Below are 55,241 nucleotides of genomic sequence, written 5' to 3' on the forward strand. Positions count from 1 at the left end.
CGAACAAGCACTCGGGCGAGACCTCAAGCCAGGAGAGGTTTCCTCCTATTGGGCTACTCAGGGGTGGCGCTGGATCGCTAATAACCCGTCTACCTTTTTAAAGCTCTACTTTGAGAAATTGTATCGGAACTTCGCTTCTCGGGAAATTTCCAACAACCGGGATATCGAGGTTTTCTCTAATCATCACCCACTACTGAGCTACAATCCACTCTGTTTCGCGCTGCTCCTTCCCCTGGCACTACTGGGTCTGATAGGCCGATGGCATATGACATCGGTTCGCGTGGTCTTGTGGCTCATACTGGTTTATGTAGCAACCGGGGCGTTATTTTTCTTTACAAGCCGATTTCGATTACCGCTCCTGCCAATCTATTTTGTGCTGACCGCTATTGGTCTGTCGGATGTATATCAAAATTCGCGTTCATCATTACGCACACTTCTGAGGCCGGGTATACTTGTGATCGTAATCAGTCTTCTGTCATACTTGCCACTGGTACCGTTACCCGTAGGATCCACACCGCACACTACTATAGCGGCCGGTCTGTATGAGTATACTCAAGGGAATTATCTGGCTGCTCTGAGGCTGCACCAGGCAGCGAGGCGCATTGATAGCACCTTCCCCGAAGTAAATCTCAATGTAGGCGTCGCTTTCCTGCGACTGGGTAAGGTTGACTCTGCCCGTCACTACTTCGAGCACGAATTGCAGTTCCATCCCAACCGACCAAAAGCCTATACCAATCTCGGGTCCCTGCTTCTACTCGAAGGAAATCTAAAAGAAGCAATCGCTGCAGTCTCCGAGTCGGTCAAGCGACAACCGTATGATGTCACCGGGCAGAGTGTGCTTCTGCGCTGTATCTTCGCTGACAGTGTGGTTGGTGATGCGGCTGTTATTGAAGCGGTTTACACCTCGGCAAAAGCCACCGATGATGACATCTATCTTCTGAATGAGGCAGCCATCTTGTTGACCGAACGCGGTTTGACTGATGCTGCCAGATCGGTCTTGAATAGAGCCTTGAATGCTACTCCTCCTCCTATTGAAACAGACGATGAGGCCTTTGCCATTGTCTTCAGAAATAGTCCTGAGAACATCGCCAGACAGCGTGCGAGGGTTCATTATCAACTTGGTTACCTGGACGGTAAAGCTGGAAAATTTGGTCAATCGATCTATCATAGTCAGAGCGCTATAACGCTGGACAGTAATCTATCCGATGCGTACATAAACCTGATCAGTGCCTACCTATCAACTGGACAGACAGCGGTGGCTGACTCGCTGCTGACTATAGCCCGACAGAGATTTCCGGACAATCCGCAACTCAGACGATTTCAGTAAGGCTCTTCAAACTAATTGTACTCATAGAAAAAGGGACCGAGAAAACTCGGTCCCTTGAAAAATCAACTGAAATTTGGTTGTCACATCCTCTATCGCCTATGATCCAAGAGACTGCCACCTGTCTTCTCGATGAAGGCTTCGTTATTACGTTCCCAATAGCGACGTCGCATCTCTGACACCGACAGACTTTGTCCAGCATCGTTGTAGCGAATCTCTGACACTGGAGCCGCAATTGAGGGATCATAAAGGTAGTCCAACACATTATTAACCAGGGCTTGAACGGGCGAGACTTCACGAATTCCGTCACCATCGGTGTCGGTGGTAGTAGTATCTATGCACAAGGGTGTGAAGTCAAAATGCACTGTTCTGAAGAGTCCCGTCTTGAATCGATGTCCAACCGGGGTACCCTCCATCACCCAGTCAAATCCATACTGCGGATCTATACCCAACGGATGATCTGCACCATAGATAGACTTATAAAGATACATCACCTCAGAACCCCATGCTGCTTCACTCCAATTAACCTCGGGGATACATGGTAACTCAGGCAAGAATGGGACAAGGTTAGCATCCCAGTACGTGCGGTTCTCAACAAGTTCGGGAAGAATCTTAACCTCCGGCCACTGATCGGGTTTAAGAGAGTAGGCCCCTATGAAATCCTCAGCTCTGTACTTAGGGACGCAGGGTCCGATATAGGCGGCCTTACAGAACCAGCCTGAAAACTGGGTACGAGCAACTCCGAAGTAGAAACGATAGTTCGAGGACATGTTCCCGTAGCTCTCAGATATATCGAGAAGGGGACCAGCGGTTCCTCCTTCTACCGGTGCCCTCATCGTAGACCATACATTGACACCAGCATCGATTGCTTTCCACAGCGGATCCTCAAACTTCGATAACCGCAAGTCGGAGGGATAGATATGCTCATTGTAAATGATCAATACCTTATAACTAAGTAAAGTCTTAAGGTCCAGCCCCAACTTCATGTTATTCTGACTCTTGACAAAGTAATAGTCCGAATATTCGAAGGGTAGGTCCACATTCCAAGTCCTGATCAGGTCAGCCCAAAACGGTAAAATATGGAAATCATTCGGATAATTAAACAATGTAGTATCCGGTCTTTGATTATTCGGCGTCAGTTTATATTTCGTAAGCGTAATTCCGCTTGAGTAGGTGAAGTCAAGTACCGCTACATCTCGTTCGAACTTGGGATTAATGACCTTGAATTGTTCAAAAGCAGGTACTATATCCGGCACAAAAGCATCATCACGTGCACGAGCCCAGAAGATGAAATTCAACTCAATGGTCTCGCCACTAGGATAATCCTTAAACACATTGTATATGGTGTCAGTTGTGTTTAGAATCCAGGTGTCAATTCCATTGAAAGAGCTATCGACAACCAGATTGTACTCTGAGTTAATAAAGCCAGGATTGTCCACATCAAACAAGACGTCCATTTCACCTAGAACAGTACTCGGCATGCCGGACACGACAACCACAGAGTCACAATGCTCCACCAATCCCGTGTCAGTATAAAGCGAATCACACCGTATAATTGTATCGCCCACGTCGTAAATAAATCCGTCGTTGGTAACAAACACGTCTTTTACGAAATTGTTGTGGATATTAAGGGTATCGGCATTAGTGAACGGTCCATACAGTCGCCACTCAAACTCAAACGGAGGTGGATCGGTAGGGTAGTCGATTTCATCTGATGCTCGCCAACCAAGACCTATTCCGGTGACTATTCCGCCCGCTTCCTCAGCATTAACAAAAGGCACTTTGGTCCTATCAAGTTCGATGACCGTCTGCGGAGGGTTATCGTTGCGCTTGAACACACGCCAAACTATTTCCGAACCAAGACCTTCAGTATCAAAGGCCTGCAGGAAAACATATTGTTGCACAAAATTCAGTACCGGATTAGAAGTATCCGCTCTGAGCGGCAAAGAGTTCGCCGTTTGTGGATTTGCTGCAGTCGGATCGACATAGATGTAAGTCCAGTCTGAAACGGAGTCACAGATAGATATTATTTCCGACTCCGATGTGTCACAAGGTGTGCCGGAGACTGTGATCGTATCGCACAAGATAGTATCACAAGTGACAAATACCTCATCACTGAGAGTCAGGACGTAATCCTCCGGCGCCATATCACCAATGGAGCTACGGGTAATTATATGGTAGCGATAATAGGCTACTAGTCCGTCATTGTCACTGCCAAACCAATACACGATTGGATTTGCACTAAAGTCCTGGCCATCGGGAGGAATATTCACAAAGTGAACGTCGGGCCTCTGGTTGTCATACACATCACCTTCAAGAGTATCCGAACACCCGGCAAGGAAAAGCACCGAAGCGAGCAAAAAGCTCACTGTTACCACTCCGAAGGTTGTTATTGCCATAATATTTTTCGTATTGCCAAACATATTCAATTCCAAGTTCTCCCGTTAGAATGCCATGGTCATAGTGAAACGGTGAACCTCAGTGAGGATACCGAAGTCCTGGAAAGCATAGTCAAAACGTAATTCATGCTCTTCGCCAAACGGCAATCGGACACCGCCCCCAGCCGTAAGACCATCGGCATCATAGTTGAACCGACTGCCTGCCCGGAGTGAGAAGAGGTCTTTGTATACGAACTCCAAACCGCTGTTATATTTCTCAAGGTTATCCGAGGGATGTGCTCCTTCAGCAGCAAATGTCAGCAGGTAATCATCCTGCTCAAGAACATTAATAGCCCCGCCGAATCTGAAGTTAATCGGTAGCGGGAAAGCATTCTTAATGAACTTCATATCGGGACCGAAATTGGTAATTACCATAGCAATCTTGAAGCCACGATAACCTGTATCGTAGATCGTACCGACATCTGCACTCCATCCACTGGCGGAATAGTCATGGACAAACTGACCAATAAACTTGACTGTCAGACCGATAGAAAAACGGTCGGTCAAGTATCGTCCGTAGCTGGCCGAAATAGCCATATCATTCCATGAGAAGATCCTACCGGTAGGGGCACGAAAATGATCGGTTTCATCCATATCCCCAGAGCCGAGGGCATACATACCAATCCCAAGAACGCCTCCTATAGATTCCAGAGGCAACCCGATCGCCCCATATCCATAGGCAATATCGGCCGGCATCTTGATGTATGTAAAAGCGGCCTCCCGGCCGTAGAGAGATGTCAGTCCAGCGGGATTATAATAGACCGCAGAAATGTCATCCGCCACTGCTGCAAACGCCTCGGCCATACCCATAGCCCGCGCTGACACACCCAATTCCAGGAACTGCGCGCCAGTCGTGCCAACTTTGGCTTGTGACCAGACACTTGTCGGAACCATTATTACAAGGAACACCAACAACACTGTCCCGACCGCAATGCCACTACGACAAACTGTTCTCATTAATTTGTTACACCTCAAATGCATATGGTCCTCATCTATTTCTCTAAGACTCAATACTTTCTTCAAAGTTAATCAAATGTACCTCTACAGGTGTAGTTCGATCCCCATCTGGATCTGACGACCGTAGTCCCAGTTGGACGGATTAAGGTCGGAATCGGTTCCACCCTTGACAATCCCGCTTGGGTTCTGCCGCGTATCGGGACGACCGGTACTACTATAGACATCCACAACGTTATGCACGTCAAAGATATTCTCGACCTGAATGATATAGCCCATGTCAAGTCCCACGAGGTTGAACTCCTTGGTAAACTTCATATCGAACAGCACTACCGATGGTTTGCGTAGTGAATTCCTCTGTATATTTTCACCGGCAACGCTGGTAACATTCGGGTAGATAGGATCAGGAGTGAAGGGACGTCCAGATTCAATGAATGTAGAAACCATGAGACTCCAACCATTAGGAATCGACAGACCGAAGAGACGTGGCTTAACATTATTTGGGATAAATATCTGGACGTTTGACTTCAGCGAGTGACGAACATCGTGATCCAGAGCACTCTCTGATAGTGGCTCACGCAACATTGCCACCTCATCACGCCATTCCCGTGAGGTTTCTGATGCCTTGCCAAATGCAAAGGCATAAGTATAGCTCAACTGACCTCCGACGTATCCACCACCACGTTTGTCAATCGTCAATTCGAATCCGCGACTACGACCATAATCGACATTGCGATACTGGTTTCGATTAAGATTGTCCTTAGTCACCATGGCACTGTTGACTTTGTCAAACTCATCCTTGAAATAACCAGAAACATCAATAGTATAAAACTCCGACATGGCGTACTTGACACCAAAGGAATACTGCACTGTCTTCTTGTAGTCGAGATTGTAGTTACCGATAACCTTGTCAGCATCAACCGCAGTAGTATTTCTCGCATACATTCTGATCAAGTCAGGCAGCTGATAAAAATGGCCATAGTTGAAGTGAACCTTGGCCTTGTCAGAGATCGGATAAGAGAATCCGATACGAGGTGAAAACTTCTGCCGATCACCCAGAATAACACCTGATCCCAAGTCATCATTTTGGGCAACCTCGACAAGATTGTGCTTATCTTGAATAAAGAAATCCCATCTTAAGCCCAACGATGCGATCATGGAACCGTATTCAAGTTTGTCTCTAAGATATGCCGTACCACCCCATGGTTGGTAATTGAACATGTCTCGGAACGCTCCACGATCCGGATAGGGACCGCCATCTGATCTGCCGGTGTAGAGAATATAAGGTTTTTCTATCTCCTGATACAGGAGATCACGATGTTCGATTGCAACCCCACCCTTGAGTTCATGAGGGCCAAACTGACGAAACACCTTCACCTCTCCGCGAATGGTCTTGGTGTTATGATAGTGCCACAGCGCGGACTCATTATAGCTGAGCGGACTGAGAAAACCACCAGCGTCTCGCTGACCATTGCCATTAATATCGGTGAACTCCTCACCTACTTCGAAAAAGGTGCTGGGTGGATCATAGAGGCCGTTGCCATTCCGATCAATGTACTGGGTTGAGGTATCCCAGGGGTCATTCGGGCCGTCGTAACGACCATTATGATTTTTATCATCATTGAGGGAGTCGATGGCGGACCGTCTAAATCCGTCAATACCAGGATCGTAGACCCGGTTACCGTTGAGGTCATGGAATGGTTCACCGACGATCGAGTCGCCATCAATATAGGGTTCAGGAATCTGTACGTTGATATGATTGATTCGACCATCGTCGAGGATACCGTTACCGTTCTTGTCGTTGAGGTAATCACCATAATCCCAGACACCGTTGCCATTCAAATCAATAAAAGGCTCTCCTTCAAGGAAATCAATATAGCCGTTGTCGTTGAATCTGAATGAGGATAGCTCGGGAAAGGTCCCACCCTGAATATTCTGCTCAAAGTTGAACTCACCAAAAGTATACCTGGGACCGGTAAATCCGTCACCATAAATCAAGGTGTCGGGATAGAGATTCACTAGCGGTTCAGGGGGATCATAAACGCCGTTACCATTTCGATCTGTATATGTCTCCCACTCATGATTAAGCTTGAAATCATCGGGATTCCTACCTGTACCCGGGTCAGTTGGATCGCCCGGCTTGAGAGACACGCCGTTCTCGGAATACGAGAAAACAGCCTCGTAGGTCATATCTTTAGTCAGAGCCTGGGATATTTCGAGAGACAAAGAACTCCAATCTCTCTCATAGACAGGAGCCGTCGAAGAAGTGTATCGATGGCCCCAAAGGAAGTAAGTATCTTTGATCTGTCTATTCGAATATGATAGAATAAGCTTGAGGTTTTGCCTGGGACGGAACTTGAGATTGGCCATCCAGTAATACCTGTTCTCCAATCGATCAGGAATTTTCACGCCAAAGAGGTTGAAAAAGCCAGTAGGGCGTTGGGTCAATGGAGTATCGTAGTCTGAGTACTGGAAGATTCCATCACTCTTGTCAATCTCGGCATAGACATAGTAGGTAAGTTCCTTGCCTTCGAGAAACTTCAACCCGAGCGCTGGCAAAATCTTGTTCTTCAAAAAAGGATCAGGACCGGATAGAGAAAATCTCATATAGTCATTGTTGCGGGAGTACTTGTTAAAGTCCGAGTTCCCGAAATCATCAGTTCGGAACTGAACATTGAACCTGGTGTTGTCCTTCGAACCGGTCTGAGAAGTGACCTTGACAATTCCAGACAACGCGTCGCCATACTCAGGGTCAAATCCGTCCTTGATAACCTGTAATTCCTGAATCGATCCCGAAACCAGCGACAACTGGGCTCCGGCCTGCCCCAATCCACCGAGTGGGTCTCTCAACGGAACACCGTCAACGATGTAGGCTACTTCGCCGGCTCTGCCACCACGAATAAAAACCTCTCCCTGGCTGTTGGTAATGATACCAGGGACCTGAGTAAGTAACTCGTCTACCGTAGTTACCGGAGCCCTATCGATTGACTCCTTGGAGATGGTCTGCGCGGTGTGAGTCTCGTAGATCTGCAATTGGTCCTGTTTACCCCTGACGGTAATCACCTTGTCCAACTCAGTGGTGCTCTCTTCCATCTCCGCATTGATCTCGGTCGTAATATCTGCCTTGACGACAACGTGAGTCACTTCGACTGTGTTATAGTTGACTGACGATATTCTCAGCACATATTCTTCTCCCGGCTCAAGCTGGGTAATAACGAACTTGCCGTCTAAATCAGTCATAGCTCCACGATCACTACCGACTATCATAACCGAAACACCTATCATGGGCTCACCGGTCTTCTGATCGCTAACTATCCCCATGATTTTTCCGGTAGCTGCACCAAAAACGTCACCGGCTCCCAACAGTGTAATTACTGCCAAGATGCTCAGAACTGAGAGAAGTCGCCTACGACTTCCAAGCATAGTTGTCCTCCTACGCGATATCAAGAAATCATTCTTTACTTATGTCATACGGAAGATCATAATCAAGTCCATCACCACCAGCATACCACTCGGTAAAATCTGCACCATTAGGTAGGTTAAGAGGTTACAATCATCGTTACTTGAACAATCTTCCTCATATTCTTCTTCATCATGACGTGGGCAAAACACCTTGTAGCACCAACGCCACAATTACTTAAGGCTGAAAATTAGCCATTCTCGCCGAGCAAAGTCAAGCTCTTTTTTCCTTACCACGACGAGCATCTGTCACTGGAGTATAGACTGTGCGTGTGACACTATTGTTTAACGATATTGCGGCGTGAAAGAGCATTTTTTCTCACGTATTCAGTCGCTCTTGAAATCGCATCCTTCTGCCCCGTCGTTAATTCGACCAGATCGATGCGCACTCCGAGAGCAGTACCAACAGTGCCAACAAACGAAGATACAAGACTTGAGAACCGTTTAGCGGATAGCCGGGGGAACTGGTCGATCTGTTTCACCTTTGCTTCCAGGGCCGGGTGCCGGGCGATACCTGCCAATTTAATTGCGCCGTGCTGCAACATCGCCGGTCCCAACCGTCGTTGCGCCGATGCGACAATTTTCCGGTCACCTGTCACCAACTCGTAGCGTGCCCGGGAGTCAAAGCAAGGCGCTGTATGGAAATAGTCGGGTCGAACGCTCCTTGCCGATGACTGCCGCACGTACTCAGACTCAATATCCTGATGTCCCAAAAACGATGACAAGGCCTCGGCAATTTGTCGAACAGCGCGGTCGACCGACCTTCCACTTTCTTCTCCCTCAAGAATCACAGCCCTTGCAGCGATGGCGTATGTCAGTTCCGACGGTTCATGGTAAAGTGCCCGACCACCGGTTATCCGTCGAATTAGAGGCGTTTCTCCCAGACGGGATCGATCCACTGCTTTCTCCAACCTTTGGTTGAGACCGAACGTTATCGTCCCCCGTTCCCACGTATATAAACGTATCGCTACCAGATCAGGTTCAGATAGGACTCGACTCAACAGCCACTCGTCAAACGCCATAGCTTCGTACGGATCCTGACCATAGTCTGTATAACACACAGCAGACAGCATAGCGCCAAGGTAGGTAGCAAACCGTCATTTGACAACCAACCAATGGGTTAATGGACTGATCAGAGCGAAACTGGTAATTAGTCTTGTAGGGCAGGAGCCCTGTGCTCCTGCCGGTTAAGTTTTGTAGGTTACGGTTGCTTGCCAACCTGACACAGGCATCGCCTGTTTTCCGGGTGCCATGCTCAAACTCGTTTGGGCATGCAGGCATCGCCTATTTCTGGTAGTCTTGTAGGTCGACACTGTCTTCAGTTTCGACAATCATCCCAATCCCTACGGACACGCCACCGGTGCGCCGGGTGCCATGCTCAAACTCGTTTGGGCATGATTTCCTGTAGAAACCCCTTAGCGGTTCCGCCATCTCGAAGTATCAGGACCGCAATGGGTCCTGACCTACAAATGCATGTCCTGCCGGACATGCCCCCCCAAAGGAATTGTCATGCCGGACTTGATCCGGCATCCAGTCCTCTCGAAATCCCTACGGACACGCCACCGGTGCGGGTCCTCCCGTGAACAGGTACGAAACGAGATAAGTCAGGTCAGCAATATTGATCTCGCCATTGCCGTCAATGTCACTTTCCTCTACGCACGGTGGCTCCGATCCTCCGGTGAACAGATAGGCCACAAGGTAAGTCAGATCAGCAATATTGATTTCATCGGGCAATTCGTAGTCGACATTGCCTCGCGTTGGGGGAACACAGCAGCCGACGACTGTCAGGATTGCCGAATCATTGTTATTGGAGTCATCTGATTCTATCTTGATGTTATCCTCATCAACAATGACTGTAAACGTGTACGTTCCGGTATCAAGCGGAGTGAACTGAACATTGATAATGGTCGAATCAAGAGCGTTTACGTTTATAGTGTCCTGTACAATGAGTTCCGCACCATTGTAGATATTCACAGGAATTGTGTTCAAGTCAAAATCAGCGGAGTTGTGAATAGTGGCGGTGAAATCAACGGGAGTCCCAACAATTGCAGTGCCACCTGCAAAGGCCGCATCAGCCGTCAAATCAGCATACCAATCTAAATCAGTCCAATTCCTCACGCCCAGCCGGGACCGGATGGGCCGTCATAGCGGAATATCGCCTGCACGCTGTCAAAACTGATGCCCAAAGCCCTGCCGAACAGGTCAATAATGTGTGTGTCTGTATAGTAGGGTCCAAGAGTTGCTGATTTGGTGAGAGTCTCGTGGTTCGTCGCCATTATGCCGTAGAATACTGACCAGTCCAGAGCAAACGTATCCCTTAGCATAGAAAACATCCAAGTAGTTATACTATATCCTCTACTGTGTTGGATTTCTGCTTCTAAAGGTTGCCCAAGATGATCAACACAATAGGGTATGTGAGTACAATTGTCATGATAATCATTGGCAACATAATCATCCCAATTGAAAAAATTATTCCCAGAATAAATTTTTATATCTGCAGTTTCTTGATTTAATTCTTCATCTACCAACAAATTATATTGATAATATTGAGAAAATCCCTCTGTAATCCAGCTTCTATCAAGAACCGAAGGTGGATTTATAGAATGTAATGTTTCATGTATTGCTCCTGAAGTGTAAAACCAATAATCTCTATCATCTTCCCAATAAATTTCTACTCCTTCAACATAATGTGGTTTTTTACAACTTTCATTAAAAAAAGGTTCATCGAGATAAATATAACTTACACTAGGGAAAGTGAATCCTGCCCAACAAAAAACTTCAGAAGATTTTATAATGTATATCTCTAATTTAGTACCTCCATTAAATTGTTCAGAACTCCACCCAGTTACTGCCTCAAGTTGTTCAAATTTACTATGAAAAGTATCACTAAAGAAATTAGTAATATTGGTTATAGCACTTGGAGAAAAAGAATCATCTATATGTAAATCGAATCTGTTAAATATCGTATCAACCCAAGACCTATCGTCACGGGTCATAGAGCGTTTGATCTCTTCTCTGAATTCAATCTTACTTTGTTCATTCAGGCACTCCGGGTAATCGATAATGAATGGATGTTCCTTGCCGTCAATTGTATATGTCAGCCTGTCATAATCAACGAGCATCTCGTGGTCATCGCTTGCTACTGTAACGCACAATGTCAGACTGAGGACTGCAATAACGAGTTTCATACAGGCTCCCTGCTATGCATAGTTGCTTGGGAACAATAATAGTCAATTATGTCCATTGGTCAAGGGGGGAACAGAGATCATGTAGGTCAAGCCGCCTGTCGGCTTGACACGGAGAAGCCTTTGTAGGTCAGGAGCACGGGGTCCTGTTACGAGACTGGATGCCGTATCAAGTACGGCATGACAGATGGTTAGGGCAGACGACAGGTATCACCTGTTTAGGGCGTCTGCGCCCACGGAACGAAGTTGTCGAAACTGAGGACAGTATCGACCTACTAGCAGGCGCACAGGGCTCCTGACCTACCAAAAACAGGCAATGCCTACCAACAACAGGCAATGCCTACCAACAACAGGCAATGCCTGCCAACAACAGGCAATGCCTGCCGTATCAAGTACGGCATGACAGATGGTTAGGGCAGACGACAGGTATCACCTGTTTAGGATGTCTACCGCCCACGGAATAATTGTCGAAACTGAGGACAGTATCGACCTACAAAAACTGGATGCCGGATCAAGTCCGGCAAGACATATAGTTGGGGCAGACGGGGGCGTCTGCCGCCCACGGAAGCGTGGCTAATGCAGACGACTGAGGTGCTTGGGATCGATGCCGTACTGTTTGATCTTCAGACGCAGGGTAGACTCAGGGATATTGAGCATGGCGGCAGCGTGTTTCTTGACACCGCGTTTCTCCCGTAGCGCTCTGATGATGAACCGGCGTTCGTATTCCGACAAATAATCGTACAAAGAATAGGAGGAGGAAAACTCGACTTCGTCCAAAGAAATTTCAGATGTTCCTGACTGGGTACCGACTGATCCGGTCGCCGACCGTAATTGGGGTGACACTACCTCAGGTGTAATGACATCATTGTCACCGACGAGCAGAATCAGTTTCTTTATCTCGTTATCGAGTTCGCGTATGTTGCCGGGCCAATCATGCGCCACCAGGAACTTCATCACAGAAGGATCTATTTGTTTGTTGCTCCCTTCGAGGAAATGAGCCACCAACAAAGGTATATCACCCTTACGCTCACGTAATGGAGACAGTCGAAAACTCAGAGCCGAAAGACGGTAGTACAAATCCTGTCGGAAAAGCCCGGCGTCCATCTGGGTCTTCAGATCCTTATTGGTTGCCGAGACGATTCGCACGTCAACGCTACGCGGCTTGGTATCTCCCAAACGGACAATCTCTTTCGATTCGAGAACGCGCAGGATTTTTGCTTGAACACTGAGCGGCATGTCGGCGATCTCATCAAGGAAGAAAGTACCGCCGTCAGCTTCCTCAAACAGTCCGGACTTATCACGATCAGCGCCCGTAAACGCCCCCCGTACAAAACCGAACAACTCTGATTCCAGCAGGGTCTCGGGCAGCGCGGCGCAGTTGACCGAAACAAACCGTTTCTCCCGCCGAATTGAGTTATAGTGGATAGCCCTGGCTAGCAAGTCCTTACCAGTCCCGGTTTCACCCTCAATGGTAATAGAAATATTGGAGTTGAGGACCTGTCGCACCTGGGATAGCATCTCCAGCATCTGTTCGTTCTGGGTAATGATATTGGGAAATGCGGCCTGCTCTCGAAGCTGGTCCTTGAGCCGCCGGTTATCCTCAAGCAGTTTGTTCTTGAGTATCTCGGCCCATTTGAAGGCGATCAAGTCAGAAAAACCAACGGCAAAATTCAGTGTCTTCTGATCAAATGGCCTGAGAGTCCCATCATTAGTCAGCCGATCCACATATAGATAACTCACTATGCCGTCGGTCATCCGAAACGGCACGACTATCATGCTCGCCACTACATCGGGTATGTCAGCCAGTAGATCATTAATAAAGGGATCACGTCGGCAATCAAGGTTCAAGGTTGGCTTGTTGCGACTGATTTCCTCGTCGAGCAAACTTTTGAAGTTCTGACAGAACTTGTTCACTTGATGCTTAGATAGTGACAATGTAGCAATGACCGGATCACTCTCGTAATCGGGAGTATAAATGACAGCTCGGTCGGCCCCGGTCTTCCTGAGCAAGACAGAAAGAATCTCGGCCAATTGGCTGGTCTTAAGATCGGACAATTCATCGGGGCTGATCAGGTTGCCGAAAATCTTGAACTCATTTTCCTGTGAGATTGACAGAGCCACAGCCTGATCGGATAACGATTGCAGGAATATGTTGACCGATCTCACCCGTGCCTTTTCGCCCAGTGCCGCGAATCTCTTTTCGGCCCGGCTCAATTTCTTGAAACCAGTGGATAAATCACCCCGTTGACAGGCAAACATACCAGCCTTGAAATTGGTCTCAGCTACCCAATATTCAGAACCAAGTTTTCGGAAAAGCCGATGGGCTTCGTCGAATGTACTCCTGATCTTGCGATCGTCATCAGAATTAGCTTCAATCATCAAAGAAGCCGACCACAACAATGTGCGAGCCAGTTCAAATGGGTCGTCAACGCTCCGAATGTCTTCGACAGCGTTCTTTATATTCTCCAGTGCCTCATCGTATTCTGATCGAGTAGCATACACTCTTGCGATTACCCGACGAGCCAGGCCTACTTCTGTCAACTCGCCCAGAGTTGTGGCCAGGTCAAGTGCCTTTTGGCCATATTTCATGGCATCGTCAAGATTATCCAGGGCCAGTTCAACATCGGCCAGACGCCGGGCAGCCTGGGAAACCAGGGCAGAATCCGGAGCCAGCAACAATCCGGACTGATAGGCGTTGATAGCGAGGGCTTTGGACTGAAAGACATCCCCTTTTTCCAGAGCCAGCTCGGCTGAGTACTTGAGGGCAATTACTTTCTCACGCTTACGATCTTGACGATCAATAAGCTCCATAGCCGTATCAAAATTCCGACGCGATTCTTTGAACTGACGTCGTTTGAGAGCCAGGAAGCCTAATGATAAGAGGTTGATCGCCTGCGCAGTTTCAAAACCGAGTTCCGTATTAGCTTTCAGGGCAGAGTTAAGCTCCGCTTCGGCCTGCGCCCACTGGCCCACATGCACGCGCATTGTTCCCATGTTGCCAGTCAGCTGCGCTATCTTCCGTGGGTTGTCGTCAAGCATCCCGGCCGCATCCTCAAGGAACTTGATGGCCGCATGGTAGTCGCAGCGGATGTAACTCACATATGCAAGTTGGTTAAAAGAATCCACTTGCCCCACAACATCACTCGCCCGACGGAAAGAAGCCAAAGCATCGCGAGCACGCATATCCGCATTCTTAATATCGCCAAGTCCAAGATATGATTTCGCCAGAATGAGCTGTACCCGTCCGAAGCGACGATTGGATGGAAAACCAGCCAGCACCCGGGCACTGCGAAGGCCGAATTCTATGCTGTTTTTATAATTACCTTCGTGAAAACCTGCGTCGGCGGCTAATGAAAGGTACAGCCCGACATCGTATGCCTGGGTTTCAAAATCCGATTCAGATAATTCGGACAACTCACGCAAAGCCACAGTGTACTTACGCTGCCGGAACTGTTCTTCAATCGCAAGTAGCCGATTGTCGAAGGCGATTCTTGGTGAGGAAAGCTTCATTAAGAAACCTGTTCTTTCCTAACTCGTTCGTTACGTAGCGTTGCTAGTCGGAGCTGTTGCCCCAATTACCTTCTAATCACATACCTATCCCAAACAAGTCTCACCCTTGTGCGTTAACCAGACCTGAATGACTGATAGTATTGATTATCACTCGAACAATGATTTTGATCAGCATCTGATTCCAATCAAGCTTGTCATCATTGTCCTCCTGGAGCAGCACATTGTCTCCGTCCGTATCAGAGGTGTCTGAGCTAACACCGTCGGTATCGCCGGCTTCATCAACGTCAAACGGTCCTTCAGCAAACACCGGAACGGAGATAAAGCAGGCGAAGATCATCAACAACGCCATTGTCGCCGCGATCAATCGTGAATCTTTCATGGTGCCCTCCTCCTTCTTATCAAGAGGTCTTGTCTTCAGGCAAAGATAATCGCCATCAGACAACTTACTTATCCAAATTATATATGTGTGCGAGGAGACGCTCCGACGCACATTTTGCCACATGTATACTATATAGAGACCATCCCTTTGTCAAGCAATAAATTAGACGGCGCAATTATTGCGCCGGGAACTGAAATAGCCAAATAGCGGATATTCTTAGGCTACTTGCCCAGAATATGGTCGACTTCCATCATCACTCGATCAAGACTAATTCCTGTCATACACTGCATTTGCATGCTATCCTTAAGCGGACACCTGTTTTTCACACAACTGATGCAATCGAGTTCTTCGCGAAAGACAAGCCGCTTGAGTGGAGAGAGGGGGGTTGTTGACCGCGGATCGTCGGCTCCGGAAAGAACCACTATTGGCGCTTCAACTGCTGCCGCCAGATGGGCGGGTCCGGAATCATTGCCAACAAACACAGCGCAACCTGCGAGAATTGCGGCTACCTCTCGCAGGTCAGTCTTGCCAGCCAGATTCACCACTTCCTTAGTGGAAGTAGCTTCGGCAATGGCATTACCTTCCTCGTGATCGACAGTCGATCCGATAAGGACAACCTTCAACTCATACTGAGTAATCAGTCGCTTGATCAGTTCGACGTAGTTATCACGACCCCATCGCCTCGATTCGGCCACAGCTCGAAAAGCGATAGCAGCGAAAGGAACATCCTCTGCAAGACCAAAGCGTTGTAATAGGATTGCCGCCTGCTCCATGTCCTTATCATTGAGCAAGAGTTTCGGTGGTGTATAGTCAATATTCGCCCCGGCTCCGCGACGCAGCAAATCAAAATACAGTTCACTGCGATGCGTGGCGTGAATAGGCTCCACCAATGGCAAGGGTTTGGTCAGCAGAAGGCGTCGGCCGTCAGCTATATAGCCAATCCGCTCTTTTACGCGGCCCAGCTTGAATCCGGCGGCAGCACCAAACGATGGAGGCAGGATAAGCCCCAGGTCAAACTCCAGGGGGCCGATCAGGTCTCGGATTTTATAGACCGATATCAACCCATGAACATGCTCGGGGGGAAGCTCTATAATACCGTCAATGGCAGGGTTTGGCCGAAACAGATCGGCCAGATGCTGCGGTGTCAGCAGGGTAACGGTTGCTCCCGGATAGACTTCAGCAGTCTCGTTGATCATTGGCAGAGCCATAATACAATCACCGAGATGATTGGGAGTACGAATGATAATATTCTGAGCCATTAAGAACTGAATTTACCTTCCAGACGGAAGGTGTCAATAAGATAGTTCTTCAATTCTTCATAATAGCTATTTTCTGCCTGAAGATACTCGGCACTGTCTTCGAGATACTTGATCCTTGATATCTGGCCGTCCTCGAACCGACTGAGGGCGATATTCAGGCGGTTTCTGGCCAAATTGATCTGCTGTTGCAAGACCTGGAGTTTACGCAATGAGACGCCAATGCCGTTGATTAAATTCTCGATTTCCGAATGTGAGGCTTTCTGTGCACTCTCATACTCGATTCGGGCCTTCTCAGCCGCCAACTCGGCCGCTTTGACGGAGGCTCCTGATACACCTCCATCCCAAATGGGATAATTGAACTGAAGATTTATACCCCAATCATTCAAGTTAAGGTCATCCGTCCCCTGCAGGCTTGTCTCAACGCGGCCTTTTTCCTTGCCAAAATTGGCTGATAGCGTCCCGGTAAGTCCTCTGGAAGAAGCCTCGTAGCGAGCTGCTCTGTCCGCTTTGCGGAACTCGTGATGTGCCTTTAAAACCGGGATGGCCGCCTGGGTGTTGGCCAGAAGACGACCTGCGGTTGCGCTATCAATCATCGCCGCCACATCAGGCGCGCTTACTTCGATATCTGTTATCGATTCAAGATCAAGCAAGATAGCGAGTTCTCGTCGCTGGGCGGCCAAATTACTTTCAACGTCAAACTGCTCTAACTCGGCGTCCAGCCGGGCCGAAACAGACTCCAGCCAGGCTTCCTCGGAGAGGACTTCTTCAGCAAACTTAATAGAGTCAATACCGGTTTGAAGACGGGCGGATTCCAATCGGTCGGCAGCCATCTGCTGATGAAGAGTCAATTGCAACACACCAAAGTATGCTTCAGCCACCTCCTGTTTCACAGTTGCGATATCCTCTTGGTGAGTCAAACGTGCGATTTCGAGATCATCCTTTTTGTTGCTCAGTTCGTACTTCGGTTCCGAGGGCTTCAGGATCGGTTGGTCCAGCGTCAGATCGAATGATCCGAGGTTGCGATCTTCATCAACGGTGACTAACAAGTCGTTTATCCGGTCCAGCTGCGGGTATACCCAGTCATTGCGGCGAAGATAGGCTCTAAAGGTCAGTTTGCCGCCCGTGATAAGGTTCTGATCAAAATTAATATATGATTCCCAGTCTATCGTCGTTCGCTGACCGGTCGTTTTGGTGTCAGTACCCGGTAGATATGAGTATGTCTCGTTAACTTCGTAGCCGGGGATAGAGCCCCGAATGGAAATCTCAGGCACCCAGAAACCAACTTTCTTAGCGAAATAGGTGCGCTCTGCTACTTCCCTATCGCCGCGGATTATCTGCCCACGACTGGAATGGTTCACCGCAATATCGATGGCTTCATCGAATGTAAGCTCACGCGCCAACGACAGGGTCGGCATCTGAGCCGCGAATCCAATAATCAAGACAGAGATCAAAATTCTCATTGGGATTATTCCTGGATAATAGCTTATGGTCGCATTCCGTTTCTTAGACAGTATTTTGTGGTTTCAGGTTCCCCTTATTCATAACGCAGCGCCTCAATAACATCCTGTTGTGCCGCTTTGTTAGCCGGATAGAGCCCAAAGATGACTCCAACACTGGTAGAGACTCCTACGGCAAGGATAATTGAGTAAGGAGCCACGATGGTCGGCCAGTCAGCATAGAAAGCAATGCCGCGTGCAATGGCCACACCGAGAATAATACCAACTCCGCAACCAGTCAGGCAAATCACCACCGCCTCGATGAGAAACTGGCGCATGATATCCTGACGCGTTGCCCCAACTGCTCTTCGGACTCCGATCTCACGGGTTCTTTCGAGCACTGTGGCCAACATTATGTTCATGATGCCAATCCCACCGACAAGCAGCGAAATACCGGCGATGGCACCCATCACCATATTGAATATTTGTTGAGTTTTTTCGGTTTGCCGCAGTAGTGATTCAGGCACGACAATTTCATAGTCATCGATACCATAGTGACGGCGATTGAGAACACTCTCCACAAGCTTCGTCACGGCTGAAACATACTTGAGGTCGGTCACCGTAATAGTGAATTGATCTATGGCTGGCGTATTGTATTTCTCTTCATTCTCCGAACCGCCGACAACGAAGAAATGTCCTGAAGAGCTTGCCGCCGCCTTACGATCAAGTTTCTTCAGAGCCGTCTCAAAAGGGATATACACATCTTCGTTGAGGTTCTTCAACTCGAACCCCTCAATCTTGCCCCGTCCGATGTACTTGTCGGCCATTATTCCAACCACGGTGAAATTTAGATCACCGATACGGACTTCCTTCCCCATAGGGTCTTCGAAGACAAATAGCGCTCGGCGCGCTTTGGCTCCAAGAACACAGACCTGTGAGAAATCCCGATTGTCACGATCCGTGATAAAGCGCCCCTTCTCTACCTCAATCGAAGTCGAGTATGTGAAGTCCTGAACGGTCGCCACAACCCTGACCGATGCTTCACTGGAGCCATAATAGATGGTGTTGATCGGTTCAAACCGCTGAGGTACAACATTGGCTACCATTGTTGTGAACTCAGCGATATTCTCTCCGTCAGCTAATGACAATCCCGGCGACCGGGCCAGGCCTTGATCACTACTGCGACCGAGGTCGGGAACTTTGGCCTGCACGATCACATTGTTGATACCGAGAATCTCGATTTGTTCCAAAGCTTCGCGCTTGGCTCCTTCGCCAATAGACAGCATAGCCACTACCGCCCCTACTCCAAAGATCACGCCCAGCATTGTAAGCAGTGTCCGCAGCTTGTGTGCGAACAGGGAATCATAAGAGACTTGAAGGATTCGTTCGTAATGCATGAAGGCTATTTGCCGCGTTTTCTTCCGCTGGGTCGTTTTCCGGGTTGCTTCTGCGGCGTCTGTGTCCGCCCTTTGTTGAGTTCGGGTTCGGTGGCCTTGTCACCTGGTAAGCCCTGTTCTTCCAGAGTGGGATCGACCAGGCAGATTTCTTCGTCGCCATCTAATCCTTTGATCACTTCGATATGCCTGTCGTTGCGTTGCCCTACGACGACAGCGGTTTGCTTGCCACCCTTGAAGAATACGACTGTCTGTCCATCCTTTTCAAACACCGCCTCCAGCGGTACCGACACAACATCTTGAAGTCGCTCAACGATAATTCGGCTAGCGGCAGACATACCGGGTTTGAGCCGGTCATCGTGATTATTGATTGTAACCTCGACATCAAAGACATTGATCTTGGAACCAGATTCTTTGCGACGCGCCAGCGTACTGATAGAGGACACACGACCGGGGAACTCAACATCCGGGTAGGCATCAAGCACCACGACCACTTCCTGACTGGTATCGACTTTGTTGGCGTCGACTTCTGAAACGGTTGTCTTGACCATCATCTCCCCCAGGTCGGGGAGATTTATCAATCCCATCCCGGGCCACGGAGAATCACCCTCCTGAACTTTCTCCATACTACCCCCCTTCCATATCTCCAGATAAACCACAAGGCCGGGGATAGTTGCGGTGATAGTCATTTGTGAAAGTTCACGCTGTGCCAGATTTACCTTATCCTGCGCACGGTCGACTTCCACTTCGGCTTTGTCCACATCGGCTGTGAGTTGCTCAAGCTTGGCTTCAAAATTTAACTCGGCCAATTCCAACTCCATCCGCGATTCCTCTGCCACACGCGGAGCTTCGTGCTTCTGCTCATCGTAGTTGCGACGCGCTTTCTCCAAATCGAGTTTGAGTTGTTTCTCCTGGATGGTGTACTCATTCTTGGCTCGCTCAAGGGCAGAAGTATTGATCTTGAGAGTTGATTGGTTATCGGCTAGATCCGCAATCTGTTCGGAGGCATCAAACTTGATCACGGGATCCCCTGTCTCCACCATCGTACCCTCAGGTGCCAGCCACGTAATCTGCAAGCCACGGATACGCGGTGCCGAAAGTGTCACTGCCCGTGTGGCATCGACCGTTCCATTTTCGTTGAGGGCAATTATAAACTCGCCCTGATGAGCAAAGGTCGTAGGAATATCATAGGATTTTGTGAAGATAGCATCGACGCCAATGTAACCGGCGAGAACAACAACCAACACGACAACAATGTAAACGATTTTTTTCACAGGAATTGTTCCTTACCAACGAATCATCGAAAAAACCTCTATACTACTGACAGCTTCCGATAGCGAATGGATTAATCCAACCCACAATATTCCGCACAACTCTTTCTACTGATCTATCACGATAAAGTTGCGCACCGTAATTACAACTTCCAACGCCGATGGGTCCACATCCATTGATCCGGATAGGCATAAATGCCCTTTTCGAAAAACCGATTGCATTCAATTGTAATTCGATCTACTTCCTGTGCCGGATCAGCATCTTTCGACGGATAGAGTGGTTTGCCGGCCATCACAACGTGTCGATCGAAAGACTCGCGTCGCATTAGCAAAGGTAATACCGGGCTACCAATCTTGACCGCAAACGTAGCAGGACCTTTCGCCGCCGCCGCTTTCCGTCCAAAGAAATCGATGGGCAGACCGTTACCGGTGTGCTGATCGGCCACCAGACCCACCAGATGATTGGCGCGAAGAGCCTTGTAGATGCCGCGAATACTCGACTTTAACGGAATGATTCCAACACCCATAGAACGCCGGAAATCGACAAAGAGATCATCGACCTTTGCGTTGTGTTGGGTACCCACAAGAAAATCCATCTCGTACCCTCGACAGCCAAACCAGGCACCAAGCATCTCCCAACAGCCAAAATGCGCAGTTGTGATGATACCACCACGTCCCTTCCCAAGGGCTTCGCGAATGTTATCCTCGCCATCGCCTACAACAATATCAAGCACACCCTGCCGACCGGTTTTTCGGAAACGCGAGAACTCAACCAGTGTTCGACCGATATTTCGGAAGACGTTGTACACGATTTCGTCAATCTCGGCCCGAGTGAACTCATTACCCAGCGCCTGACTTATATTGTCGTGCGCGATCCGACGACGTGAACCTGCCAACATATGAACCAATGAACCCAGCCCAGCACCGAGACGGTCCGCCATTGGTGGTGACAGAGCTTGAGCCAGTTTTACCCCCACCAACGTGGCGGCGTATTCCAGGTTATGACTCACCGACGCCATGGTTCGTCATCATCGGGCTGCTCCGGATTGTCCGGGTCACCATAATCGAAATCGGTGGAGTGCAGCTTTTCATCTTCTTCCCATTGCTTGTAGTACTGACGGCGTTTCCGATACTTCAGGAATCCGCCAACGACCACAAGAATGGCTAAGCCTAACCATAAGTACATAGTGTCCGTAAATAGTGATAAGAGGTTATAGTGTTCGCGTAAATCACGATTGACTTCCTCCTCAAACTGGTTGTAGTTCGAGCCAGTGGCAGCGACCAGTGCCTGGTCGACCGTTCGCCCGGTGGAAATCTCGTCAAGGAACAGATTTACGGCGTTAATTCCATATTCGTCGTAGAAATACCTGACTGTCAGGTAAGACTGCGCATAAGCTACGTGGGCTTTAGCTTCATTGAAACGATTCACTTTCTCAATATCAACCAGAGGCAAGAACCCGTCGAAGACAGCCGCTTTACTCATTGCCAGATTGTCCGACCAACTCCACTCGGTAGAAGTCATCATGGCCATGCCCTCATCGAACCAGCGCGGTGGTCGATTGAAACCACAGCGTGCGGCGATAGCAAGGTGAGTGTATTCGTGGGCAAGCAACTCTGATAAAGACTTACCAAGGTTAAACTTGTCGGGCGACTTGATGGCGATCAGTTGGCGTGGCGGATAGGCAGCAGCCGCTCCCCAGTCGGGGAACCGCCCCCTGATGATCTTTCTGAAATAGTCGATGTCGTCGACGATGTAGACCTTGGCTTTGTAGTCAAGCGTATCGCGAAGGAGCTTTGCCAACTCCACGCGGGTTTGGGCAAGAACGCTGTCGGCCGGTTCCATATAGACCGGGTTGTCCAGATAGAAAATGAAGCGCTCACGCTCAACCGGCTCGGGAGGACGGTATTTGTCCGCAGTTACAGTTGTCACAACCAGGACAACAAAGAGGACAATTGTCAAAACAGTCTTCGTGTTCATCGGAGGGAAGGTACGATGTTCAGATCAAAACGGCAAGTGCGGCGTGCACTGATCTACTGGGGTGATTTCTGACTCCCACTGAAGCCAATTCTTCGAACCATCCTCCCCCTACTCACACACCGGCACTGAGCCGCCAAGGAAAAGATACGCTACCAGATAGGTCAGATCAGAAATATCTATCGAACCGGCTGGACCTGTAATACCGTCAACATTCGCCACTGCCCATACAGGAGGAGGTGGGCCGCCAAGGAAGAGATATGTTACCAGATAGGTCAGGTCGGCTATATTCACTGACCCATCGGCATTGAGATCTCCCGACCGATGACCTCTCAGGGAAACCTCGCCAACAATTGCAAAATCGCCTCCTCCGCTAAACTGACCAGACACATCAAATGGATGGACAGTCGAATCCCACATTAACCCATATCCCAGGATAAAATCTCGAACCGGGATAATGATCTCCATCACTTCACCTTGGAAATCAGGGTGGTGTGGTACAAGAGTCCAGCTGTCAGGGCTGATCGATCCGTTCACCAGGATTGTAGCCGGATCAATGTCACTCGCAGAGTGTCCATCATTGAAGTCACCAAAGGTTATGGTGGCCATCATCGGCTCAATCATGTAGGCAAAACGGACAAACATCATGTCGGGGTCAATCAGTGCCGTTGGTACCGGACAACCAACGTCGAGGGCACCAATCAATTCTCCACAACTACTATAGGCTGGAGTGCAGGGTGATGACATAAACAAAGAGAAATCATTACTGGCCGTGTCGCAGAAAATCGGGTCGAGGGAAAAGTTGCCATTGATGCTGGCCTGGCTGGCGATGCAACCCACCCAATCACCCCCAACGTTGCCAAATACGTTTGTGCAAGACAAGTTTGGACTGCTGGGGGGACAGCCCATCGCACAAGTAATAGCACCAGCCATACCGCTGTTGAACGCAACGAGACATTTGTCAATTGTCGGTGAGGAGTTGCAAATAAACATGGCCCCACCCCCTAATCCGGCAGTGTTGCTCACTATAGTATTCGACACTATGCCGGTACTGGAGTTCCAGAGATTAAGCGCACCTCCTTCGTACAGGACCTGGTTTCTTGCCATAACGTTGTATGATATAGTCGCGTTTGAATTTGAAAGGCTGATGGCGCCACCTACTCCAGACGTATTGCCGCTGATGGTGTTATTGCTGATCGTAGGATTGGACTCGAAGGATTCAATACCACCGCCACCCGCGCCTGTTGTATTTTGACTGACAATGTTGTTGGTGATTACGGGATCGGAATAAGAGAAAAATATCGCGCCGCCGCCCCGGCCGCCATCGCCGTCAGCTGAATTGCCATTCATCGTATTGCCTGTGATTGCGGGATCAGAATCAAACAAAGAAATCGCACCGCCGTCCTTGCCGGCTGAATTACCACTGATGGTGTTGTCGGAGATCGTAGGGCCTGTGCAGTAGGAACAGAAAATCCCACCACCACCGCCACCGGCCTCATTGTTCAGGATGTCGTTGTCGCTAATATCGGGATTGGATTCGAACAAGAATATTCCACCGGCTCCACTATTTGATGAATTTTCAGTTATTGTGTTGTTGGTGATCGAAGGATTAGTGCAATACCCGCACTGAATTCCGCCACCCGTATTCGCCGAGTTACCAGTAATAGTGTTATCAGAAATAGTAGCATTGGCAATATAGCAGGCAATCCCGCCGCCGTCACCCTCGGCAGTATTGTCCTGAATGACATTGTCACTGATAGTCGGGTTACTCTCAAAAGCACAAGATATTCCAGCGCCATTGCCATTATTAACAGCAGTATTATTTCTGATGATATTGTGGCTTATTATCGGGCTGGTACCCTCACACAGAATTCCAGCTCCTTTGTCAGCATGACCATTCTGAATAGTGAAGCCCGTAATGATGGCGCTACTGTTTTCACCATTTACAAATCTGACAACCGATCCTACTGCATTGCCATCAATTACGGTCGTCGATATGTACGACCCGTTGTCCGTGGTGAGAAACATCGATCCCAGAACAATATTTCGACCGTTGAATTGAATGTTCTCCAGGTACGTCCCCGGCTGCACCAGGACTGTGTCCCCGTGGGAGCTGGCGTTAATTCCAGACTGTATCGTCGGTTGATCGGCTGGCACATGTATTGTAGTTGCACTGGCCATGCCACAGCAGAGTGATAATACTGACACTATAATAATTCTTCGCATGATACCTCCGTTGTTTGGAATCCCTACATATTAGAATAGCAAAATCAGGCGATTTTGTCAATATCTACCTGCAAGGGGTACTTAAGAATCCGATTGACAATCTCCCGAGCCTATTCTATTATTCGTGGCCTGTTTGGCCGATAGTCTGTATAATATCGAGACTTTGATAAACTAATTGCTCTTAGGGAGAGTAGTATGAACAAACTGAAGTTACTTGGCATGACCGTGGTGCTGGTGGCAGGCTTCGCGGCTCTGTCAGCAGCCAGTGAAATCACTATGCAATTGTCGGGGCCGGGTGCCGTCGATGATACCACCATCAAAGCCGGAGAACCGGTTTCGGTGGATATTTTCGTCATGAATGATTCGTTGTATACAGGTTTCTCTATTGGTTTTTCGGTAGTGTCCAAAGACATGAAGAAGATTGTCCATGTCACCGATTCTACCGGTGGACTCAATGAAAATGGCGACCTTAAAGGCTACAACGGCTGGAACGACAAGTCAATCTGGAACTTTGGTCTCTATACCGTCGAGAAGGATTGGGATGGCGTATTACCAGAGTTGCTCGGTTTTGGCGGGCTCTGCGTCCAGAGAGAGTATCAACCTCATGAGAGTCAGAAGTGTCTTTCGTTTGAGGTGATCTTCCCGGAACCGGGAACCGTTGTTATTGACTCCGCCTTTTATCCCCCTGGTGGTCGTTGGCTTTTTGCCGGACCGTCTCCTGAAACAGCGCACGAGCCAATCTGGGGAGGACCTTACAAATTCAAGGTTGTAAAATAATACTGCATTCTTATTGTATCAAACCCGCCGGTTTCCCGGCGGGTTTTTTTTGTCCTCGGTGTGCAAACCAACGAGCTTGACGGCCCACATTCGCGGTATTATCTTCTACATCTGACTATCAAACAAAAAAGGATCAGCGGCTATGACGCAATGGACTTCCTCTCCTTATTTTCTGGGAATCATCATCTGCATCCTCTCGGTCCAGATCCTGATCCCATCAGATATTATTCAGGCGACTGAATATTCTGTTGCGATACAAAACTCTGACCCGGTAGCTACCGGTGAAATCGCAGACATGCCTATTTACTTGAGTCCCTCCAGCCAGACCGATCCGCTTTCCTTTGACAGGTTTGAACTGAGAGTCAGCTACGACAGAAACCTACTTAGTCTATGGGATGTGTATTCATCGCAACTGGAGACAAATTGCGGGTGGCAATTGTCATTTGAGAATACCTTTCTTGATCTGCCCGATTTTCCCACCGGGTTGTTGTGGATCAGGGCAATCTCGATTGAAGGATCGCTCTCGTCCGAAGACTGCTTTGACCCCGAAGACCCGCTTCTGGCCATACAATTCCTTGTACACGAAGAAGCCGACCTGTCGGAAGGCAAAACGCCGATAGATTTCGCCTGGTATGATTGCAGCGACAACCGTATATTAAATGAAGAATCGGACACTATCCTCGTGGCGGCACAGGTGATCGACGCCGAGGGTTTTAACATTACCGACAACTCGACTCCGTTACCGACGCTGAGCGGACTCTCCAGCGAATGTACTGAAAGTGGCGGTCATATTGACACAGTACTGGCGCAAAGAGTTAATTTTCGTTCGGCTACGGTCACGTTCAAGGCCACGACCGATATTTCTGATAGTGACGATGGACCAGACATACTGCCCCGGTCGCTGACTCTTCACCAGAACTATCCTAACCCGTTCAACCCTGCAACCACAATCTCATTTGACTTACATCGCCTTGTTGATTGGAAGATAGAAATATTCAACGTGCTTGGTTCCAGAGTCAGAACTTTCGTAGGTCGAGGAGGACCTGGGAGGGAAAGCACTGTATGGAACGGCAGCGATCATGATGGCCGTCCGGTTGGTAGTGGCATCTACCTGTACCGTCTCACAGCAGGTAACACCGTCCAATCCCGAAAAATGCTCCTGGTACAATAGAGAGAGTGTGCTCGTTATGAAAAGGACCTTGCTCATATTAGTTCTCCTCCTGCCTTCCCTTGTCTGGGCCGACCCGGTGGTTCCCGGCGACAGCACCACCCTGCCTGCTACCGATAGTTTGATCGAAGATGGTAGTATGATCGTCTCGATCGGACGAATGACAATCGAAAACATGACCCTGAGCGACACTTTATTTGTGACACTCGATGCAACCGGTGCACCACTGGCAGGATTTGATTTCAAAATCGGGATTGACAATCCAATGGTGGACATAGTCGAGATTCTACCGGGTGAGATATATGACTCATGCCGCTGGGAGTATTTTTCCGCCCGCCAGATCATTATTGCCAACCGCGAGGGATACCCACCGTTACTATGGCAAACGGTTGCCCTGGCAGATATGGCGTCTGGCGCTGACCAACCGGTCTGTTTTGGATTTAATCGCGAAGCTTCCCTGCTAAAATTGGTTCTGTCAAACGAGCATGTTCTCGACCAGCCTGACACCGCAGTACAGATTTTCTTCTTCTGGGAAGACTGCACCGACAATACAATATCCGGTCGTACCGGCAACAAGTTGCTTATTTCCAGACAGGTCTTCGACTATGTGGGGACAAAACCAGAAGCTGGCTCAAGGCTCTTTCCAACGCGGACCGGTGCGCCGGAACATTGTATTAATCCATCGAAGGTAAACCGTCCCCGTCGTATGATCGATTTCCATAATGGTGGCGTTGAGTTCCGGCTGCGCATTGATCCGGAGCCGGTGGATACAAGTAAGGGCGAATAGGCTATTTGATAAGCAGCATCTTGATGCTTGAGGATTCGTTCGTCGTTTCCAGCCTGGCCAGATAAAGACCTGACGCCACCTGCTTCCTCATGTAATTCAGCCCATCCCATGTGAACGAAAAGCTCCCAGCCGACAACTGACGATCCACAAGCGTTTTGACATGCCGGCCCAGCAACGAATATATCTTCAGGCTGACATATTGTCTTACCTGATTGTCCAAACGAATTACACAAGAGTTGTTAAACGGATTCGGGTAGTTTTGGTGAAGAACAAAGCTCTCTGGAAGCGAGGAGCCAACAGGGCCATCTTCGATATCGGTGCTTGTCTGAAATTTGTAGACGAAGATCGTGTCATGTACACGTCCGAGGAGGTTTAAGGCCTCTCCCCCATTGGACTCGAAGTACGCAATGTCGTTCAGAGATCGATCCAACTGAACTGAATCGACCCACTCACCGCTGGCACAATCTAATATCTTGAGCCAGCGGTCAGAACACCGACCAATAAGAGTATTCATCCGCTGGAAGTAGTATTCCATGTTGAGTTCATTTGAAGTCTCAACGTACCATTCTTCCTGAGGGATGCCCCCAACGAAGCTATAGCATGCGAGGTGCCAGACATTTTCGTCAGCGTGAAGATCGAGAAGATCATGCAGATAGCCATGGCTTATTAGTTCATCATAGGGCCGGGAGGGAAGAAAATCCTCTGCGAATAGTGAACGTGATCCTCCATTCTCGGAGCTTTGAAGAATGATCGTTGAACCGTCGTAGTCGCGGACCTGGACACGAGCTTCATGTACCGTATAACTATTCCAAGGGTCATCCATCACTATATACGAACGCTGCCTCTTAGTTGCAGAACCTGCAGCGGAGGCGTTCGAGAACAGTCCATGAACCAACCCATCCGCTGTTACCCGACTCAATTCTGTGTCAAGGCACAAATTGTACTCGGTAATCAGCTTGCAGGAATAATAATGGACCCCCATAGTAACTATGTGGTCCTCGATCCCGACTGATGTATAGACTACCAACTTCGTTGGATTCAAACTCCATAGCGGCTCGAAGCTTATCTTGCTTAGAAAACTGGTTAGGATAGGCATGTAATAACCGTCTGAACAGATAACGGGTTCAATAGAGTAGTTTGTCACTTCGCTCGCTACTATGGTGGTCAAGCCTATACGGAATTCGGGGGGAGGAAGACCCTGTATATTGTCGGCGTCCGAGATGGAGTAAACAAAGATCGTATCAGTAGTTACTCCGTACCGAGCAATGGCCTGAACTGGGACATAGTCCAAAGACACTGCAACGGCCGAGTCTCCACACAAATCGAGGATGTACAGTGTCGAATCGAGGGGTTTGGTATTAACAAATCCAGCTAGTTGATCAGTTGGAGTGACCAGTGGATAGACCGAAGAATACCCCTCCGCCCCGTCGATAACTTGCTGATATACGACCTCATACTCAATCGCCCTGGCTATCCCGGCAGTAAGCATTACCAACATGATTATTATTGAGAACTTCATCATAATATCCCCTCGCATCATTTCCTAGTTAGACGTAATATACCTGGATTTGTCCATTCTCACAACACAAAACCTCCCCCCGATTCCTGTTGACAAAAACCACCCGCAACATAAATTGGCCTAACTGAAAATCAAGGGCACCTGTGTGCCTCTGCGAAGGAAAGATTGGAAGCATGAGATTATACGAATTTGAAGGCAAACAGCTCTTCAAGAAATTCAGAATCCCAATACCGGATAGTCGCCTCGCGACAACACCGGATGAAGTATTCTCCGCTGTTAACGAACTCGGCACAGCAGTCGCCGTCAAGAGCCAGGTGCTTACCGGTGGACGCGGTAAAGCGGGAGGAATCAAACTCGCTGACGGAGCCAATGAAGCTCGCACTGCCGCCGAGGGACTTTTCAAACTGAAGATTAAAAACTTCCCCGTTGAGCGTGTCCTTATCGAGCCAAAGCTGGACATCAAACAGGAATACTACCTCGGTGTTACAATCGACCGCGCCAACTATACACTGGTAGTGATTGCTTCGGGTGAGGGCGGTGTGGATATAGAAGAAACCGCTGCTAAGAATCCGGACAAGATTTTCAAGAAAGAACTACGCATCGACCAGGACCTGTTCGGTTTTGACGCCATCGACATCGCCAAGAAGATCGGTATCCCTTCTGCTCTCTTGAAGAATGCTGCTCCTATCATTGTGAATCTGTATAACATGTTTCGCAAGTACGACGCTAAGCTCGTCGAGATCAACCCGCTGGTTCTTACTGCTGACGATCAATTGATAGCCGCCGACGCCCGTGTTTCGCTTGATGATGACGCTGTCTTCCGTCACCCGGAACTAAAGGAGCTGGGCATCGAGATGCGTCACGAAGAGGGCGAAATGAGCCCTCGCGAACAGCAGGCGACCGAATGGGGTATCCCCTATCTTGACCTCGATGGCAATATCGGCATGTTTCCCGGAGGGGCGGGGTTTGGCATCATGGGCAACGATTTCATTCACTACTATGGCGGCGAGCCGGCCAATTTCATGGACTCCGGCGGCGGCCCAAGCCCGGAACGAATTGCCAAAATGCTCGTCCTGCTCGATGAAAACCCCAACGTCGATGCTATTTTCGGTGCTCGTTTTGGCGGCATAAGTCGCTGCGATGATTTCGCCACGGGTGTGATCATGTTTCTCAAGGATCACGGCCTGTCTAAGCCATTGGTCATGCGTATGACTGGCAACATGTGGCAGGAAGGGGTACGCATGTTCGCCAAAGCTAAAGAGGAGAATCCGGAGTTGTTTAAGTTGGTCGAAGCGCATGGCATCGAGACCCCTATCGAGGAGATTTCCAAACGTGCCGTTGAACTGGCCCAACAGGCGAAAGGGGGCAAGTGATGGCTATCCTGGTAACCAAGAACAGCAACGTAATGATTCAGGGCATCACCGGCGGCGCGGGCAAATTCCACTCCGGACGGATGATCGAATACGGCACCAACATTGTCGGCGGCGTTACCCCCGGCAAGGGTGGTCAGGAAATCAACGGACGACCGGTCTTCGATACCGTCGCCGAATGTGTCGAAAAAACCGGCGCTGATGTGTCAGCTATTTTCCTTCCGGCCCGTTTCGTAATGGAAGCGGCTATTGAAGCAATCCGGGCGGGTATCAAATTCCTGGTTGTTATCCCGGAACATATTCCAATCCACGACATGCTGTATGTTCGTCGCGAAGCAATCGCGCACGGCACAACCGTTATCGGCGGCAACACCGCCGGCATCATCTCCCCCGGTCAAGCCAATCTCGGCATTATGCCGGATATCGCTTTCACGCCCGGACGGGTAGGAACTGTGTCGCGCTCAGGTTCCATCACCTATTACGTCGCCGACACATTGACACGGTCCGGTTACGGCGAGACGACGTGTGTGGGACTGGGCGGCGACCCCATTCTGGGGTCGACATTTGATGAAATTCTGCTCAAGTTCGAGGATGACCCCGACACCAAGGCAGTCGTAATGAGCGGCGAAATCGGTGGTGTCTATGAGGAAAAAGCCTGCGAAGTGATTCCTGACATGAAGACTCCCGTGCTGGCTATGATCGGCGGCGTTTTCGCCCCTCCTGGCAAACGGATGGGTCACGCTGGTGCGATCGTTGAAGGCAAAATGGGAACGGCTAAGGAGAAACTGGAAATGCTGGCCGATGCCGGTGCACACGCCTGCAAGACTTTCAATGACATTCCTGCGACGTTGAAAAAATTGGGAGTGTGATGTAGTTTGGTCCGCAAGGGTACCAGCTCTTGGGAGTTGTTACCCTTGATACATGAGAGAAATAAGCAGCTTCGCTGATAGTAAGACAAGATCGGGGAGTCAAAATAAGTCGCAGGGTTAGGACACACCGGAAAAATATGCTCTTTTTCTATCCATGCCAATCGATTGTCAATTCGTTCGGTTAACTCCCATCTACAACTGTTGATATTACTGCTTCGATTTCACCATATTCTTCTCTCCCCAGATTTTCATACTAATTATTATTGGGGAGAGTGTTTCGCCTTTGGTGGTTATAGAATATTCTACTCGCGGTGGGATTTCTGCAAATATCTTTCTTTTCAGAATGCCATCTTTTTCTAACTCACGCAGTTGGGTAGTCAGCATATGCTTGCTGATACCTTCGATACTTCGATGCATCACTCCAAAACGGTTAACACCAATTGAGATCAGGTAAATAATAATAGTTTTCCATTTACCACCAATCATACTCATGCAGTATGTAACAGGACAATTTACATAATTTATAATATTTTTTTCACTCATAAAGCGTTGTCATACAATAAAAGTCATATTATCCTTACTAGGCAACTAATTCATGACTACTTGCAATAATATATACTATTCCTTATAATATGTCAAGAAATTAATGGAGAGATGAAATGAAGCAATCAGAAGAAATGAAAGGTAATGACAATGAAGAACGGAATCTTAATCACAGGTGCTACTGGTAATATTGGTAGCAATATTGTACGGTTGTTAAAAAACAAGGGTGCTGACTTTGTAGCTGGAACAAGCGGTAAAGCGATAGATGGGGTTGAGTCTGTATCTATTGACTTTGCTGATGTTGCTTCGCTCGAAAAAGCAATGCAGGGCATTTCCACTCTCTTTATGGTGTTGCCGAGCCACCCCGATATGATCCAGTGGGGCAAGAATGTAATTTCTGCCGCAATAACTACCGGCGTGAAGCATATCGTACGCTCAAGTGGTTCACTGGCCAAGATAGACTCATCGTTGAAGGTTATTGAACTTCTCAAGGCAACCGATCAAGACGTAAAAGATAGTGGTATCGATTATACTATTACGGCCCCACAGTTCTTTATGCAGAATTTCATCAACTATTTCACTGATGATTATAAAAATGGAACAATCTATCAACCGGCAGGTGACGGGAAAATAGGCTGGGTCGATCTGAGAGATATTGCTGCAGTTAATGTGGAAGTTTTACTTAATCCGGAAAAATATAAAAGTCAAACGCTTACAATTACTGGAAGTGAAAACCTCTCATATGCTGAAGCTGTTGCCCAAATGAACGAGGTGATAGGGAAAGAATCTCAATATGTTGCAGTTCCCGATGAAGCAGCTATAAACGCAATGAAAGAGATACAATTCCCTCCATTCATAATCGACCTGATGATTAGCTTAAATCATACTATTGTAGAAGGTTATGCTGAAGAAATTACTAATACTGTAGAAAATGTAACAGGGCAAAAACCGATAGCCTTCAAGCAATTTGTTATTGATAACAAGAACAACTGGTTATGAAGTAATAATCAAGAACATAGCATAACATTGTCATGCAGACGATAGTAAAATCCAGATTGGGGCGGCGGGTTTTTCTACGGCATGCGATTTTCTTTATAAATCATCCGATTGATCGAGAAGAAAATATGTGACAAACACCAGACACTAACCTGTAGTAATAACTAAGACTTACACCATATAGGTGACCATATTTCGAGTGAAAAAAAGGACAGGCTTTCGGGCCTGTCCTTTTTTAACCTATTGCAAGTTATACCTATTTCAGCAATACCATCTTCTTGGTGAGTATCATCGTCTCAGTGCTGAGACGGTAGAAGTACACCCCACTGGCAAAGCGAGAAGCATCCCACGTAGCCGTGTGATTCCCGGTTGAGAACTCGCCTTCGGCAAGAACTGTAACACGCTGCCCAACGAGATTGTAGACCTCCAGCTTGATGTACCCGGCTTCGGGCAAGCTAAACTGGATATCGGTAGTCGGGTTGAACGGATTCGGGTAGTTCTGCTCCAGAGTGAACTCAGTCGGCAAAGACTGATTTCCGTCCTTCTGGCTCTTGTACACCGGTCCGCTCTCGCACGCTCTGGTAACCACGTTGGCACCGGCGTCGTAAGTGTAGGTAGCGTGAGTGACATCGGTCACCTCGAAACACCACTCACCTGGTGGCTTCTTGAACCCAGCGGTCTCAAAGTAGACAGTACCATCAGCACCGGTCGCACCGCTGTAACTTCCACCGGTTGGGCCGGTGGCAGTAACATAGACGGTTGCCCCGGAGACGGCCAAATCGCTGGCTTCGAGAATGGTCACTGTACAGGTGCCAAGATAATTGGGGCCAACCTTGCGTCGTCCCACCGCAATATCATCGACGTGCATATCAAACGACTGGTCGGCCACGGTGATATAGTCCACCTTGGTTTCGCCATCCGAACCATAGGCATTGGTCGCAGTCAGACTGACCGTGTAGGTACCGTTGGCAGTGTAGGTGTAGTTCGGGTTCTGAGCGGTTGATGTACCGCCGTCGCCAAAGGTCCACGCCCAACTGGTCGGCGAACCGGTTGAAAGATCGGTGAAACTAACATCCAACGGAGCTGGTCCGGAAGTAGGTGCACCGGAGAACTCAGCCACCGGCGGTCCAGGGGTTGTCTCATACTCGAAATACATCTGATCGACAAATATCGACTCTAATGATGTATTGCCCCAGGATCGGTTGCCATCGGTGACCCGGACATACACTGTTCCGGACAAATTCGGCAATGCGACCGAGTAGACCTGTTCGGTTGTCGATGCAACTGTCACTAGCGAGTTATAATTAACACCATCGGTTGAGTATGCGAAGGCGAAATCATCGCCTTCCGAGTTGGCCGTACGGTAAGTCTCGACATAGAACATATAATTACTACCGCTACCATTGATACTAAAGGTCCACCTGTGCTCGGCCTCGCTGGTTGTCTTACGGGGATGAGAACTCGATATCCCTTCGGTGATCACCTCATAGGAATTGTCCGAAGCAAAAGTATTAGCAAACGTGCCGCTGAACGTTCCCAGGACCGAGGTCTCAGACTGGGCGTAGGCCTTCTCTGTGACTCCCGGTTCGGTAACCGTGATGTAGCCGGTTTCGATCTTCGTGTCAGAGCCAAAGGAGTTGGTCGCCGTAAGCGTCACCGTATACACTCCAACAGCTTCATAGATGTAGGAAGGATTCTGGGCTGTCGAAGTACCTACCCCATCACCGAAATCCCAATCCCACGAGGTCGGGGTGCCGGTAGAAAGGTCGGTGAAGTCAACTGTCAGTGGGTAGTTGCCTGATGTCGGTGAACCGGAGAAGTTCGCGACAGGGACGGTCTCCCCAAATGGGTCGTACCCGTTAAGAATGGTAGTACCGGTGTTATCCGGATCCAGCCAGTCCCTCAGACGAGTCGAAGCACTACTCCCGTAATCCCACGAATCGGAGAACTTACCATACCAGTCAGCCGTAGGGCTGGTACAGGACGCATAACCGCCGTGCAACTGGCCGACAAGCTTGTGGCTCGGGTCGAATAGAGCCGATCCTGAAGAACCGCCTTCAGTTGTACCATCGTCCCAGTTCTCGACTCGCCAGTGTGATTCACCGGAAGTACCTAAGTAAGTTGTCGACGTTAGCGGATCGTTCTCGAATGAGATCTTCTTGATATCACCGGAGGGATGGTGTATTCCCACCGCATTGCTGGCAGCAACATCCACATTCGACCAACCGACATAGAAAATGTTGTAGTTGGTAGGCGGGATCTCGCTCAGTTCGACCAGGGCAAAGTCGGAGTAACTATTCGATGCACGAAGTGTTGTTCCATGAACCGTATAGTTGGTCGGACCATCCTCGTTAACGCATGTTGGACTCTCATAGCGGAACATGATGATCCAGTTCTCTTCACCGCTCAGGCAGTGATTAGCCGTGAGGAAATATGGCGTCTCGTCCTGGCGGACGTTGTTGATCATAGAACCAGAGCACCACCTGGTGCCATTGCCCAACAGTACCATCGCTACGGCCCGGCTTTCGAGTTGCCAGTCGGCACCTTCCGGGCAATTGACATTGTTGTTGCAGGAGCCGGAACTGCCATAGGCCTTGTCGTACTTATCACCGCCGAAACCGAAAATATCTTTGTAGGCATGCACAATGCGGGTGATTGTGAAATGACCCTGGCCTTGCACATCAGCCGGTTCGTAATACTCAACGGTAATGTCATCGCCTTTCACTGGCGCAGTCGCAAACAGACCGCTGCTTTTATTGTTTCTCCCGGTGAAAGCACCGAGAATCATCTCGCGATCTTCACTGTAAACGAAAAGTTCTGCACCCGGAGGCAGATAGAAGTTGTCATAGATAAGGTTGATTGAGTACGCACCTTCTGACACAATACGTAGACGCCAGATCGCTGAACCATCAGGGAGCTTCTCCCATTCACCGGAACTCTGCAAACTGTAGTTGACGTCATGGGGAGCGCCAAAACGGAACGGAAGACCTTCCTGTTCCTCGATATCATCTTCAACCAGCATTGCCTCCACATCAACCGGGGCCATAACCCGGGCATCGATAAGGGACTTCGAAGGTTGTTGGAAACTCTGGGGTGTTCCCCCTTTACTGAGCTGCGCAAACGAAGTTGCTGCGAACAAGCACAATACTGCCAATATATACATAAGAATACGGAGCTGTTTCACTAGGACCTCCCGGTAGTTTCAAGCCTCACTCAACATTGCCAACAAAATAGTCATTCTTATCTATAATACTTTCCTCCTCTCTCATTGCCAGTTTAGTGTCAATCACAGAATTAATCAGATTGATGCACTCCCTCACCCTGCACACATGACTCAAATAGGTATAGTGACCCATCTACGGCAACAGACCGTTTAAGATGATTTGATCCACGCAGAATAATACCTGCGTTCGCTAAGAATGATGATGGAAGTTCACAAAGGTGCACCCGCTACCACCTTAAACCCTTTCTGCAAAAGGGCTAATCGAGAAAGTAACCTGGAAGAACTTAGTAACTGAAGATCGTCGACTGGTTAGTTACATGACATCAATTTCGCCCTTAAAGAGCTTGATCTTCAGATGTTCTTGTTTGACTTACTGGTCTATATCCGAAATCTCTTGCCGCTGACCCAGTAGTCAATCCAGTAGATTCCGTGTCTTTGAAAAATGCTTGTCGTGATCATAATATAGAAAACTGAGACCCTATTCGCAAGAACATTGTGGCCTAATCGTATCGTATCCTCTTCCCTATCTCCAATGACCGATGCTGCCACAGTTGTGAGCACGCATATTCATCAACACACTTCAAGCATCATCGCACATACCATTTGAGTATCCTGTAGAGTATCCTGTTCTTGAGAATCGTGGTCAAATGCACTTGCAGCTGGCACAGTATTTCACATATAATACGAACACCTCATTGCCCTGATGAGACTGGAAAGACTGCAGGTCCGGATTCATTCTGGCATATTACGGGAAAGGAGTATAGAGAATGGATATGATAGTGACGTTTCTGCAGGGGATCGGTATTCTCCTTGGTGTGTTTGTGATTTACCTTCTCATAGTTGCCCTGGCCCCCTGCTTATCGGTTCCCAAGCAACGCCTGAATAGAGCGAAGCAGTTACCCAACGACGTAGACGCGATACCATCACTGCCAAGAGAAGATGTGTCTTTTCAGGTCAAGGGAACGTCCGTCAGTGCCTGGCTGTATCTACCGGGGAAACTCTCTGCTCCTGTTCCCTGTATCATCATGGGTCACGGTTTTGGAGGGATAAAAGACATGCTCCTGGAGCAATATGCAATTCGTTACCAGAAAGCCGGCTATGTGGTGTTGACATTCGACTACCGGCATTTTGGCGAGAGCGAGGGTCAACCCAGGCAACTGTTTTTGATCCGTTATCAACTGGAAGATCATGAAGAAGCGATTAAGTATGCTCGGAGTCGCAAGGAGGTTGATCCGGCAAGAATAGCTTTGTGGGGAACCTCTGGAGGCGGTGGATATGGTATTGTAATCGCTGCCAAAGATAAAGACATTGCCTGTGTAGTCTCACATTGTGCAGGGCTGGATCACAAAGCCTCAATGAAGATGTTTAGAAGGACATTGGGCATCAGACACCTTCTCCGTCTCATTGTTCACGCCCAACGTGATCTAATGAGGTCGCGCCTTGGGCTTTCACCCCACAAAATACCTATCGTAGGTAAACCTGGAACTATGGCTTTTTTCCCTACTTCAGATGCTTATGACGGCTACAGCAAGGTTGGATCAGAGAGTTTCGTTAATGAAGTATGTGCCCGTATTATTCTGCGGTCACACGGATTCAACCCGGTCAAACACATTCGCAACGTGAGCTGTCCGGTTCTGATTCAGATATGTGATCATGATAGCTTAGCTCCCATAGGGACCGAAACCGAGGAAGAACTAAGGAAGTATGCAGAAGTGAAACGCTATCCCATCGGTCACTTTGATATCTACATTGGGAGCCACTTCGAGAAAGCCGTAGGTGACCAGCTTGAGTTTTTCAAGAACCATCTCTGACTTACTTTCCCATAGGCGGTAGACGCCCCTGTCTGCCCAAAAACAATTCATAACCTGTGGCCGCTGTCCGCAGTAGAAAAGCCAATGATATTGGAGGGGGGGAACCAAACAGGCATCCCCTGGCTGGTACCTATATTCGCATTGTAACACAAGTACTTACACCGTATTGTGATCATATCGTGACCAAATTAAAATCGCTTTTTTATTGCTAATAGTGAGGTTGTGGTATGAATTTCAATGTACGTTATCCGATTTGCATAGAGAGGTGAACTGACGGTTACGCAGCAGTTCATACCGCTAGTAGCTGAAACATTAGTGAAAGGCGAAATCATGAAGATTAAATTGAGTGAGAGACGATGGTGGAGACTGATCGGAATAACATGCTCCGTGATGGTCATGCTGACAGCGATTGAGGCGATTGCAAGTGAGGTGTCGGATGTAGACGTCAAGATCGAGCGAGTTGCTCTATTCAAGAACGGGCTGGGATACTTCGCTTCGTCCGCGATCCTGCCGAAAGAGGCAACTACAATCAAGGTAAGTCAGCTTCCTGTACCTTCGCATGGCACGTTCTGGGTAGGATATCCGGAAGACGTAAAGGTCCGTTCGTTAATCTCGAACATGGCGGATGTTGAAGAGAGTGTACCTGCACGCAGCATTATCGAGCTTCTTCAAGCCAATCCGGGCCGGAAAGTCGTTATTAGCACTGGCTCGAAAGACATGCCCACGATCAACGGTATAATCGTCGAAATCATCCCGGAGGACAAATCTGCTGAGTCCCTGAATCCTTACTTTATGGACATCAGGTATTCATCTTCGGCAAGTCGGATTCAACCTTATCAAGCGACCTCACTGGTTGTCATCAGAACAAAGGGGGGAACTGTCGCCCTCAATGCAGGGTCAATCATCCGTGCGGATTTTGAAAGTGACGACATCACTACTGTGGTTCCGACCATATCGAAACAGCCGACTATCCGAATGGAGTTGGAGATTGCGGCACCGGGAAAAGAAATTGGCGTAAGTTATCTTGCCCGAGGGATCACCTGGTCGCCGAGCTATTTGATCGACATCTCGGACCCGGAAACTGCCAAGCTAAGCGCCAAGGCGGTTGTCATCAACGAGGTGGCTGACCTGCAGAAAATCCATCTTGATTTGGTAACCGGTTTTCCGAATATTAAGTTCGGCGACGTTAACAGCCCGGTGGCCATGAGCCAGGATCTTGCGGGCTTTCTAAGGGCGCTGACAAGCGGTCGAAGTGAATCGGGCTCGCGTGGGAATATGATGATGCAGCAGGCTGTGCTGTCAAACGTTGCGATGTTTGACAATGACATGAGCGCACCTATGCCCGGATATTCCACGGCGCGGGAAGGTCTTGTGGCTGAAGATCTGTTCTTCTATCCGGTCGATAACTTCACCCTGCTCCGAGGGGAAACCGCCTGCCTTCCACTTTTTACAGCCGAGGTGCCGTACAAGCATATTTACATTTGGAAGATTCCCGATATGCTCGACAACAACGAACGATATCGGCATAATCGTGGTAACGACGAACAGGCTCTTGCCGAGGAAGTGTGGCATTCCTGCCGTTTGGTCAACAACATGGAGATGCCCTGGACTACGGCAGCCGCTGAGTTTGTCAATGCCGGCCAGTTTACCGGACAGGATATCTGTTACTACACAGCACCAGGCGCCGAGACCACAATACGCATCAATCGAGCGATGAACGTTCTGGCCGAAAAGGCCGAGGTGGAGTTAGAGCGCGTCCGAAAGGCCGCGTCATTTCATGGGTACTCCCATGACCTCATCAAGGTGAAAGGGGAACTGAAGTTGCGGAATCGGATGGGCAAAAGTGCAACTGTGGAAGTGACGAAGAATTTGTCCGGAGAGGTGCTTGAGACTATTCCTCAAGCCAGGGACATACGTACGGCCAAGGGACTGCAACGGGTGAATCCACATCATATGCTAGTGTGGGAGCTTGAAATGAAGCCTGGCCAGGAGCAGACGTTATCGTACACATACGAGGTGTATGTCCGCGATTGATTCCGAGCCAAATGGAAGGTCAGCGATAAATAGTATGGACTATTTATCAGACAGAATTCTCACACTAGTGTTCAACTTGTCTATAATATAAGTGTCCCAGAACCTTTTGTGAAGTTCGACTCAAAAGTTGCCCCCCTGTTGCCCGGTTATTGATAGATGTCCATAAGACGTTTTTCCGCATCGCTGGTCCCAATCAAGACCATTTCATCATGCCCGCGAAGCAAAATCGAGGGTTCGGGGTTGATATTCAATTCGTTTTCTCTACCAATAGCTATCACGCTGCAGCCTGTTTCTTTCCGGATATTACTTTCAGCAAGAGATTTTCCCACCAGGGATGAGTGTACCGGCGTGCGGAAGATGTTCAGTCCTTCTGCAAACATTAGTAATTTATTGGGTTTTAGAAGATTAATTATAGTATTAGCTCCCATGGAGGCATGTGACATGACATGGTCTGCTCCAGCCCTGTGCAGTTTGGTAATATTTCCGTCCAGGTTTGCCCTGCTGACAATCTGTATATCGGATCGCAGTTGACGGCAATAGATGGTGAGATAAATATTCATGGAGTCATCATGAGTGGTAATAATTACGGATGGAGCTTCCTTTATTCCGGCCCGATTCAAGGTTTCGAGATCGGCTGCATTTCCTTGAATATAGTTGTCATTTCGAATGAGTTTCGAATTCTTCTCCACTACTTTGTAAACGATCTGCCGCTCTTCCAATAGCTGTGCTGCTGCGAGTCCGACCCGACCGCCACCCAATATGAGAACAGGAGCACCGGTGGTATGATAATCACGGTAAATGGAGAAGACCTCGTCATATTTTTTCAGTTGTTCAGCTGAACCGGCCAGTACAAGCACAGTCGTGGAATCAATTCGAGTTTGTGGCTCTGGAATTCTGAATCGGCCTCTCTCCCAAAGCCCGACAACTGTTACGCCGGTATTTTCTCGTAGATTGCTTTGAAGGAGGGTTTTTCCCTCAAGTGGCGTTCGCATCGCAGATGCCTCGGCGATGAGAAGCTTATCGAATCTTCCGATAATATTTGCCCCCATACTCATTCCGAGCGTTCTTCGCGCCAAGGATTCTCCAAGCATCTTCATAAACTGAAAGACATAAGTGCTGCCGGCAAGCTGCAGAATATCGATAGAATCATCCGCATTGGCATTAGTAACGATGGGTACTTTTTCAGTTATCTCCCTGACCGTAAAGGATATATTTGTGTTGGTCATATCATCGTTGTTGGCGACCAGCATAGCGGCATTTTGTATGCGGAGACGCTTATATGTTTCAGGATCACCTAGATCTCCCACGACTACCTTGAAGTCTAATTCATAGAGCTCCAACGCACGATGCAAATCAGGGGCGATAACGGCATATTCATAATCATATTTTTTAAGTTTCTCTACAAGGTTCATGGTTATGGGATCAAAGCTTGTCAGGATCACGTGTCCTGTTGTGCTTTCCGGCAATTCCCGTGGAGTTTTAGCCCTTGATTGGGCTTCAAGCCATGGGGCATAAAAAAATTGAATGAAGGTAAAGGGCAACATGACGAGAAGAAAAAGAATGCCGGACATGAGTACAAGCAGCGTGAAAGACTTGCCTAAATCGCTCGCAAAGGTAATATCACCGAAACCAAGCGTGGACATTACAGTGAGTGTCCAATAGAAACCTGTAATCCAGCTAAACTCCTTATCTTCATAAAGCATTATGAAGTGAAACAAAATGCTGTATGTCACCACCAGCATTGTCAACGCAAAAAGAAACTTGAATAGAAGTTTGAAGTTTCTCTTAGTTGTGCGACTTCGGGTAAAGTAAAGAATCTGGGCAGCAATGAATTTCATGATGAAGAATCTTTCACTACAATAATCAGGTTACTGCGTATCCGCCTAATAATTCCCAATAGAAATAGATCGCCTAACATAGTGCGCCAAGCAGCGACGCAAACTTACATAAAATGTATAACCTTTACTCTGTATGTTGCGCCGTCTTCTGAGGACGCATGTTAAACGATTTCATCCTTACTACGACCTGAGCGTTCAACAATGAACGGAAGGCCTTCGATGGATATTATAAACAATGTCTGAAGGTCGAGCAAACTCTGTTGTCGCATTAATCCCGGACGAGATCCGTGGGTGCCGTCCGCAGGTGTGAAGCCAATGAAATTGGCGGAGGGGTGGAGAATCGAACAGGTGTCGGTTGGCTGCTGCCCATATTCGCCTTGTGGCACAACGACTTACACCCTATCGTGACCAAATTGTGACCGTTTTGTTTGGCTTATACTCTTCAATTGAATTGGTGAAGACTATACAACCGTCAGAAAGCGTATAGCCCTCTACTAAAAAAAATCCGAGTATTTCTTGACAAATATTCGGAATCCATTATATTCGATATATGTCGAATTATCGAACTATAGAAGTTGAGCGATTCAGTGAGATGTTTGGGGCTTTATCCAATCCCAATCGACTCATAATTTTCTTGAGGTTGATAAATTGCTGTGGTTTAGAGAAACCCTGTTCAACAGACGCCGGCATGGGGGCCTGCGTTGGTGAACTTTCAGACGGTCTTGGAATAGCACCATCAACCGTATCCCATCATCTCAAGGAATTGCGGCGCACCGGTCTGATTTCCATGAGTCGTCAAGGTCGTACTGTCGAATGTACTATCAATGTCAAAACGTTGGAAGGGCTGTTATCACTATTTGATGCTCAACAACAGCAAATTATCCAGCTATGATACGGGCCTGAGATTGAATAATATTGGAAAGGAATTTTTATGAACCTGCCAAAACACCATGTACTAATCACTTATTGCGTGGAGTGAGGATTTTTGCCCCGGGCCACCAGTTTGGCGGCGACAATTGAATCAGCATTTGACGTCAAGGTCACACTTGTCAAAGGACACAATGGTATCTTCGAAGTATCCACTAATAATGACGTCTTGTATTCTAACAACAGTCAATGCAGCCAAGCCTTCCCGAGTGACGATCAGATTATAGAACAGATTGGACAATTCATTGGTCTAAAACCAAAAAGGGATATGTTGTCTGAACCTCAGTCTAAACAGGGGCAGAATCCACACAACATTTTGCCTAATAAAAATACTGATAGCAGCATTACAGAACCACTCCCCATAATAATTCAAACCGAATCGAACTTAGACTGTGGATGTGGACCTGAAGGTTTGAGCTTATCTGGTAGTTCCGGGTGTTGTGACCCTAAAGAAAATAACTCAGGTGGAATGAACTATTCCAATTTTAAGAAATTGCTTTCTAGTGTAATAATTCTAGCTGCTTTTGTTTTGGCAATGGTAGTTGTAGCAAAAAAGACAGGTTGGTACAATAATGATAATAGCCAGATTAGTTTAGCAGAAATTGATCCGCTAGCTTTATCTGGAGCAGGATGTGCTACTGCACAAGTGAAGGATGAATTGCTAACAGAGTTGGTTGGAAATCGGGAAGCAGTATTCGCGTTGCTTCCGTGCGATCACGAGGGACATACACAGGAACTCAGGGACAAAGTATCACCGGCAATTAACAAGCTTCAAGCTCAGGGCAAGCGCACTGATCTCGTCGTCGTCAATCCATCCTCACCGGCCTACGCTCGGCTGATCGAGTTGCATACAGCTGAGTCTTTTCCATGTTTGGCGGTGATTGGTATGAGTTGCGCATCGTCCCTCCTATCAGATGACTTTACCGAGGAGAGGTTATTTGGTGCGTTTGTGACGGCAACATCTCCGATATCCTCTTCTTCATGTTCTACACCCTGCGGGACTCAAACAACGGGCTCAACATCAGATTCATCAATGGTTAAATCCTCGTGTTGTCCGTAGAAAGGAAAATAAATTGGAAGAATGGGCAAGTGAAATACTCCAATCACCCGCTATAAACCCCGTGGTTGTGACCGCCGCACTATTACTGGGGTTAGTTGGGTCTTTGACATCATGCTGTAATCTTGCAGTGATTGGCGCGATAACGGGCTATTCCGGTTCACAGGGTGAAGGGATAAAGAAGCGGGATGTGGCCTTAGGTGCACTCTCTTTCATGCTGGGTACAGTTGTCGCCATGGGTATCCTGGGAGCTCTTGCTGGTTTTGTTAGTCAGACGATAGGGTCAACCGTTGGCGAATATTGGAGGATCTTCGCAGGATTTTCATTGGTGTTATTTGGATTGGCCAGTTTGAAGCTGATCCCATTCAAGCTTCCTGCGTTTCCAAATTTGTCCAGCGGCTCTTCAGACGGACCGGCCAAATCAATATTATTCGGATTCACAGTCGGAGGTGGTGCTACAGCATGCTCTGCCTGTTGCAATCCAGTCTTACCGGTTGTTCTGGGTGTAGTGACTCTTCAGGGTAATATGTGGTGGGGGGTTGTATTATTAGGAGCATTTGCCATTGGTTGGGGTCTTCCTCTTTCGGCGGGTTTACTCGGATTGGGACTCGGGGTCAACTTCATGACCTCCAAGCTGAGCAAACTCGTATCGGTAATCAGAATAGTGGGGGGAGTGGTTCTGCTGATATCAGGATTCTATCTACTGGGAATGGCGTAAATAGAACTTCCAATAATTGAGATGAAAAAGCAGAAGTGTAAAATCGCTGAGACTGCTTGTTGCGGTAGTCAGGCAGACCATGACAGTGAGGCATCGATATCAGGGTCGAGTCAAAACTCATCAATCAAGAGTAAGGACTGGATAATAGATACGATAAGATGCGGTGCGGGGGATGTTCCGGTGGTGAAAACAACCCTTCTTATTTCAGACCGAATCGGCTCGTGGAAAGCAAGATGGACCTTCGGTCGAATGCAATATACAGTCCCTCCGGGATTGTACGCGGTCGGAAAGCCCACGGCAAAATCACCGGTATTTGTTTCGGCTAACTACAAAATGTCATTTGATCGACTCCGTTCAGCTCTGAATGGAAATCACGCTTGGATAGTGGTTCTAGATACCAAAGGTATAAACGTCTGGTGTGCGGCAGGAAAGGGAACATTCGGCACAGAGGAAATAGTGAACCGAATCAAAGATGTAAGGCTCGATAAAGTCGTTTCGCATCACAAACTGATCCTGCCACAACTTGGAGCACCCGGAGTAGCCGCTCACGAGGTCAAGGCGAGCTCAGGATTCCGAGTAATATATGGACCGATCCGCGCCTCGGATATCCCTGCTTTCCTTGAGTCAGAATCAAGGGCCACTCCAGAAATGCAGCGTATACGGTTTCCGTTGTGGGATCGAATAGTATTGGTCCCAGCGGATCTGATGCTACATTTCAAGTACGCGATTATCGCAGCAATCTGTTTTCTATTGCTATCGGGGTTCGGTCCAGGAGTATATTCTCTGGATCGGATATTATCTGTTGGTATCTCCAGCGCATCGCTGGTGCTCACCCTGTATGTTGCACTAAGTGTTCTTGTACCGGTGCTTCTACCCTGGCTACCCGGTCGTGCCTTCTCCGTTAAAGGCGCTTGGCTCGGGAGTTGCCTAGCGATTCTTGCTGGATGGCTTGTGTTAGGCCATTCACAAGTGCCTCTCAGCAATATCATGGTTACTGGGTGGGTACTCATTATCGTCGCGTCGAGCAGTTTTATTGCTATGAATTTCACTGGCACATCTACCTATACTTCATTATCAGGAGTACTCAAAGAAATGCGGATTGCTGTTCCTCTCCAATTGGTCGGGGCAACTGTTGGTCTGGTGCTCTGGATAACGGGACTATTCATTTAAGGCTCAATAATGGTAACATTGCGATATCTTCCGAACGTTACAACTCTTAATCTTGCTCCAGAAACCTGCAGCGGATGCAAATTCTGTGTCATGGTCTGCCCTCAGGCCGTGTTTGCAGTTGAGAACAAGAAGGCGAAAATAATCGACCGCGACGCCTGCATGGAATGCGGTGCATGTGCTCAAAACTGTCCTGAATCCTCCATTACCGTTCGATCCGGTGTGGGCTGCGCGTATGGTGTCCTCCTTGGTAAGCTCAAGAATACCGAACCGACATGCGGCTGTGATGTGAATTCTTCTTCATGCTGTTAGCAATCTATTCCCGTTAAGTCCTTCATAACTGCTGATTTGAAATGCGTTCTCAGTGGGTTTCTAATTCATTCGGTTAAACGGATATTACTAAAACCCACGCTCTCGTTGTGGCACAACGACTTACACCCTATCGTGACCAAATTGTGACCGTTTTTTCGAGAACCATAGTGAACTTCTGTAGACTAGACGGTTGTTCCCAACCCTATGACTATGACAATCATCACAGAGCGTCTGCAATTAATACTAATTCGCCATCTTAATCGAAACGAGTTTCTTCACCGCACTGACTGCCTTAGCATTCCTAATTTCAATACGGACAGCTCTTCCCTCGGCGTATTTCTTTGACTCGTCAATTATGTTCATAACTGAAACCGGCAAGTCACTTTGGTGGGCAGCCTTCACTGCTTTTTCCCCAAGTGCGAAACCGGCGAAGAAGTATCCGTCGCAAGGTGTGAGGTATAGAACAGCTCGCTTCTTATGCATCAACTTCAACGCCCAGCCCCAGGGCTTTCCAGAGTATATCCATGTTTCCGTGAGCGGTTCATACTCTGAGGACAGATGACCTTTCAGGTTCTCCCAATGCGTGCCAGCGCGTCCCAGAGCTTTTGCCAACTCGTCTTTTTGCGGCATTTTGGATTTGTCGTCAAATACACTGAGTGCCATGTCATGTTACCTCGTCCTGAAGTTGAGAGAAAAAACGCAGGTCGAAACTATTTCAGTTTCGCAATTAATTAGCAATTTACGGCTCTAAGTAATAATCAACAAGACTAATAAATCGCTGCTCAGATTCTCAATCCTCGTGTTGAAGGGGTCATACAAGGGCTTACACCCTATTGTGACCGTTTATGGGCGTCTATAATAGGCTCCTAAAGACCATGTTTCAACTTCGCCAGGCGTGACATCGCATCTTCGACTGATTCGAGACCCTCATCGGCGTTTTGCCAGATATCTAAGAACGTTTCGTACTGTGTGATTGCATCTTCTGTGCGCCCCGCTGCCTCGTAAGCTTTGGCTAAATGATAGTGGTACCACACGGCGTAACCGGGGTAAACCCCTTTATCGGAATCGTATCTGAAAACACCCTGTTCCAGATATTCGACCGCTTTGGCAACCTGCTCGTTCTCAAAATACGCCATGCCAAGCCAGGCATTCTCAATGGCGCCAGAAACCGTTCCACCTTTGTGTATCTGCAAGCACTTAATTGCGGAATCAGCATTGCCTTTTTCTAACTGGATGTAACCCATCCAGGCGTAGTAGTAATTTCGATATTTTACAGAATCTACCTGCTCCCACCAGTAATCACAGCTATCGTACTCACCCATCATAGCATAGACAAGAGGGCGAGCCAGCTGGGCGCTTTCTAGTTGCCAGTGCGCTACCTGCCTATCATCTACAGCACGGCCGCTCGCCTCAAGGGAATCTAAATCCACCAGGGCTTTGTCATAGTCTTTGAGCCAGTCAAAGTAAATCTGGGCTCGGTTCCAGAACAGACCACCTAATTGATTTGATACTCCCACCTCCTGCCGGATGATTTTCTCTTTGGCCTTCATCACTTCAACTGTCTCCCGGAAACGTCCCTGATGTCTCAGTATGTTTACAGATTTGAACTCGCCCCAGCCACTATATTCAACACTGGCATGCTCGGCCAGGACTCGGTGGGCGCTGTCAGCCAGATCATACTGCCGAGTGAAAATCGCAGCCGAGGCCAGATCTTCGAGACTAATTCTGTCGTTGGGCTTCTCATTGATGTATTGCCGGTAGGAGTCGATAGCTTCATCCAGGTAACCGAAGGAATAGTATATGTCAGCCCGTGTATCGATATAGCCAGCGTTTTCGGGCGATATCTCTATTGCTTTCTGGACGGCAGCTATAGCCTGGTCAAAATCACCCGCTTTGTCATACGCATAGGCGAGCAGATTGTACGCGACATCAAGTTGCGGATCTATCTCAATAGCCTGATTATACCGATCAATGGCCTCTTTGGTATTTCCAAGTCTATAGAACAGTAACCTTCCGAACTCGTAATAGAGACCCGCACTATCAGGCATTAAGGCGATTGCTCGTTCAAAAACACCCGGAGCATCTTCAGCCTGATCGATATTCACCAATAGTGAAGCATACTGGTAGTACAGGTTCCAGTAGTTCGGTTCAATCTCAATCGCCGTCTCATACTGTTCGATTGCTTTATCGTATTGGTTTGCTTTCTGATAATGACGAGCAAAACGTGTCCGGATTAGCGTATTCTCTGGAACAACCTCAAACAGCTTCAGGAAATAACTCTCAGCCTCGTCGAACAGTCCTGAATCTGATAAGACGCCCGCAATATTGCTTAGAGCCGGTATGTTCAGTGGGTCAAGGGCCAGTGCTTTTTTCATATGTTTGATATAGATGTCTTTCCGACGCATATGTTGGGCCATAGTTCTCCCGTACCATATATGCGTCCACACATAGTCTGGATTCAGCTCCATCGCTATTTCAAACTGTTCTATAGCCGCACCGATATCACCTTCTTTCCTTTGCGCTAATCCCAGTGAAGCATGAGGTTCAGCCAGAGTACTATCAATGCGGATGGCAGTCCGAGCCGCCTCTCTGGCTTTGGGATATGCATCGGGGTATGATGCCGGATCGAACTCCGCCAAGAGGGTCCAGGAATCAGCAAAACCGGACCAGGCCAGGGCAAAGTTGGAATCAAGCTCAATCGCCTGCTTGAAGAACGCTTTGGCATTAATTGTTCCGTCCAGTGTACGCTTGCGCCAGAAAAACCGTCCCTGCGCGTAGGCGTTATAAGCTTCGATACTCTCTGTTCCATGCTTCACCGGTGCTGTCGCATCCTCGCTTGACAGTTGCACCTGGAGCACCTCGGCAATAGCTTGTGAGATCTCATCCTGAATCGCAAAGATACCCCTTGATTCACGCTCCCAGGACTCCGACCAGAGCTGTCTTCCATCCTCGATATTGATTAGTTCGGTACTTATCCGAATGATGTCGTTCTCAATGGCCACGCGTCCTGCGAGAACAGTTTCGACTTTCAATTCCCTTGCGATCTTCTGCATATCCCTGCCGTCAAATCTCAAAACCGAGGTCAGACCGGATACCTTAATATCTCCAATCGGCCTTAATAGACGAATAATAGCTTCGGCCATACCCTCGCAGATATGCGCCTGATCCTGGCCAATGCTCAGATCACGAAATGGCAACACAGCGATTGAAGCGTTCCATTTATCGGACTGTGCTTGATCGTTGAACGCAAACCGATCAATAGTGAAAGAGACGATCAGGATCACCGCTACAACAGCCGCCCACAGGCCAAGCTTACTTTTCTTTGCCGGACCGGAGCCGACTTCGAGCCGTTTCAAATCAGCAGTCATCCCATCGGCGTGCTGATAGCGAAGCGAGACATCTTTGGTCAAAGCCTTGTCCACGATTTGCTGTAGTGCTTCCGGTACACCGGATTTGTAACGAGAAAGAGGCTCAGCCTCTTCGTTGACGATATTGAAATGAATCGCTGCCTCGTACTCGCCCTCAAAAGGAGTGCGGCCAGTGATCATCTCATACAGGATGACACCCACTGAGAACAAGTCAGAACGATGATCCGTCTTCTCCCCTTGTATCTGTTCGGGAGACATGTAACCAAGGGTTCCCATCGTCGAACCGGTCTTGGTCAGCTTCTTCGCACCTGTTACAGTCGCCAGGCCAAAATCAAGCAGGCGCGGCCTGTTCTCTTGGTCGATAATTATGTTTGCAGGTTTTATATCCCGATGAACTATGCCTGACTCATGCGCCTTGTGCAGCCCCTCGCATATCTGCATGGTCAGCTTAACGGCCTCTGAGATCGACAACTTACCCTCTTTGATAACTGCTCGAAGGGATTTGCCTTGTATATGCGCCATCGCAAAGTACGGTCGGTCCTTGAACTCTCCTACTTCGTAGACGGGCACGATGTTGGGATGGTCGAGCTTGGCTGCGGCCTGGGCTTCGCGTTTAAAACGCTCACGGCATTCTTCATCCTGACACAGATGGGGAGATAATAGCTTGAGGGCGACTTTGCGTTTGAGCTTGGTATCCTCCGCCAGGTACACCTCGCCCATGCCACCGGCACCGATCTTCTCGACAATCTTGTAGTGACCGACTTCGGTACCCGAGATCAGCGCAACGAAGGATTGTGTATTGTCGTTGTCTCTATTCATTTGCCTGTGTTGTTCACCTTCTCGTATTTCTCAATCAAAGCATGGAAGCGCGGGTGATCGTGGAGGGGAGCCAGCAGCGGGTCAGCTTGCATCTTCGCTAAGGAAAAATACGCCGGCACAGATAATACCTCTTCCAATCTATCAAGGGCGCGGTCGTAATCACCCAGTAAAACGTGAATGTAGGCCATGACCATGACCACCGGCGGACTTCACCAATGGCATGAAGAGGCAGGCATCATTTCCATAGCTCGCTCACACTCGTAAACAGCTTTATCTCCTAAACCAAGAAAAGCATACACCAGACCAAGGTCTGTGTGCAGGTGGAAATCATCATGACCTTCCTGAATCTTGACCTCAATGAATGTCCGGGCAGAATCGTAATAGACACGTGATGAATCAGGCTGATTCATTAGATCGTATATTTGAGCCATAGAAAGATAATAAGCATGCCTCTTTGACCCCGAATAGCTGCTTGAAACTCTCTTCGCCAACTGAGATGGACTCTGGTCGGTTAGTTCAAACCGCCATAAGCCCAAACCGTCCACTCCAAAGTATCGATCGTACCACAAAACGTCCGCTGGTTCAATGTTTTCTGGTAATTGTTCGAGTACGTCGCGTGCCTTTTTCTCGTTTCCCCACAAAAGGTATAGAGACAGCTTTGCCCAGTACAGAAAACTGTTGTCCGGAGCCAACGATATAGAGCGATCCATGTAAAATTCCGCTTCTGAATACTGTTCCAGGATAAGGTAACCGGTTGCTACGTCCCTGTTCTTCTCCGCTGACCGTGGATCGAGTGTTACAGCTTTGAGATTGTTTGCTAATGACTTATTCCATTCTCCCTGGCGCTTCTGGACTAAAGCTATCATGCTGTAAAGATCGCTATGGTTTGCCATATCCATTCGAGCAATCTCGAATTCTGCCAGAGCCCGATCATAGTCCTGTTCCACCAGATTATGGTAATATCCGAGTGTCAAATGTGCCTCGGGCAGGCTGGGCGCAAGCTGCAGTGCTTTATAGATCGCTTCCTTTGCCTTCTGGCTATGCTCTTCTATCATTACCGAGAGAAGACTGAGAGTAGTGTGAGCATACGAGAGTGAAGTAAAGGCTAAGGCAAATGAGGAATCCAAGTCTACAGCCTTCTCAAACATTTCGACAGCAGACAACAAATCTCGTTCATTACCAATACCACGACGCAGATAATCAATTCCTCGAAGGTATAGACCATATGCTTCGATATTTTCTGTTGGTTTTGAGTCGAGTTTCTGGCGCTCAGGTTTCAGCAGTGTTATGTCAAGAGCATTGACTATCTGCGCCGCAATATCGGTTTGAACCGCAAATATGTCTGTTAAGAAGCGATTATATTGATCGGCCCAGAGATGGGTGTTGTCGGACGCTAGAATAAGCTGCGGGATTATTCGTATCCTTTCGGGATCACTTTTCTTGTCCCAGAAAATGGTTCCTTCCAAAACATAATCCACTCCGAGTTCGTCTGCAATTTCAGGGAGGCTCTTACCGGTGCCTTTGTATTGCATTGCACTGGTCCTGGAAATAACCCCCAGTCCCCGGATAACGCCCAGTCTGGACGTGATTTCATCAGTTATGGCATCTGCGAAATATTCGTCATCGGCGGAACCGAGATTCTCAAAAGGTAATACAGCCAGCATTATCCTGTCGGGTTTGTCAGAAATGGAGTCATCACGCCAGGGCTTCGTTACGATGAGCACGGAAGCTGCAATGACCACTACGAGTGCTGCAGCCCACCAGATGCGTGATGATCGGCGCGCCGTGGCTGAGACCGATGCTGTCGATTCCCCTGAGTCGATAGACCGCTTGACTCGCATCAGATCCGACAGCATTCCATCCGCATGCTGGTAACGCGTCTTGACATCCTTTTCCAGCGCCTTATCAATGATTGCCTGTACTCCAACGGGCACACTGGCTCTGTATCGTGCGACCGGATGAGGTGTATCATCACTGACTGCTTTCAATGTCGCTGCTTCACTGTCACGCTTAAAGGGATTTCGCTTTGTGATTAGCTCGTAAAGGACAACACCGAGTGAGAACAGGTCGCTGCGATGGTCGATCTCTTTACCCTGCACCTGCTCTGGCGACATATAGCCGATAGTCCCGAGGGTTGAGCCTGTTTTTGTGAGTTGGTCTGTTCCTACCACGGACGCCAAACCAAAGTCGACGATCTTGGCCCGTCCGTGTGAGTCTGTAAGTATGTTGGAGGGCTTGATATCCCTATGTGTCACGCCCTTCTCGTGAGCATCGTTCAACCCCTCACATATCTGGATACCGAGTTCTAGCATTCGTTTAACCGGCAAGTCTTTTCCGGCAATCACATCCTTCAAGGTTTGCCCTTTTACAACTTGCATTGAGTAGAATGGGCGGTCTTGATGTTCACCTACTTCAAAGATGGCGGCGATATTGGGATGATCCAACCCGGCGGCTGCTTGCGCTTCGCGTTTGAACCGCTTGCGACAATCTTCGTCCTGACACAGATGCGACGGCAGGAACTTGAGGGCAACCTGTCGCTTGAGCTTAGTATCCTCCGCCAGATAGACCTCGCCCATTCCACCGGCGCCGATCTTTTCGATTATCTTGTAGTGCAACACCATCGTGTCTTTAGTAAGGATCAGATGGGACTGCGTTTTGTCGTCATCAGGTTCCATGTTCCTTCTTTTGATCCTGACTTAATTTGTTACCCGCGGTGAAATAATCGTATCAAGCCATGTGGTCCGGTTTTCAATTGGTTGAAGTTTCAAGTACCGTATTCCGTCCTGGTAGTTGATCGTGTGCTCCTGCAATAATTCCCCGTGACAGGTCAAAAGCACGAGTTCATCGGATGTCTCGGCATCGGTTATGGCTTTGTCCAGCCGCATGAAGGAGAAGGTCTTGCCGTTGACACCGAAGATACTCATGCCCGTACAGACGCCGGCGGCTTCGCCGCGGCTGCCCGGGACCACCTGCAGAATTTTATTATCATCATCGGCGATGGCAAATCCAAGCGATTCGTAATAATATCGACATTCGTTGTTGACCTCTTCGTTCTTGATGACCTCGGGCTTTTTATCGGTATAGCCGAAAGTGTAGCCGGCTATCATCAGGGGTGTTTCGTCGAGCGTTTCGGCAACACCGTTTATTCTAATTGTAATGAGTGAATCCCAGTTAAACGTGGCCTGTTCTGAAAGAGCCGAGACAAGATCGGGTTGGTCATACGGGACGCTGTGGGCGTCGATATCACCGGTCCCAAAAAACGACCGGCAGAAATCATCCAGGCTGCGTTCCCCATTTGAAGCTTCTCTGATCCGAGCGTCCACCTCCAGCCAGAACATTGCCCCCTCAGGATAGTAGTCGGCGGCCCGGCGAAGAAATATCCAGTTATCCGATCCGCCCCAAACAGTATACGTCGAAACAGCAATATCCCGGAGCGACCGCCAGCTTCGGCCGGTTTTGTGCCTCAATTCTCCCCAACGATCGGCCACATCTTCCTTGAAATAGTCCGGTGTCATCAATCCCGATCGCGCGAAGAGAACCATGCCCAGATAGGTTGTGAGTCCCTCGTAGACCCAGAGCAGGTGCATGTTTTTCGGTTCCTGATAATCCGGTGTACTCATACCGGTTGGGTGACGGTACTTGCCGCACCAAGCATGGACGAATTCATGCGGCATAACCCATTGCAGAAAGTAATTCGTGTCACCATACTTGGTCAGTGATTTTGTCCCGCCGCTGTTGACACTCGAATTGCGGTGTTCCAGGCCATAGTGCGGTATGGAATCACTGATGGCTACGAGAAAATGATACGCATCGAAATGGGTCCGACCGAACAACGCCTCGGCCTCGCGCGGCAATCGGTTCCATCCGGAATCGGTAAACGCTGAATCGACCAGCGGCAGTAAGACATCTTCATCAACGACGACATGCACGAAATAATCGGTGGTGGCTGTGCTTTTGAGCTGAACGGTTTTGAGGTATAGTCCGCATATGATGGGGAAATCCACCAGTTCTTCATACATCACGGTTTTAAAGATAACAGTATCGCCACGTACCTCATCGGTTGGCATGGCTGTGGCATATTTCCAGTTCGGCGGCAATATCAAGCGAGGAGTGATCACAAGATCGCGAACGACTGCCCCGTCCGGGTAGACCGATACAGCGCACCAGTTGATAACACCCATGGTAGTAGTTGCCGAGCAATCCGAGGCAGAGGGGTTGCAAATATAGGTCAATGTAGCCTGGATTGGATACTGCTCGGCCGATGCCTTGATGATGAACCGGTATGGTTCGGCGAAGTCGCGTTCCCATGCTATGGCTGCGCCCGAGTTGCTTGTTACTTTAAACCCACCCAGATTCTTGATCGGTCCGGTGGGACCGTGGTGTCCCGGAATCCATTTGGGGTAGAGAACCGATTGGGGTGTATCGCCGTCGCTAATAGTGATCGTGCTGTGAAGAAGTTTGCGGGGCAGGTCGGATGCATCGAGGGTGATCTGTAGTGACGTATTGGTCGACGCCGGGACAGCAGTACCGAAGCCGGTAATCAGTACCATCACCAATATAAGGGATACCGTATATATCTGTCCTGCATGTTCAAGATTCGTCATAATCTCCTCCAAATTCCTTTTCTGTATTCTCGTGCGTCCTTCTCCAATCTATGAAAGTGCAGACTGAATTCATCGGTTGGATAGACCTCGCCCATTCCACCGGCGCCGATCTTCTCGACAATCCGGTAGTGCGATACCTCGGTACCTTTGGTCAGGGCAACGAACGATTGCGTTCGATCATTATGCGATTCATCTACCGCCATGGGCAAGAATCCTCATTTGGATATTTGCCTTATCTTACAATGAAGGTGTATCTACTCTGCGTTGCAACTTAAACTTGGGTATGCTCGACTGTGACCAAATTGTGTCCGTTTTATGCCGTGCTCACAGACATCAATCCTTGGACAAAAGTCCGTGTCCAACGATAGAGAATCAACACTGCATTGCGCCGCAGTCCGCAAGAGAAAAACCAATAATATTGGTGGAGGTAAGGGAAATCGAACAGGCATCGCCTGACTGATGCCCATACTCTGTCCTGCATGTTCAAGATTCGTCATAATCTCCTCCAAATTCCTTTTCTGTAT

General features: G+C 48.5%; 39 protein-coding genes (1 of these 39 only partly in view). 14 read left to right on the top strand and 25 right to left on the bottom strand.

Features of this window, described 5'->3' with window-relative positions; genetic code table 11:
- Positions 1 to 1,327, top strand: partial view of a glycosyltransferase family 39 protein gene (locus KOO62_09630; GenBank protein ID MBU8934253.1) — the 3' portion only. 803 nt of this gene lie to the left of the window's left edge; 1,327 of the gene's 2,130 nt are visible here — the last part of the coding sequence; its start codon lies beyond the left edge, outside the window; it ends in the stop codon at positions 1,325 to 1,327.
- Between the two features lie 89 nt (positions 1,328 to 1,416).
- Here the strand turns inward: KOO62_09630 and KOO62_09635 are convergent, their stop codons facing one another.
- From KOO62_09635 to KOO62_09705, 15 genes are all read right to left on the bottom strand, one after another.
- Entirely contained in the window at positions 1,417 to 3,723 is a 2,307-nt protein-coding gene (locus tag KOO62_09635) for a hypothetical protein (protein MBU8934254.1), read from the bottom strand.
- A gap of 45 nt (positions 3,724 to 3,768) precedes the next feature.
- Positions 3,769 to 4,719 (bottom strand): PorV/PorQ family protein, encoded by a 951-nt coding sequence (locus KOO62_09640; GenBank protein MBU8934255.1) that lies wholly within the window; start codon positions 4,717 to 4,719, stop codon positions 3,769 to 3,771.
- Positions 4,720 to 4,803: 84 nt separating this feature from the next.
- On the bottom strand, positions 4,804 to 8,139 hold the full coding sequence (locus KOO62_09645) for a TonB-dependent receptor (GenBank protein ID MBU8934256.1): 3,336 nt from the start codon (positions 8,137 to 8,139) through the stop codon (positions 4,804 to 4,806).
- A gap of 314 nt (positions 8,140 to 8,453) precedes the next feature.
- Positions 8,454 to 9,248 (bottom strand): hypothetical protein, encoded by a 795-nt coding sequence (locus tag KOO62_09650; GenBank protein MBU8934257.1) that lies wholly within the window; start codon positions 9,246 to 9,248, stop codon positions 8,454 to 8,456.
- Between the two features lie 475 nt (positions 9,249 to 9,723).
- Complete coding sequence (locus KOO62_09655) at positions 9,724 to 10,293, bottom strand: hypothetical protein (GenBank protein ID MBU8934258.1); 570 nt, start codon at positions 10,291 to 10,293, stop codon at positions 9,724 to 9,726.
- Entirely contained in the window at positions 10,290 to 11,363 is a 1,074-nt protein-coding gene (locus KOO62_09660; GenBank protein MBU8934259.1) for a hypothetical protein, read from the bottom strand. Before KOO62_09660 ends, KOO62_09655 begins: the two co-directional genes overlap by 4 nt.
- A 570-nt stretch (positions 11,364 to 11,933) precedes the next feature.
- Complete coding sequence (locus tag KOO62_09665) at positions 11,934 to 14,870, bottom strand: sigma 54-interacting transcriptional regulator (GenBank protein MBU8934260.1); 2,937 nt, start codon at positions 14,868 to 14,870, stop codon at positions 11,934 to 11,936.
- Positions 14,871 to 14,970: 100 nt separating this feature from the next.
- Positions 14,971 to 15,249, bottom strand: coding sequence for a hypothetical protein (locus KOO62_09670; protein MBU8934261.1), 279 nt, complete (start codon positions 15,247 to 15,249; stop codon positions 14,971 to 14,973).
- Positions 15,250 to 15,470: 221 nt separating this feature from the next.
- On the bottom strand, positions 15,471 to 16,508 hold the full coding sequence (gene waaF / locus KOO62_09675) for a lipopolysaccharide heptosyltransferase II (GenBank protein MBU8934262.1): 1,038 nt from the start codon (positions 16,506 to 16,508) through the stop codon (positions 15,471 to 15,473).
- Positions 16,508 to 17,968, bottom strand: coding sequence for a TolC family protein (locus tag KOO62_09680; protein MBU8934263.1), 1,461 nt, complete (start codon positions 17,966 to 17,968; stop codon positions 16,508 to 16,510). The genes waaF and KOO62_09680 overlap by 1 nt, the downstream gene beginning before the upstream one ends.
- A 74-nt stretch (positions 17,969 to 18,042) precedes the next feature.
- Positions 18,043 to 19,341 carry an ABC transporter permease gene (locus KOO62_09685; GenBank protein MBU8934264.1) on the bottom strand — a complete coding sequence of 433 codons (1,299 nt, stop codon included), beginning with the start codon at positions 19,339 to 19,341 and terminating at the stop codon, positions 18,043 to 18,045.
- A 5-nt stretch (positions 19,342 to 19,346) separates the two neighbouring features.
- Positions 19,347 to 20,612 (bottom strand): efflux RND transporter periplasmic adaptor subunit, encoded by a 1,266-nt coding sequence (locus KOO62_09690; protein ID MBU8934265.1) that lies wholly within the window; start codon positions 20,610 to 20,612, stop codon positions 19,347 to 19,349.
- Between the two features lie 140 nt (positions 20,613 to 20,752).
- On the bottom strand, positions 20,753 to 21,619 hold the full coding sequence (locus KOO62_09695) for a lysophospholipid acyltransferase family protein (GenBank protein ID MBU8934266.1): 867 nt from the start codon (positions 21,617 to 21,619) through the stop codon (positions 20,753 to 20,755).
- A complete protein-coding gene (locus KOO62_09700) occupies positions 21,616 to 22,587 on the bottom strand; it encodes a hypothetical protein (protein MBU8934267.1) in 972 nt (323 codons plus the stop codon). The genes KOO62_09695 and KOO62_09700 overlap by 4 nt, the downstream gene beginning before the upstream one ends.
- 108 nt (positions 22,588 to 22,695) lie before the next feature.
- On the bottom strand, positions 22,696 to 24,810 hold the full coding sequence (locus KOO62_09705) for a right-handed parallel beta-helix repeat-containing protein (GenBank protein MBU8934268.1): 2,115 nt from the start codon (positions 24,808 to 24,810) through the stop codon (positions 22,696 to 22,698).
- A gap of 195 nt (positions 24,811 to 25,005) precedes the next feature.
- On the opposite strand from KOO62_09705, the gene KOO62_09710 reads away from it, so the two are divergent.
- The 3 genes from KOO62_09710 (at position 25,006) to KOO62_09720 (ending at position 27,542) form a co-directional block, all read left to right on the top strand.
- On the top strand, positions 25,006 to 25,587 hold the full coding sequence (locus KOO62_09710; protein MBU8934269.1) for a hypothetical protein: 582 nt from the start codon (positions 25,006 to 25,008) through the stop codon (positions 25,585 to 25,587).
- A 142-nt stretch (positions 25,588 to 25,729) separates the two neighbouring features.
- Positions 25,730 to 26,758, top strand: coding sequence for a T9SS type A sorting domain-containing protein (locus KOO62_09715; protein MBU8934270.1), 1,029 nt, complete (start codon positions 25,730 to 25,732; stop codon positions 26,756 to 26,758).
- A 16-nt stretch (positions 26,759 to 26,774) separates the two neighbouring features.
- On the top strand, positions 26,775 to 27,542 hold the full coding sequence (locus tag KOO62_09720; GenBank protein ID MBU8934271.1) for a hypothetical protein: 768 nt from the start codon (positions 26,775 to 26,777) through the stop codon (positions 27,540 to 27,542).
- A 1-nt stretch (position 27,543) separates the two neighbouring features.
- On the opposite strand, the gene KOO62_09725 is transcribed toward KOO62_09720, so the two are convergent.
- The gene (locus tag KOO62_09725; GenBank protein MBU8934272.1) at positions 27,544 to 29,064 is read right to left on the bottom strand and encodes a T9SS type A sorting domain-containing protein; all 1,521 of its coding nucleotides are present in this window, start codon (positions 29,062 to 29,064) and stop codon (positions 27,544 to 27,546) included.
- A gap of 170 nt (positions 29,065 to 29,234) precedes the next feature.
- Between KOO62_09725 and KOO62_09730 the strand changes: the two genes are divergently transcribed.
- Together KOO62_09730 and sucD are read left to right on the top strand one after the other, a co-directional pair.
- Positions 29,235 to 30,434 (top strand): acetate--CoA ligase family protein, encoded by a 1,200-nt coding sequence (locus KOO62_09730; protein MBU8934273.1) that lies wholly within the window; start codon positions 29,235 to 29,237, stop codon positions 30,432 to 30,434.
- Positions 30,434 to 31,300 carry a succinate--CoA ligase subunit alpha gene (sucD, locus tag KOO62_09735; GenBank protein ID MBU8934274.1) on the top strand — a complete coding sequence of 289 codons (867 nt, stop codon included), beginning with the start codon at positions 30,434 to 30,436 and terminating at the stop codon, positions 31,298 to 31,300. The genes KOO62_09730 and sucD overlap by 1 nt, the downstream gene beginning before the upstream one ends.
- A gap of 207 nt (positions 31,301 to 31,507) precedes the next feature.
- Here sucD and KOO62_09740 read toward each other — a convergent pair whose 3' ends face one another.
- Positions 31,508 to 31,843, bottom strand: coding sequence for a helix-turn-helix transcriptional regulator (locus KOO62_09740; protein MBU8934275.1), 336 nt, complete (start codon positions 31,841 to 31,843; stop codon positions 31,508 to 31,510).
- Between the two features lie 150 nt (positions 31,844 to 31,993).
- Here KOO62_09740 and KOO62_09745 point away from each other — a divergent pair, with 150 nt between their 5' ends.
- Positions 31,994 to 32,842, top strand: coding sequence for an SDR family oxidoreductase (locus KOO62_09745; protein MBU8934276.1), 849 nt, complete (start codon positions 31,994 to 31,996; stop codon positions 32,840 to 32,842).
- Positions 32,843 to 33,095: 253 nt separating this feature from the next.
- Here the strand turns inward: KOO62_09745 and KOO62_09750 are convergent, their stop codons facing one another.
- Positions 33,096 to 36,023 carry a PKD domain-containing protein gene (locus tag KOO62_09750; GenBank protein MBU8934277.1) on the bottom strand — a complete coding sequence of 976 codons (2,928 nt, stop codon included), beginning with the start codon at positions 36,021 to 36,023 and terminating at the stop codon, positions 33,096 to 33,098.
- Between the two features lie 806 nt (positions 36,024 to 36,829).
- On the opposite strand from KOO62_09750, the gene KOO62_09755 reads away from it, so the two are divergent.
- Positions 36,830 to 37,873: an alpha/beta fold hydrolase gene (locus KOO62_09755; GenBank protein MBU8934278.1), complete on the top strand. Its 1,044-nt coding sequence runs from the start codon at positions 36,830 to 36,832 to the stop codon at positions 37,871 to 37,873.
- A gap of 330 nt (positions 37,874 to 38,203) precedes the next feature.
- Positions 38,204 to 39,907: a DUF4139 domain-containing protein gene (locus KOO62_09760; protein ID MBU8934279.1), complete on the top strand. Its 1,704-nt coding sequence runs from the start codon at positions 38,204 to 38,206 to the stop codon at positions 39,905 to 39,907.
- Positions 39,908 to 40,053: 146 nt separating this feature from the next.
- Here the strand turns inward: KOO62_09760 and KOO62_09765 are convergent, their stop codons facing one another.
- Positions 40,054 to 41,745: an NAD-binding protein gene (locus KOO62_09765; GenBank protein MBU8934280.1), complete on the bottom strand. Its 1,692-nt coding sequence runs from the start codon at positions 41,743 to 41,745 to the stop codon at positions 40,054 to 40,056.
- A 550-nt stretch (positions 41,746 to 42,295) separates the two neighbouring features.
- Between KOO62_09765 and KOO62_09770 the strand changes: the two genes are divergently transcribed.
- The 5 genes from KOO62_09770 to KOO62_09790 all read left to right on the top strand — a co-directional run bounded on the left by KOO62_09770 (position 42,296) and on the right by KOO62_09790 (position 45,926).
- A complete protein-coding gene (locus tag KOO62_09770) occupies positions 42,296 to 42,637 on the top strand; it encodes a metalloregulator ArsR/SmtB family transcription factor (protein MBU8934281.1) in 342 nt (113 codons plus the stop codon).
- A 111-nt stretch (positions 42,638 to 42,748) separates the two neighbouring features.
- The gene (locus KOO62_09775; protein MBU8934282.1) at positions 42,749 to 43,732 is read left to right on the top strand and encodes a hypothetical protein; all 984 of its coding nucleotides are present in this window, start codon (positions 42,749 to 42,751) and stop codon (positions 43,730 to 43,732) included.
- 103 nt (positions 43,733 to 43,835) lie between these two features.
- Entirely contained in the window at positions 43,836 to 44,447 is a 612-nt protein-coding gene (locus KOO62_09780; GenBank protein ID MBU8934283.1) for a sulfite exporter TauE/SafE family protein, read from the top strand.
- 21 nt (positions 44,448 to 44,468) lie between these two features.
- Positions 44,469 to 45,617, top strand: coding sequence for an acetyl-CoA synthase subunit gamma (locus tag KOO62_09785; GenBank protein ID MBU8934284.1), 1,149 nt, complete (start codon positions 44,469 to 44,471; stop codon positions 45,615 to 45,617).
- A 9-nt stretch (positions 45,618 to 45,626) separates the two neighbouring features.
- Complete coding sequence (locus KOO62_09790; protein MBU8934285.1) at positions 45,627 to 45,926, top strand: 4Fe-4S binding protein; 300 nt, start codon at positions 45,627 to 45,629, stop codon at positions 45,924 to 45,926.
- A 243-nt stretch (positions 45,927 to 46,169) separates the two neighbouring features.
- On the opposite strand, the gene KOO62_09795 is transcribed toward KOO62_09790, so the two are convergent.
- The 6 genes from KOO62_09795 to KOO62_09820 form a co-directional block, all read right to left on the bottom strand.
- Positions 46,170 to 46,589, bottom strand: coding sequence for a DUF3788 domain-containing protein (locus KOO62_09795; protein MBU8934286.1), 420 nt, complete (start codon positions 46,587 to 46,589; stop codon positions 46,170 to 46,172).
- 203 nt (positions 46,590 to 46,792) lie between these two features.
- Complete coding sequence (locus KOO62_09800; GenBank protein MBU8934287.1) at positions 46,793 to 50,113, bottom strand: protein kinase; 3,321 nt, start codon at positions 50,111 to 50,113, stop codon at positions 46,793 to 46,795.
- Positions 50,110 to 50,301: a hypothetical protein gene (locus KOO62_09805; protein MBU8934288.1), complete on the bottom strand. Its 192-nt coding sequence runs from the start codon at positions 50,299 to 50,301 to the stop codon at positions 50,110 to 50,112. The genes KOO62_09800 and KOO62_09805 overlap by 4 nt, the downstream gene beginning before the upstream one ends.
- A gap of 21 nt (positions 50,302 to 50,322) precedes the next feature.
- Entirely contained in the window at positions 50,323 to 52,788 is a 2,466-nt protein-coding gene (locus KOO62_09810) for a protein kinase (GenBank protein MBU8934289.1), read from the bottom strand.
- 21 nt (positions 52,789 to 52,809) lie between these two features.
- On the bottom strand, positions 52,810 to 54,717 hold the full coding sequence (locus tag KOO62_09815; protein ID MBU8934290.1) for a hypothetical protein: 1,908 nt from the start codon (positions 54,715 to 54,717) through the stop codon (positions 52,810 to 52,812).
- Entirely contained in the window at positions 54,714 to 54,920 is a 207-nt protein-coding gene (locus KOO62_09820) for a hypothetical protein (GenBank protein ID MBU8934291.1), read from the bottom strand. Before KOO62_09820 ends, KOO62_09815 begins: the two co-directional genes overlap by 4 nt.
- Positions 54,921 to 55,241 lie beyond the last annotated feature (321 nt).

This window comes from Candidatus Zixiibacteriota bacterium (genome assembly GCA_019038695.1).
GTDB lineage: Bacteria > Zixibacteria > MSB-5A5 > GN15 > FEB-12 > B120-G9.

Bases quoted from the DNA above. Each gene is read 5' to 3' on its own strand.
- KOO62_09710 (MBU8934269.1), top strand. From the start codon at position 25,006: ATGAACAAACTGAAGTTACTTGGCATGACCGTGGTGCTGGTGGCAGGC.
- KOO62_09810 (MBU8934289.1), bottom strand. From the start codon at position 52,788: ATGGAACCTGATGACGACAAAACGCAGTCCCATCTGATCCTTACTAAA.
- KOO62_09760 (MBU8934279.1), top strand. From the start codon at position 38,204: ATGAAGATTAAATTGAGTGAGAGACGATGGTGGAGACTGATCGGAATA.
- KOO62_09790 (MBU8934285.1), top strand. From the start codon at position 45,627: ATGGTAACATTGCGATATCTTCCGAACGTTACAACTCTTAATCTTGCT.
- KOO62_09680 (MBU8934263.1), bottom strand. From the start codon at position 17,968: ATGAGAATTTTGATCTCTGTCTTGATTATTGGATTCGCGGCTCAGATG.
- KOO62_09665 (MBU8934260.1), bottom strand. From the start codon at position 14,870: ATGAAGCTTTCCTCACCAAGAATCGCCTTCGACAATCGGCTACTTGCG.
- waaF (MBU8934262.1), bottom strand. From the start codon at position 16,508: ATGGCTCAGAATATTATCATTCGTACTCCCAATCATCTCGGTGATTGT.
- KOO62_09800 (MBU8934287.1), bottom strand. From the start codon at position 50,113: ATGAATAGAGACAACGACAATACACAATCCTTCGTTGCGCTGATCTCG.
- KOO62_09650 (MBU8934257.1), bottom strand. From the start codon at position 9,248: ATGCTGTCTGCTGTGTGTTATACAGACTATGGTCAGGATCCGTACGAA.
- KOO62_09720 (MBU8934271.1), top strand. From the start codon at position 26,775: ATGAAAAGGACCTTGCTCATATTAGTTCTCCTCCTGCCTTCCCTTGTC.
- KOO62_09765 (MBU8934280.1), bottom strand. From the start codon at position 41,745: ATGAAATTCATTGCTGCCCAGATTCTTTACTTTACCCGAAGTCGCACA.
- sucD (MBU8934274.1), top strand. From the start codon at position 30,434: ATGGCTATCCTGGTAACCAAGAACAGCAACGTAATGATTCAGGGCATC.
- KOO62_09635 (MBU8934254.1), bottom strand. From the start codon at position 3,723: ATGGCAATAACAACCTTCGGAGTGGTAACAGTGAGCTTTTTGCTCGCT.
- KOO62_09755 (MBU8934278.1), top strand. From the start codon at position 36,830: ATGGATATGATAGTGACGTTTCTGCAGGGGATCGGTATTCTCCTTGGT.
- KOO62_09745 (MBU8934276.1), top strand. From the start codon at position 31,994: ATGAAGAACGGAATCTTAATCACAGGTGCTACTGGTAATATTGGTAGC.
- KOO62_09815 (MBU8934290.1), bottom strand. From the start codon at position 54,717: ATGACGAATCTTGAACATGCAGGACAGATATATACGGTATCCCTTATA.
- KOO62_09770 (MBU8934281.1), top strand. From the start codon at position 42,296: ATGTCGAATTATCGAACTATAGAAGTTGAGCGATTCAGTGAGATGTTT.
- KOO62_09660 (MBU8934259.1), bottom strand. From the start codon at position 11,363: ATGAAACTCGTTATTGCAGTCCTCAGTCTGACATTGTGCGTTACAGTA.
- KOO62_09705 (MBU8934268.1), bottom strand. From the start codon at position 24,810: ATGCGAAGAATTATTATAGTGTCAGTATTATCACTCTGCTGTGGCATG.
- KOO62_09740 (MBU8934275.1), bottom strand. From the start codon at position 31,843: ATGAGTGAAAAAAATATTATAAATTATGTAAATTGTCCTGTTACATAC.
- KOO62_09685 (MBU8934264.1), bottom strand. From the start codon at position 19,341: ATGCATTACGAACGAATCCTTCAAGTCTCTTATGATTCCCTGTTCGCA.
- KOO62_09785 (MBU8934284.1), top strand. From the start codon at position 44,469: ATGAAAAAGCAGAAGTGTAAAATCGCTGAGACTGCTTGTTGCGGTAGT.
- KOO62_09700 (MBU8934267.1), bottom strand. From the start codon at position 22,587: ATGAACACGAAGACTGTTTTGACAATTGTCCTCTTTGTTGTCCTGGTT.
- KOO62_09715 (MBU8934270.1), top strand. From the start codon at position 25,730: ATGACGCAATGGACTTCCTCTCCTTATTTTCTGGGAATCATCATCTGC.
- KOO62_09795 (MBU8934286.1), bottom strand. From the start codon at position 46,589: ATGGCACTCAGTGTATTTGACGACAAATCCAAAATGCCGCAAAAAGAC.
- KOO62_09640 (MBU8934255.1), bottom strand. From the start codon at position 4,719: ATGAGAACAGTTTGTCGTAGTGGCATTGCGGTCGGGACAGTGTTGTTG.
- KOO62_09805 (MBU8934288.1), bottom strand. From the start codon at position 50,301: ATGGCCTACATTCACGTTTTACTGGGTGATTACGACCGCGCCCTTGAT.
- KOO62_09725 (MBU8934272.1), bottom strand. From the start codon at position 29,064: ATGATGAAGTTCTCAATAATAATCATGTTGGTAATGCTTACTGCCGGG.
- KOO62_09730 (MBU8934273.1), top strand. From the start codon at position 29,235: ATGAGATTATACGAATTTGAAGGCAAACAGCTCTTCAAGAAATTCAGA.
- KOO62_09645 (MBU8934256.1), bottom strand. From the start codon at position 8,139: ATGCTTGGAAGTCGTAGGCGACTTCTCTCAGTTCTGAGCATCTTGGCA.
- KOO62_09670 (MBU8934261.1), bottom strand. From the start codon at position 15,249: ATGAAAGATTCACGATTGATCGCGGCGACAATGGCGTTGTTGATGATC.
- KOO62_09820 (MBU8934291.1), bottom strand. From the start codon at position 54,920: ATGGCGGTAGATGAATCGCATAATGATCGAACGCAATCGTTCGTTGCC.